At 36.1% G+C, this 57,671-nt stretch carries 49 protein-coding genes, 2 tRNA genes, 1 other RNA gene and 4 pseudogenes (2 of these 56 running past the window's edge); 30 read left to right on the top strand and 26 right to left on the bottom strand.

Annotation, left to right across the window (positions count from 1 at the left end):
• Positions 1–732, bottom strand: the 5' portion of a protein-coding gene (gene cydB / locus WHA_RS03370; RefSeq protein WP_015589177.1) for a cytochrome d ubiquinol oxidase subunit II. Its footprint begins 291 nt before the window's first position; only the first 732 of its 1,023 coding nucleotides appear in the window; it begins with the start codon at positions 730–732; its stop codon lies off the left edge, out of view.
• Positions 725–2,131: a cytochrome ubiquinol oxidase subunit I gene (locus WHA_RS03365; protein WP_015589176.1), complete on the bottom strand. Its 1,407-nt coding sequence runs from the start codon at positions 2,129–2,131 to the stop codon at positions 725–727. Before WHA_RS03365 ends, cydB begins: the two co-directional genes overlap by 8 nt.
• A 943-nt stretch (positions 2,132–3,074) precedes the next feature.
• Here WHA_RS03365 and WHA_RS03360 point away from each other — a divergent pair.
• Positions 3,075–3,695 carry a superoxide dismutase gene (locus WHA_RS03360; RefSeq protein ID WP_015589175.1) on the top strand — a complete coding sequence of 207 codons (621 nt, stop codon included), beginning with the start codon at positions 3,075–3,077 and terminating at the stop codon, positions 3,693–3,695.
• Positions 3,692–4,963, top strand: coding sequence for a M16 family metallopeptidase (locus WHA_RS03355; protein WP_010962800.1), 1,272 nt, complete (start codon positions 3,692–3,694; stop codon positions 4,961–4,963). The genes WHA_RS03360 and WHA_RS03355 overlap by 4 nt, the downstream gene beginning before the upstream one ends.
• A gap of 23 nt (positions 4,964–4,986) precedes the next feature.
• Here the strand turns inward: WHA_RS03355 and WHA_RS03350 are convergent, their stop codons facing one another.
• From WHA_RS03350 to nuoE, 3 genes are all read right to left on the bottom strand, one after another.
• Positions 4,987–6,567: a hypothetical protein gene (locus WHA_RS03350; protein ID WP_015589174.1), complete on the bottom strand. Its 1,581-nt coding sequence runs from the start codon at positions 6,565–6,567 to the stop codon at positions 4,987–4,989.
• Positions 6,568–7,299: 732 nt separating this feature from the next.
• On the bottom strand, positions 7,300–8,517 hold the full coding sequence (tgt, locus tag WHA_RS03345; RefSeq protein ID WP_015589173.1) for a tRNA guanosine(34) transglycosylase Tgt: 1,218 nt from the start codon (positions 8,515–8,517) through the stop codon (positions 7,300–7,302).
• Positions 8,518–9,018 (bottom strand): NADH-quinone oxidoreductase subunit NuoE, encoded by a 501-nt coding sequence (nuoE, locus tag WHA_RS03340; protein ID WP_010962799.1) that lies wholly within the window; start codon positions 9,016–9,018, stop codon positions 8,518–8,520. It lies immediately after the preceding gene.
• Between the two features lie 224 nt (positions 9,019–9,242).
• Here nuoE and WHA_RS03335 point away from each other — a divergent pair, with 224 nt between their 5' ends.
• Together WHA_RS03335 and rnpB are read left to right on the top strand one after the other, a co-directional pair.
• Positions 9,243–11,258: a hypothetical protein gene (locus tag WHA_RS03335; protein ID WP_015589172.1), complete on the top strand. Its 2,016-nt coding sequence runs from the start codon at positions 9,243–9,245 to the stop codon at positions 11,256–11,258.
• A gap of 157 nt (positions 11,259–11,415) precedes the next feature.
• Positions 11,416–11,765: RNase P RNA component class A (rnpB, locus tag WHA_RS06075), an RNA gene on the top strand.
• 51 nt (positions 11,766–11,816) lie between these two features.
• On the opposite strand, the gene WHA_RS03330 is transcribed toward rnpB, so the two are convergent.
• Positions 11,817–12,587 (bottom strand): response regulator transcription factor, encoded by a 771-nt coding sequence (locus tag WHA_RS03330; protein WP_006280099.1) that lies wholly within the window; start codon positions 12,585–12,587, stop codon positions 11,817–11,819.
• Positions 12,588–12,912: 325 nt separating this feature from the next.
• Here WHA_RS03330 and WHA_RS03325 point away from each other — a divergent pair, with 325 nt between their 5' ends.
• The 4 genes and pseudogenes from WHA_RS03325 to WHA_RS03310 all read left to right on the top strand — a co-directional run bounded on the left by WHA_RS03325 (position 12,913) and on the right by WHA_RS03310 (position 16,339).
• A complete protein-coding gene (locus WHA_RS03325; RefSeq protein WP_006280098.1) occupies positions 12,913–13,896 on the top strand; it encodes an NAD(P)H-dependent glycerol-3-phosphate dehydrogenase in 984 nt (327 codons plus the stop codon).
• 19 nt (positions 13,897–13,915) lie between these two features.
• Positions 13,916–14,374: pseudogene (locus tag WHA_RS03320) on the top strand (phosphatidylglycerophosphatase A family protein); the annotation flags it as partial.
• A gap of 6 nt (positions 14,375–14,380) precedes the next feature.
• Positions 14,381–15,160 (top strand): GNAT family N-acetyltransferase, encoded by a 780-nt coding sequence (locus WHA_RS03315; protein ID WP_041573600.1) that lies wholly within the window; start codon positions 14,381–14,383, stop codon positions 15,158–15,160.
• Positions 15,161–15,202: 42 nt separating this feature from the next.
• A complete protein-coding gene (locus tag WHA_RS03310) occupies positions 15,203–16,339 on the top strand; it encodes a hypothetical protein (protein WP_010962793.1) in 1,137 nt (378 codons plus the stop codon).
• 3 nt (positions 16,340–16,342) lie between these two features.
• Here the strand turns inward: WHA_RS03310 and WHA_RS03305 are convergent, their stop codons facing one another.
• Together WHA_RS03305 and ybeY are read right to left on the bottom strand one after the other, a co-directional pair.
• Positions 16,343–17,131, bottom strand: coding sequence for a succinate dehydrogenase iron-sulfur subunit (locus WHA_RS03305; protein ID WP_010082472.1), 789 nt, complete (start codon positions 17,129–17,131; stop codon positions 16,343–16,345).
• A gap of 86 nt (positions 17,132–17,217) precedes the next feature.
• Positions 17,218–17,670, bottom strand: a complete 453-nt coding sequence (gene ybeY / locus WHA_RS03300) for an rRNA maturation RNase YbeY (RefSeq protein ID WP_010082473.1) — start codon at positions 17,668–17,670, stop codon at positions 17,218–17,220.
• A 24-nt stretch (positions 17,671–17,694) separates the two neighbouring features.
• Here ybeY and WHA_RS07250 point away from each other — a divergent pair, with 24 nt between their 5' ends.
• Positions 17,695–17,826 carry a hypothetical protein gene (locus WHA_RS07250; protein ID WP_255322244.1) on the top strand — a complete coding sequence of 44 codons (132 nt, stop codon included), beginning with the start codon at positions 17,695–17,697 and terminating at the stop codon, positions 17,824–17,826.
• A gap of 228 nt (positions 17,827–18,054) precedes the next feature.
• On the opposite strand, the gene WHA_RS03295 is transcribed toward WHA_RS07250, so the two are convergent.
• The 4 genes from WHA_RS03295 to WHA_RS03280 form a co-directional block, all read right to left on the bottom strand.
• Positions 18,055–18,453 (bottom strand): EVE domain-containing protein, encoded by a 399-nt coding sequence (locus WHA_RS03295; RefSeq protein ID WP_007549395.1) that lies wholly within the window; start codon positions 18,451–18,453, stop codon positions 18,055–18,057.
• Entirely contained in the window at positions 18,453–19,649 is a 1,197-nt protein-coding gene (ftsZ, locus tag WHA_RS03290) for a cell division protein FtsZ (RefSeq protein WP_010962790.1), read from the bottom strand. The genes WHA_RS03295 and ftsZ overlap by 1 nt, the downstream gene beginning before the upstream one ends.
• A 238-nt stretch (positions 19,650–19,887) precedes the next feature.
• Positions 19,888–20,352 carry a hypothetical protein gene (locus tag WHA_RS03285; RefSeq protein WP_015589170.1) on the bottom strand — a complete coding sequence of 155 codons (465 nt, stop codon included), beginning with the start codon at positions 20,350–20,352 and terminating at the stop codon, positions 19,888–19,890.
• 83 nt (positions 20,353–20,435) lie between these two features.
• Positions 20,436–21,944, bottom strand: coding sequence for a YifB family Mg chelatase-like AAA ATPase (locus tag WHA_RS03280; protein ID WP_015589169.1), 1,509 nt, complete (start codon positions 21,942–21,944; stop codon positions 20,436–20,438).
• 122 nt (positions 21,945–22,066) lie between these two features.
• On the opposite strand from WHA_RS03280, the gene WHA_RS03275 reads away from it, so the two are divergent.
• From WHA_RS03275 to terL, 3 genes and pseudogenes are all read left to right on the top strand, one after another.
• Positions 22,067–22,906, top strand: coding sequence for a polysaccharide deacetylase family protein (locus tag WHA_RS03275; protein WP_015589168.1), 840 nt, complete (start codon positions 22,067–22,069; stop codon positions 22,904–22,906).
• Complete coding sequence (locus WHA_RS03270; protein WP_015589167.1) at positions 22,861–24,435, top strand: penicillin-binding transpeptidase domain-containing protein; 1,575 nt, start codon at positions 22,861–22,863, stop codon at positions 24,433–24,435. Before WHA_RS03275 ends, WHA_RS03270 begins: the two co-directional genes overlap by 46 nt.
• Before the next feature lie 753 nt (positions 24,436–25,188).
• Positions 25,189–26,639, top strand: a pseudogene (gene terL, locus WHA_RS03265) (phage terminase large subunit).
• A 222-nt stretch (positions 26,640–26,861) separates the two neighbouring features.
• On the opposite strand, the gene WHA_RS03260 reads toward terL, so the two are convergent.
• Positions 26,862–27,911, bottom strand: coding sequence for a class I SAM-dependent methyltransferase (locus WHA_RS03260; RefSeq protein WP_015589166.1), 1,050 nt, complete (start codon positions 27,909–27,911; stop codon positions 26,862–26,864).
• A gap of 101 nt (positions 27,912–28,012) precedes the next feature.
• On the opposite strand from WHA_RS03260, the gene WHA_RS03255 reads away from it, so the two are divergent.
• Both WHA_RS03255 and WHA_RS03250 read left to right on the top strand, forming a co-directional pair.
• A complete protein-coding gene (locus WHA_RS03255; protein WP_041573529.1) occupies positions 28,013–28,384 on the top strand; it encodes a hypothetical protein in 372 nt (123 codons plus the stop codon).
• Complete coding sequence (locus WHA_RS03250) at positions 28,385–28,669, top strand: DUF2610 domain-containing protein (protein ID WP_010962783.1); 285 nt, start codon at positions 28,385–28,387, stop codon at positions 28,667–28,669.
• A gap of 6 nt (positions 28,670–28,675) precedes the next feature.
• On the opposite strand, the gene dapD is transcribed toward WHA_RS03250, so the two are convergent.
• Positions 28,676–29,506, bottom strand: a complete 831-nt coding sequence (dapD, locus tag WHA_RS03245) for a 2,3,4,5-tetrahydropyridine-2,6-dicarboxylate N-succinyltransferase (RefSeq protein ID WP_015589164.1) — start codon at positions 29,504–29,506, stop codon at positions 28,676–28,678.
• A gap of 73 nt (positions 29,507–29,579) precedes the next feature.
• On the opposite strand from dapD, the gene WHA_RS03240 reads away from it, so the two are divergent.
• Both WHA_RS03240 and rpe read left to right on the top strand, forming a co-directional pair.
• Positions 29,580–30,008, top strand: coding sequence for a zinc-ribbon domain-containing protein (locus WHA_RS03240; RefSeq protein ID WP_010962781.1), 429 nt, complete (start codon positions 29,580–29,582; stop codon positions 30,006–30,008).
• Between the two features lie 102 nt (positions 30,009–30,110).
• The gene (gene rpe / locus WHA_RS03235) at positions 30,111–30,791 is read left to right on the top strand and encodes a ribulose-phosphate 3-epimerase (protein ID WP_015589163.1); all 681 of its coding nucleotides are present in this window, start codon (positions 30,111–30,113) and stop codon (positions 30,789–30,791) included.
• 143 nt (positions 30,792–30,934) lie between these two features.
• Here rpe and tnpC read toward each other — a convergent pair.
• From tnpC to WHA_RS03220, 3 genes and pseudogenes are all read right to left on the bottom strand, one after another.
• Positions 30,935–32,273: pseudogene (tnpC, locus tag WHA_RS03230) on the bottom strand (IS66 family transposase).
• Positions 32,274–32,385: 112 nt separating this feature from the next.
• Positions 32,386–33,468, bottom strand: a complete 1,083-nt coding sequence (gene ribD, locus WHA_RS03225; RefSeq protein ID WP_015589162.1) for a bifunctional diaminohydroxyphosphoribosylaminopyrimidine deaminase/5-amino-6-(5-phosphoribosylamino)uracil reductase RibD — start codon at positions 33,466–33,468, stop codon at positions 32,386–32,388.
• Entirely contained in the window at positions 33,468–34,667 is a 1,200-nt protein-coding gene (locus tag WHA_RS03220) for a deoxyguanosinetriphosphate triphosphohydrolase (RefSeq protein ID WP_015589161.1), read from the bottom strand. Before WHA_RS03220 ends, ribD begins: the two co-directional genes overlap by 1 nt.
• A 47-nt stretch (positions 34,668–34,714) precedes the next feature.
• Between WHA_RS03220 and WHA_RS03215 the strand changes: the two genes are divergently transcribed.
• Positions 34,715–35,143 carry a HesB/IscA family protein gene (locus tag WHA_RS03215; protein ID WP_015589160.1) on the top strand — a complete coding sequence of 143 codons (429 nt, stop codon included), beginning with the start codon at positions 34,715–34,717 and terminating at the stop codon, positions 35,141–35,143.
• 39 nt (positions 35,144–35,182) lie between these two features.
• Entirely contained in the window at positions 35,183–35,857 is a 675-nt protein-coding gene (locus WHA_RS03210) for an ABC transporter ATP-binding protein (protein ID WP_015589159.1), read from the top strand.
• Between the two features lie 238 nt (positions 35,858–36,095).
• On the opposite strand, the gene WHA_RS03205 is transcribed toward WHA_RS03210, so the two are convergent.
• The gene (locus WHA_RS03205; protein WP_015589157.1) at positions 36,096–36,794 is read right to left on the bottom strand and encodes an alpha/beta hydrolase; all 699 of its coding nucleotides are present in this window, start codon (positions 36,792–36,794) and stop codon (positions 36,096–36,098) included.
• Positions 36,795–36,949: 155 nt separating this feature from the next.
• On the opposite strand from WHA_RS03205, the gene WHA_RS03200 reads away from it, so the two are divergent.
• Together WHA_RS03200 and WHA_RS03195 are read left to right on the top strand one after the other, a co-directional pair.
• Positions 36,950–38,086, top strand: a complete 1,137-nt coding sequence (locus WHA_RS03200; protein ID WP_015589156.1) for a cysteine desulfurase family protein — start codon at positions 36,950–36,952, stop codon at positions 38,084–38,086.
• A 913-nt stretch (positions 38,087–38,999) separates the two neighbouring features.
• Positions 39,000–39,737, top strand: coding sequence for a WD_0702 family putative metalloprotease (locus WHA_RS03195; RefSeq protein ID WP_010081987.1), 738 nt, complete (start codon positions 39,000–39,002; stop codon positions 39,735–39,737).
• Positions 39,738–39,776: 39 nt separating this feature from the next.
• On the opposite strand, the pseudogene WHA_RS07540 reads toward WHA_RS03195, so the two are convergent.
• Positions 39,777–39,878: pseudogene (locus WHA_RS07540) on the bottom strand (WPE palindromic element domain-containing protein); the annotation flags it as partial.
• Between the two features lie 298 nt (positions 39,879–40,176).
• Here WHA_RS07540 and tsaD point away from each other — a divergent pair.
• Positions 40,177–41,184: a tRNA (adenosine(37)-N6)-threonylcarbamoyltransferase complex transferase subunit TsaD gene (gene tsaD, locus WHA_RS03190; RefSeq protein ID WP_015589155.1), complete on the top strand. Its 1,008-nt coding sequence runs from the start codon at positions 40,177–40,179 to the stop codon at positions 41,182–41,184.
• Positions 41,185–41,536: 352 nt separating this feature from the next.
• Here the strand turns inward: tsaD and WHA_RS06045 are convergent, their stop codons facing one another.
• The 4 genes from WHA_RS06045 to WHA_RS03175 all read right to left on the bottom strand — a co-directional run bounded on the left by WHA_RS06045 (position 41,537) and on the right by WHA_RS03175 (position 44,896).
• Positions 41,537–42,052, bottom strand: coding sequence for an IS110 family transposase (locus WHA_RS06045; protein ID WP_051062213.1), 516 nt, complete (start codon positions 42,050–42,052; stop codon positions 41,537–41,539).
• On the bottom strand, positions 42,042–42,305 hold the full coding sequence (locus tag WHA_RS06040; RefSeq protein ID WP_144054592.1) for an IS110 family transposase: 264 nt from the start codon (positions 42,303–42,305) through the stop codon (positions 42,042–42,044). The genes WHA_RS06045 and WHA_RS06040 overlap by 11 nt, the downstream gene beginning before the upstream one ends.
• 509 nt (positions 42,306–42,814) lie before the next feature.
• Entirely contained in the window at positions 42,815–43,243 is a 429-nt protein-coding gene (locus WHA_RS03180) for a hypothetical protein (RefSeq protein WP_015589154.1), read from the bottom strand.
• A 75-nt stretch (positions 43,244–43,318) separates the two neighbouring features.
• The gene (locus tag WHA_RS03175; protein WP_041573599.1) at positions 43,319–44,896 is read right to left on the bottom strand and encodes a hypothetical protein; all 1,578 of its coding nucleotides are present in this window, start codon (positions 44,894–44,896) and stop codon (positions 43,319–43,321) included.
• A 127-nt stretch (positions 44,897–45,023) separates the two neighbouring features.
• Between WHA_RS03175 and WHA_RS03170 the strand changes: the two genes are divergently transcribed.
• Positions 45,024–46,379 carry a phosphomannomutase/phosphoglucomutase gene (locus WHA_RS03170; RefSeq protein ID WP_227738550.1) on the top strand — a complete coding sequence of 452 codons (1,356 nt, stop codon included), beginning with the start codon at positions 45,024–45,026 and terminating at the stop codon, positions 46,377–46,379.
• A 106-nt stretch (positions 46,380–46,485) separates the two neighbouring features.
• Here the strand turns inward: WHA_RS03170 and WHA_RS03165 are convergent, their stop codons facing one another.
• Positions 46,486–47,337 (bottom strand): Rpn family recombination-promoting nuclease/putative transposase, encoded by an 852-nt coding sequence (locus tag WHA_RS03165; RefSeq protein WP_015589151.1) that lies wholly within the window; start codon positions 47,335–47,337, stop codon positions 46,486–46,488.
• A gap of 210 nt (positions 47,338–47,547) precedes the next feature.
• On the opposite strand from WHA_RS03165, the gene ppdK reads away from it, so the two are divergent.
• The gene (gene ppdK, locus WHA_RS03160; protein WP_015589150.1) at positions 47,548–50,283 is read left to right on the top strand and encodes a pyruvate, phosphate dikinase; all 2,736 of its coding nucleotides are present in this window, start codon (positions 47,548–47,550) and stop codon (positions 50,281–50,283) included.
• A 52-nt stretch (positions 50,284–50,335) separates the two neighbouring features.
• On the opposite strand, the gene WHA_RS03155 is transcribed toward ppdK, so the two are convergent.
• Positions 50,336–51,673, bottom strand: coding sequence for a hypothetical protein (locus tag WHA_RS03155; protein ID WP_015589149.1), 1,338 nt, complete (start codon positions 51,671–51,673; stop codon positions 50,336–50,338).
• Positions 51,674–51,799: 126 nt separating this feature from the next.
• Between WHA_RS03155 and glpX the strand changes: the two genes are divergently transcribed.
• From glpX to WHA_RS07055, 3 genes are all read left to right on the top strand, one after another.
• Complete coding sequence (glpX, locus tag WHA_RS03150) at positions 51,800–52,717, top strand: class II fructose-bisphosphatase (protein ID WP_041573528.1); 918 nt, start codon at positions 51,800–51,802, stop codon at positions 52,715–52,717.
• Between the two features lie 81 nt (positions 52,718–52,798).
• Positions 52,799–53,764, top strand: a complete 966-nt coding sequence (locus WHA_RS03145) for a hypothetical protein (protein ID WP_227738549.1) — start codon at positions 52,799–52,801, stop codon at positions 53,762–53,764.
• Positions 53,765–53,962: 198 nt separating this feature from the next.
• Positions 53,963–54,166 (top strand): hypothetical protein, encoded by a 204-nt coding sequence (locus WHA_RS07055; protein ID WP_223823107.1) that lies wholly within the window; start codon positions 53,963–53,965, stop codon positions 54,164–54,166.
• A 420-nt stretch (positions 54,167–54,586) separates the two neighbouring features.
• Here WHA_RS07055 and WHA_RS03140 read toward each other — a convergent pair whose 3' ends face one another.
• Positions 54,587–55,081 (bottom strand): hypothetical protein, encoded by a 495-nt coding sequence (locus WHA_RS03140; RefSeq protein ID WP_015589147.1) that lies wholly within the window; start codon positions 55,079–55,081, stop codon positions 54,587–54,589.
• A gap of 205 nt (positions 55,082–55,286) precedes the next feature.
• Between WHA_RS03140 and carA the strand changes: the two genes are divergently transcribed.
• From carA to tuf, 4 genes are all read left to right on the top strand, one after another.
• On the top strand, positions 55,287–56,378 hold the full coding sequence (gene carA / locus WHA_RS03135; RefSeq protein ID WP_015589146.1) for a glutamine-hydrolyzing carbamoyl-phosphate synthase small subunit: 1,092 nt from the start codon (positions 55,287–55,289) through the stop codon (positions 56,376–56,378).
• A 114-nt stretch (positions 56,379–56,492) separates the two neighbouring features.
• Positions 56,493–56,575 (top strand) — tRNA-Tyr (locus WHA_RS03130).
• 4 nt (positions 56,576–56,579) lie between these two features.
• Positions 56,580–56,650 (top strand) — tRNA-Gly (locus WHA_RS03125).
• 78 nt (positions 56,651–56,728) lie between these two features.
• A protein-coding gene (tuf, locus tag WHA_RS03120; RefSeq protein ID WP_010962759.1) for an elongation factor Tu crosses the window boundary here: on the top strand, positions 56,729–57,671 show its 5' portion. It continues 230 nt past the right edge of the window; the window shows 943 of its 1,173 coding nt (coding positions 1–943); the start codon lies at positions 56,729–56,731; its stop codon lies off the right edge, out of view.

Here is a 57,671-nt window from a genome sequence, read left to right as displayed (position 1 = left end):
GAGTAATGGAATAGAAAATAAATAATAAAAATTTGGCATGCTAAACCAAAAGTTTTTAATACGTTCATTTAAAAATGGTGTCACTACACTCACTAGTCCCATGAAAATACCTACAAAACCAAGCGTATAAGAAGCAACCTTGCGTGCCCATTCTTGTGTTATATTTTCTGTCTTCATTATGAGCCATGTAGAACCTAAAAGTGCATATCCAAATATCACAGCAATGCCTGTCATTACACTAAAAGCACTTGCCCAATCAAATTGGCCACCAGAAAAGTTGCGTCCGTTTACTTCTACACCATGTATAAATGCACCTAAAATCATGCCTTGGCAAAATGCAGCACCAAGTGACCCAAAATGAAAGGCATAATCCCATAATCGCCTGTATTTTCCTTCTGCCTTAAAACGAAACTCAAAGGATACTCCGCGCACTATAAGGCCAAGCAGCATAATAATGATTGGAATATAAAAAGCAGGCATTAATATTGAATATGCAAGAGGAAAAGCAGCAAACAACCCTCCACCAACCAATACCAACCATGTTTCGTTTCCATCCCAAAATGGTGCAATTGAGCTTATCATGTGATCACGGCATTTATCTGACGGTGCAAAAGGAAGTAAAATACCAATACCTAAATCAAACCCATCCATTAAAATATACAGTAAAACAGCTATGGCAATTAGTAATCCCCAGATTAGGGGTAAATTAATTAAGGAAGAAAAATCAAACATGATTGTTGTCCTTTCCAGATGTACCAGCATCAATCACTGAAGCTACAATACCGTGTTTATAAAATTGCTCTTCTTCTTTAATGACAGGAATTCCTTTGTATATAAGTTTCAGAATATAGTAACTACCTGCTCCAAATATAAGGGTATACATAACGATAAATGCAATCAAAGACCATGCAACCTGAGGACCGGTAATCGCAGATGAAAATGATTCAATTGTGCGCATAATTCCATATACAGTGTAAGGTTGACGGCCAATTTCAGTAGTAAACCAACCTGCAAGTAACGCTATGAACCCAGACGGCATCATTGATATCCACCATCCATGTAAGAAACAACTTTGGAATAATTTGCCACGAAGATACTGTATAACACTTACTGACCCAATTATGATCATTAAAATTCCAACTCCAACCATTATACGGAAGGACCAGAATACCCATACTACAGGTGGTCTATCTTCTTTTTTCCATTCCTTTAATCCTTTTACTTCTCCTAAAAAATCATGTGTTAAGATCAAGCTGGCAAGATTAGGAATTTTTATCTCGTAGTGATTAATTTCATTTTGCTGATCCGGATAAGCAAATAAAAGTAAGCCAGCCCCTTTTTCGGTTTCCCATATACCTTCCATTGCAGCAATCTTAGCAGGTTGATGCTTTAGTGTATTTAATCCATGCCTATCTCCCATGAACAGCTGAAATGGTGCAGCTAAAGCTACCATAATGGTTGCCATACCAAGCATAATTCTTGCTTGAGGAGCATGTCGTTTTCTCCAAAGATAAAATGCTCCTACACCACCAACCACAAAAGCTGTTGTAAGATAGGCTGCTGTTACCATATGAATAAAGCGATAAGGGAAAGAAGGATTAAAAATAATCTCTAACCAATTGGTTGGATATAGGAGACCATTCTCACCAATCGTGAATCCAGCGGGTGTTTGCATCCAACTGTTGGCCGCAATAATCCAAAAAGCTGAAATAAGCGTTCCCACTGCAACAATGCAAGTAGAAGCAAAGTGCATACGAGAACTTACTCTATTCCATCCAAATAGCATAATACTCAAAAAAGATGCCTCCAGAAAAAAGGCTGTTAAAACCTCAAAGGAAAATAGAGGGCCGAGAACATTGGCTATGCGGTCAGAAAAAATCGACCAATTGGTACCAAGTTGATATGACATTACAACTCCAGATACCACTCCCATGCCAAAAGCAACGGCAAAAATCTTGATCCAGAATTTATAAACATCACGGAAACGTGTATCACCAGTCTTAAGCCAACACCATTCCAAAAAGGCTAGAAAACTTGCAAGCCCGATCGTGAAAGCAGGAAATATAATGTGAAAGCCTATTGTGAAGGCAAACTGAATTCGAGCTAATAATAAAGGATCAAATTTAAACATTTTACCTAATACCCATGTATTACAAATAATAGCCAAATCTGCCTATAATTCAATCCATTTTTTCACAAAATTGACCTTACCCAGAAAAAGTAGAGAGAAAGTTAAGACGTTTTTGTCATGAGAATAAATTGTGCAGGAATACAACTGTTCTCCCTTGTCATACCGTCACGGTATCTCTAGATCCCGCTAACACGTAGCGGAATGACGATTGTCAGGCCAGCGCCCCTATGATGTCATCCCAGTGCTCCTTTTTTTGTCATCCCAGTGTCAGCTACTCGGATGACATCATCCTTTTTTTGGGATTCCAGCGTCACGCGCTGGAATGACACCTTCCGTATAAACATTAAGAAATTTACCAAGCGGAGAAAAAGGCAAAAGAAGCCCCGTGGTTGGCTAATTACTTACATTATACTTTCAAGTATGGCGTTTTTTTATTCTAAACGTTTAATAACCGCGATTCAGCTACTTTTAAACCGCAACTAATCTAAATTATAAACGTTAAGAAATTTACTAAACAGAAAAAAAGGCAAAAGAAACCCTAGGGTAGCTAGTTATTCACTATCCATTTTTTAAGTTGGCGTTTTTTTATGTTTTAAACGCTTTATAAGCGCGTTTCAGCTTATGTAGGTAGAAATTTTATAAGACATAAGGTGCACATAGTGCAAAAAATTAAGCATGAGACGCCAGATACGTGAGTTTTTTTGTCATTTAATCTGTACAGAGAAGATAAATAAATAGCTTCAGTTTCATGATAAGGGGGTTGGCGAAGGGTGTCAAGTAACTTTTGCATTTAATCCATTTCTATGGCTTATATAATAATCGTTATTGTAGTATAATTTAGAATAATGCAATAGATACCTAAATGTTTTAGCTATTAATTATATGTTGCACAAAAGCATATATTGCCCTACCATCCAAGTAGGTTAGAAATAAAGAGGTTTTTATGAGTTTTACTTTACCTGGATTACCATATGATAAAACAGCTTTAGAGCCTTACATATCTGCAAAAACTTTAGACTTTCATTATGATAAGCATCATAAAGGGTATTTAAATAAACTCAACGAGCTGGTTGAAAATACGGATTATCAGCATGTGAAAATTGAGGGATTAATAACAGAAGTTCATGGTAATAGCAGCAACTTGCCTATATTTAATAACGCAGCACAAGTTTGGAACCACACTTTTTATTGGAACTCAATGAAAAAAAATGGTGGTGGTAAGCCTAAAGATAGTAGTCTTTTAGCAAAAAAAATTCAGGACGATATCGGTGGCTTTGATAAATTTTATGAAGAATTTTCGAGTCATGGAGTAAGCCAGTTTGGCAGTGGATGGGTATGGTTAGTGCTCGAAAAAGGTAGGTTAGGAAAGCTCAAAATCACCAAGACTCCAAATGCAGATTTGCCAATAATTTATGGCCAAGTGCCACTACTCACTATGGATGTGTGGGAGCACGCCTATTATTTAGATTGTCAAAACCGTAGAATTGACTACATAAAAGTTTTCCTTGATCATTTGATTAATTGGGATTTTGCAGAAGAGAACTTAGAAGAATATATGAGATGAATATACCCCGGGTAACAAAATTAGATAATGGTCTGCGCATAATAACTGAGCAGGTGCGTGATATTGATTCCGTAGCTTTAAGCATACGAGTTGGTGTTGGCAGTAGAGCAGAAAGTGCAAAGCAAAATGGAATATCCCATTTTTTAGAACACATGGCTTTCAAAGGGACGAAGACAAGAACTGCCTTTGAAATTGCAAAAGCTTTTGATGACATAGGTGGGGTTTTCAACGCCAGCACTGGTAGGGAAAGCACCACCTATTATGCAAAAGTCCTCAAGAAAGACATAAAAACTGGTATTGATATATTAATAGATATATTGATGAATTCCACGTTTCCAGAAGATGAATTGGAACGTGAGAAGGGTGTTGTAATACAAGAGATTTTTCAAACTAATGATTCACCAAGTGACATTATTTTCGACAAATATTTTGAGGCAGCTTATAAAGACCAACCATTTGGTAGGTCAATCTTAGGCACGCAAAATACTGTAAAATCTTTTACTCGAGGAGATCTAGATAATTACATAAATGAGCATTACTTTGGTGAGAATATGCTATTTGCCGTTGCAGGAAATGTTGAACATGAAGAAGTTGTTGCATTAACCAAAGATTTTCTCTCAAAGATTCATTCTAAAAAGCTGAAAAAAAGCCAAAATGCGAGCTGTACTGGTGGCGAGTATTTAGAACATCGTAAATTAGATCAGGTACACTTGCTAATTGGTCTACCTAGTGTTTCTCGCCATGACGATAAATATCACACGTTTCAAGTGCTTGATTCTATATTAGGGAGCGGAATGTCATCACGTTTATTCCAGGAAGTAAGGGAAAAGCAGGGATTAGCTTACTCTGTTTATTCATTTAATTCCAGCTATACTAATACAGGAATGTTTTCCATTTTTGCTGGTACAGACAGTAGTAACTTAGATAAGCTTTTAAAATCTATAACGACAGAGTTGAAGAAGTTGTCTACAGATGATCTGAAGGAAGAAGAAGTAAATAGAGTGAAAGAGCGAGTAAAATCCCAAATTTTAATGTCACGCGAAAGTGTTAGCTCACGTGCTGAAACATTGGGACACTACTACGGTAACTATAATAGGTACATCAGTAAAAATGAATTAATAGAAAAAATTAGTGCAGTTACCACTGCTAACGTAAAAAAAGCAGCAGAAGAATTGTTATCTCAGCATGAAAAAACCACTCTAGCTGCAATTGGAGAAATTGAATCATTACCAAGTTACGATAAAGTGGTTTCTATGCTTAAAGCTTAGCGCATTCTATTACATTAATTTGGCTACTTTACAATTGAAGCGGTGTGCTGTGAACTACACGCTTCTTTTATATTGCTTCTAGGAGGAGATGATGATACTTGACCTTGAGGTGTAGTGCTGCTTGCAGGATTCAAGTTTATATTTTTCTTTTGCTGAGGATAATTCCATGCTTCTTCACGAGTCTGAAATATAGGCTCCCCATCATTATAGTTTGAGTTTATATTTTCCTTTTGCGAACCAGCGTTCAATAATTTCGATATCTCTCGCCCTAGCTGATCACCTTTATAATTATTGTTAAGATCTTTGATTTTCTCCTCACCCAATTCCATTATTCGAATTAGAGAGGTATCAATAAAATCCGTTTTTATTTTGTCAATATCTATCGATTTATTACCATAAATCGTAATTTCACTTTTACCTTTTTCACTATTCACATCATAGCCTTGCTCTTTAACTCCTGTTATTACTTCCTTCTTTAATAATCTATGAATAGTATTTATTATTTTTTGACCACAATCTTGAAAAAAATCTCTGATTGTCTCAAATGCCTCTAATAAGGAGATGGTTTCAGTATGTGCGTATTTTTTACCTAGTGGTGGCTCTTCAGCATTCTGGTGTATAGATTCTATTTGCTGAGGGTCAAGCATCATTGCATGACGTTTTGAGCGTGTTGGTTGTGCTTTGGATGATGACATGTCTTTAATATCTTGTTTTTTACTCTCATCATCAACAACCACACCATCACTTGATTTCCTTTTTTTAGTAGGTAATGATGGTGGCTCCTCATTATTCTGGGATACTGCATTTAAATTCTTAAGTTTAGGAGGTAATTGTGGTGGCTTTTCTTCAGGTGATTGTCTCTGAGTGTCTTGAAGATTTTGGTATATAGGTTCTTCTTTCCTTAAATTTTCATAAATTGGTTCTTGTACCAAGTTAGCATTGACAAACTCCTGTACTCTTTCTAGATAACCAACATTTTTGTCCTCTTTAGGTACTTGAACGCCTTCAAATTTAATATTGTTTATATCTTCAACACTCAGCCCATTTTCTTTAAGCCATCCCCCTCTTTTGCTCATTGATGCAACAAACTCATTAATCTTTTGAATATTTTTTACATCATCATCAACTAGCATGACAGTTTTTGGCAACTCACCGTGTTTATTCTTATACTTCACAATTGCCTCACAGATGTGCAAATTCTTTCCGACTTGACTTTGTTGTTCTCTAACATCTAACTCTTGCAACTGATTATCATAATCTCCTGGAAACCCACCAAATACAGAAATGCTACCTGTTTGTTCTTCAAATAAACCCAAGTGATCCTTTACAACCTCTTTTACAGCATCCGGATATTTTGTATATGATGCAATATTAACTTCTATTCCACTTGAAAGTGCAGATTGCAGTACAGATTTTAACCCCTCTTTATTTTTTATTCCGTCTGTATTTTCTAGAAAATTTTTTATGTCGTTATCAGTTGCTGCATTATTTTGAGTAGAATTAAAGTCACTTTTGCTTAACCTAGAAAGAGCATTGTGCATGTGCCCATTAGTAATAGTATTATCAAAGTCAAATATTAATGGAACATTATTTTTTATATTCATATCTTTATCTCTAACATTTACAAATTCAAGACAAAGGCTAACATTAATAGATTAATTATTTATTATAGCACTTCTGAAGGAAAAATAATAAAAGGAAGAGTTAACAGAATAGACTTCTTGCATAACCCAAACTAAGTAGAAAAAAGGTATAGCTATACCGCCGCGGTATCTCTAGATCCCGCTGGGATGACGATTGTCGTTTAGCCATAAATATTAAGGAATTTACCAAATGAAAAAAAAGGCAAAAGAAGCCCCGTGGTGGTTAGCTATTCACTATGTACTAAAATATCGGCGTTTTTTTTATTCTAAAACGCTTGATTAAGAGCGATTTAGCTGCTTTTAACTTGCAACTAACCTACACCGCAAGTGTTTAAGAAATTTACCAAGCAGGAAAAAAGGCAAAGAAACCCTAGGGTAGCTAGTATTCAAATTCTCCCTTGTCAATTTGACGTTTTTTGCTGTCTTAAACGCTTTGTAAGCGCGTTTCGGCTTATATAGGTAAAAACCCAGAAATTTTTAAGGACATGCGATGCACGTAGTGCGAAAAATTAAACATGAGACGCCAAATACCCTAAGTTTTTTGTCATTAACCTGCACAGATTGCGAAGATAAATAAATAGCTTCAGTACCATGATAAGGGGGCTGGAGGAGTTTGTCAAGTAAGTTTTTTCGTTTCTATTTCCAATAAAAGTTCGTTATATGGTTATGCAAGAAGTCTAATGAAGAAAAGACTTAAAGAGAGGCCAAATCAAAGTGCAATGGTATTTCACTAATCCAATTATTTTTCTCCTGATCTAGCCTATCATCTAATATTGCCTGCCTTATTGATGCCATTAACTTATTCATAAAGAAAATATTATGAATGGTAACGAGCGTGTAAGCCAGGAGCTCTTTAGCTTTCAGTAAATGGTGTATATAAGCTCTTGAATGTTTTCTGCAGGTAAAACATAAACAGTCACTTTCAATTGGGTTATCGTCCAGCTCGAATTGTTGATTTCGCAAATTGATATGCTCTTTGCACTTTGAAGAAATAGAATCTCTATTTTTTACTTTAATCAGCGCACCACCATGCCTTGCTAAACGGGTTGGATGCACGCAATCAAACGTATCAATTCCAAGACTAACTCCGCGAAAGATGTCCACAATTCCACCAATACCAAGCAAATGAGTAGGCCTGTCTTTTTTCAAGTGGTCCATAGTGAAAGAAACTACATCGTACATCTGCTCTTTACTTTGACCAAGTGATCCACCTATTGCTTGACCGAAAAATGGTAAATTGTTGATAAAATCACAACTTTCTCTACGCAGATCGTGATATATTCCGCCTTGACTAATTCCATACAGTGCCTGCTTGCCATTATTGTTTTTTTCAAATTCATTTAAAGAACGTTCAGCCCATCTGTGGCTCATGAGCATTGATTTTGCTGTGTATTCTTTGCTTACGTGAAATGGAGTGCATTCATCTAAAACTAGGATTAAATCTGCACCTAATTTCTGTTGAATTTGTACAGATTTTTCAGGAGTTAAGCAATAAATTTTACCATTAATGTAAGAACGGAAAATTGCCCCATCCTCATTAATTTTGATCAAAGTTTTTTGTTTTTTTCTTATTCCTTTTATCTCTTCCGAAACTGATCCGTGGCCTAAGCTAAATATCTGATATCCACCTGAGTCAGTTAGCATTGGCCCATTCCATCCTATCATCTTGCGCAAACCACCAAGTTTTGCAACAGTATTCTCTCCTGGTTGAAGCATTAGGTGATAGGTGTTGGAAAGTATGATTTGGGTACCAGCTTCACTTATTCTTTCAATATCTGCAGCTTTAATTGCAGCTTTTGTTGCGCAGAATATAAAAGCGGGGGTTTCTACGCTTCCATTTGGAGTTTTAATTGTTCCAACTCTTGCAGAACCTGATTGCTTGATTCTCTTGAATGAAAATTCTTCTTTCATCTATTTGCCTGAAAGTTCTGTTATGATGTTTTCTACTTTCTCAGGAGTAAGATTTTCATAGAAGTCATTATTGATCTGCACAACGGGAGCATTAACGCATGCACCTAGGCATTCAACTTCTTTTAAAGTGAACAAATTATCTTTAGTAGTCTCACCGATATTGATTCCAAGTTTTTTTTTAAAGGTATTTAAAACTTCTTCACTATTGCACAACCAGCAAGGAGTTGTTCTACAAATTTGTATTAGATATTTGCCTACTGGTTTTAAATTATACATGGTGTAAAAATTTGCCACTTCATATACACGAATATGTGGAATATGCAGCATATCAGCAACATAACGCATAGCAGATTCAGAAACCCATCCGCATTGCTCTTGAACCAGATATAGTAAAGGCATAACAGCACTACCTTCTCTACCTTTGGGATACATCTCTATAAACTTTCCCGCTTTCTTGAGGTTTTCTGATGTAAAACTAAACTGCTCTTCTTTTTCTATCATTCATGAGACTCGTGTAAACTTTAACAGATTATACCTGTAGAACCAATGATTGCAATTGTTGGTTTTTTGAGAAATAGCATAAAGCTTCTTAGCCCTCTTCAAGCTTATATTTACCTTTTAGTATAAAATATTATATTAATTTTTTAATTTTAGTTAAAATTTTCATTGACATTAACACACAGGAGTAATCATAATAGCATTTTATTAATATTTTAAATAAAATTATGTCTATATTAAGAAGATTGCTCGGGATCAACTCAAATACACCGGAAATTAAAGAAGCGATAGGTTTTAATCCAACAAACGTAGAATTAATTGAGGGGAATGGAGTTGCTTACGGACTCAGCTATCAAGATAATGGTAATGGGAGCAGTAAAGTAAAATTACTTATTAGTCCATTATATCAATCAAAAACATACGAATGTGGTACAAATATCAGCGTAGCAAATGAATTCAAAGATCAATTATCTCTCACATTAATAGAAGATTCAGCTGAAATAGATAAAGTTGGAGTTATCTTTCCTGAAGAAGGAATTAGCGAAGAAGGAGAAAAATGCGTTAAAGGCTTATCTTTTAACACTTACGGAATTAAACAATCAGTTAATACTCCTTCAGTTGAACATTTAGATAAAAGAAAATTACAAAAGAATATTGATAATAATAGTCTTGCAAATGTGGGCAATAGTTACTTTCAACCAAGAGCAGTGAAAGTTGGTAATGGTGACGTAATTGTAATCGCCCATAACTTAAAGGATCAAACTTTAGTTTCTTGGTACTTAAAGTCAAGCGAGAGCGGAAAATTTAAGGTATTGACTGGAGAAAAAGGTGTTACAGAAAGAAAATTGTTCAATTTTGATAATCAGGGGCAATTGGCATTAAATGGAAACACGATGCTTTATTCGCAAGTGAGCAAAAGGATTACTAAGGAAAATCAAGAGGTGAGAAAAACACGTATTTTTAAATTTGATATGGCTAAAGTGATTCAGGGTCTGAAGGATGGAGTTAATGGCTTTTTACTTGGTAATCGAAAAGGTCAAATAGATAATAAAGCACTATCTCTTTCTAGAGAACATGAAATAAGCTTTTTGCAGTATGTTGAACAAACGGAAGGAAATGATCTAGTTGCTTTTCTTGAAAATGACCAATCAGCTAATGAGCAGAGGTTACATATAGCAACTCTACTTAAAAATGGATCAGTGTCAGATTTTCCTATCTATCAATTTACAGATCCTATAGAGCAATTATATATTAAGGGCAACGGTCAGGGTGGTTTTATCGTAACTGCGGTAAGTGGAGAAAATATTGTAACTTTTAATCAAAACGGCTCTGGAAAATCTTCTGAAGCAACAATAATACCGGCAAATAGCATCAAAACTCTCAGTGATTTTGTTAATATCATTAACGGTCGATTAACGCCAGATATTATTTCTAGTAGTACCGTGGCTCCTATAACTGTTGCAGAAACGGTTGTGACTTCTAAGAAAACGCCGACTGCTGCAATTACTAGCACAGCAGAAACCGACGCTGTGAAGACTACTAAATTGACAACGGAAGCCGTTGCACCTACTTCTACAATAAGTAAACCTTCAACGGAGTCAACGACAGTAGCAAAAACAACTACTACTTCACAAGCGACCACGGTTGCTACAACGTCAACTAGTGTGCCGATAGTAACTTCAGGGACTGAGACAAGTACTGTAAAACCTACAGCAGCGACTGGTGCGTCGACTTCTACGATGAGTAAACCTTCAACAGAGTCAACGACTCAAACAAGCACAGTAACAGTGGAACCAACTGCGCCAACAACAAGCTCAGAGAAAACTACACAAACAGTATTTAGTATACCAAGTACTAGAACAAAAGAGTCAACAACTCCTATATTCACCACGACTTTACTTCCTCAGTCTACTTCTTCACCACAACCTACTCAACTTGCTATAGGGTCTAATAAGGCAGGAATGATAGGGGGATCTTTGGTTGGAGCAATAGGTATTGTTGGAATTATAGGATTCATAGCATATAGATATGTTAAGGGTCGTAATGCTGCTTCTGTATTAGAACTAACTGATTTGGGTTATAGAAGGCGATCATCTTCAAGTAGCGATGAAGAAATTTTTACCACTGGTAACAGAATGCGAACTATATATCAATCTGAAACAGTGCTAAATAGTATATCAGTAGAAAGTAGTAGTCGATCAAGAAGTAGCTCATCGTCTTCAAGCGGTGGACCAGGCTCTTGACTAACTGAAGCGAAGTCTAAAAGTGAAAAAAGCTTATCTTGGGATAGTGATGATGTGCCGGAATATCACCTTTAGCTATTTGTCTAAATGTTTTTAATATGTAGACTGTTAGGAAATTGTCTTTTGCTTTTGTGATTTTCATGTTAAAGTATAATTCCTAGGTGAAATAAGTAGCTGCTGTTGTGTGATAAACATAGCAGAGGAAAGTCCGGGCTCCAAGGAAAAATAGTGACGGGTAATGCCCGCCGGAGGTAACTCCAGTTATAGGGCTACAGAAAATTACCGCCTAAAATATTTTTAGGTAAGGGTGAAAAGGTGTGGTAAGAGCACACCATGGCAATGGCAACATTGGTAGTCGAGTAACCAACACTAGGAGCAAGATTAAATAGAAGTAGATTTTATGTTTTCCTCATATCTACTCGGGTAAATCGCATGCGGTAAATGGTAACATTTACTCCAGATAAATAGCTACATAAACAGAACTCGGCTTATATTTCACCTAGGCGTTCACATGATACGTGCGATATAAGCCATGCTATATTTAAATGTGTAGGCATTTCATGCGTTGTCCTTCACTTGTTCTGCTTGATAGCCATCACTACTTTCGCCTACATTAACATTAGAATATTCATCATCATCAATATACTCTTTCAGAACATACCCTCTGCCCCAAACGGTTTCTATGTGGCTTTTTCCATCATTTGCACTTTCAAGTTTCTTACGTAATTTGCACATAAAAACATCAACTATCTTGTTATCTGAAGGTTCATCTAAGCCATTGTAAAGATGATTTAAGAACATTTCTTTTGTTAATACTGTTCCTTTACGCAGTGCTAGCAATTCTATCATAGAATACTCTTTATTAGTAAGGTGAACCGTTTTACCTTTCACCTCAACAATCCTGTGATCAAAATTGATATTTATATTACCAATCTTTATCACCGATTCAGGATGGCCTTTAGTACGACGCACTATGGCCTTAATTCGAGCTAATAACTCACTTTTATGAAATGGTTTGGTTAAGTAATCATCGGCACCATACCCGAGTCCTTTAGCTTTGTGATTGACAGCGGATATACATGAAAGTATTAAGACAGGAACTTTGATTTTTGCACTTCTTAGTCTTAGCAATATATCATATCCGTCAATATCACCAGGCAAGTGTATATCTAAAATAACTAGGTCATAGTAATCTCCGTTTGAGGAAACCATATTATTGTTATAATCTTGTGCAGAAGTAACAACGTCACAGAAATGTCCATCAGAAGTTAAGGCGTTAACCACAGTCTTTGCACTTACTTGATCATCTTCAATTAATAATATACGCATATTTTACACCCCATAAATAATTTATAATTTTAGTAATATATATAACTAAGGAAAGTAATAAATCAAATTTTTATTAACAAATGATCAAAATTACACTTATTAATTAATAGTAAATATATTGTTCCAAAGTTATATAAATAGATCTAAAATATAATAGACATACCATGATAGTAATAATATTTTTAGTAAATATTGAATTAAAGTTACTATTATTAAAAGAATACTTCGGTTAATAAATATTTAACTATTCTATATGTCTGTGTTATATTTTTAATTTACTTATCCTACTATTTTAAAGTATAAGTAATATTTTCAGGAATATTGTGTGGCAATATCAATTTTAGGTGCTGGTGCATGGGGTACAGCAATCGCAATTTCATTAGGTAGTAAGAAAGATGTGATTTTGTGGACTCGCAATGAAACTACATTTGAATCAATCAACGGGAAAAGAGAAAGTGACAAGCTACCCGGTTGTCGAATTTCTGATAATGTGTCAGTAAAATTGGCTATTGAAGACACAATTAATGCTTCAGTAACAATCCTCGCTGTTCCCACTCAGTCTCTGAGGAAGGTATGTCAGCAATTGCATAATTGTAATCTGAAAAAAGATGTAGCAATAATTTTAGCTTGTAAGGGAATAGAAAAGTCTACATTAAAATTACCTAGTGAAATAGTAAATGAAATTTTACCTAACAATCCTATTGCTATTTTTTCAGGTCCTAGCTTTGCTGTAGAAGTTGCAAGAAAATTACCCTATTCAATGGTTCTTGCATGCCAAAATAACACATTAGGTTCAAAGCTAGTATCAGAGCTGCAACAAGAAAATGTTAAATTGGAGTTTAGTAACGACATTATAGGAGTACAGATTTGTGCAGCGTTAAAGAACGTTTTTGCTATAGCGTGTGGGATTGTTCTAGGTAGTAAACTTGGGTTTAATGCTCATGCAGCATTGATTACGAAAAGTATGAGCGAAATTAAGGCTTTATACTCAGCAAAAATTGGTGACGGTAGTGTGGATATAAATACACTACTTGGGCCAGCATGTCTGGGTGACCTAATTATGACATGCACATCCTTGAATTCAAGAAACTTATCTTTTGGGTTTAAAATAGGTAATAGTGATAATGGCTTTAATGTTCAGCAGATTTTGTCAGAAGGCAAGTCAGTGATTGAAGGTTTTAGCACTGCTGAGTCCATATTTAATTTAGCAGGAAAGCTAAAGATAAAAATGCCTATATGTGAAGCGGTCTATAGATTATTGTATGAAAGCGCCTCTATAGAGGATACTATTTCTGTTCTTATAAGTTAATTTTGTATTTGGATATATTGTGAAATTTTTATATAAATTAATATCAACGTGGTGGCTGTCTGGAACAGTAAAAAAAATGCCAGGTACTGTGGGTAGTTTGGCTTCTTTTCCGCTTGTTCCTGTAATCCTGAGCAACAAAATTTTAGGTGCAGCAATTATTTCTTTTTTATTCTTAATTGGATTATGGTCTACAGGTAATTATATAAAACATTACAAGACTTCATGTGATCCAAAAGAGGTAGTAATTGACGAAGTGGTTGGTCAATTGCTGACGATACTTTTAGTTTCGATATTGTTAAGCCAAGAGATGAATTATTCTTCATTGTTGTTGTGCTTTTTTTCTTTTAGGTTTTTTGATATAATAAAAACGTGGCCTATAAATTTAATCGATAAAAATACCAAAGGTCCTTTAGGTATTATGCTAGATGACGTTATAGCTGCAATTTTAGCCTGTGTTCTTATAGGAGCCTTTTATTGTTGGTGTATGCAGGATAAAAAAATTTATTATTCAAGCTTAATTGTTCAAAATCTAAAGGATTATATACTGTACACAGCGAATTTATCTGAGTGGGAAGTACACGATGAATTTGATAACATCATATTTACAATAAATGGTACCAGGGAGTCATTATTTAATTTTGTGTTCTGTGGAGATCAATGTACCGAGCTTTCTATACAAAAAACTCTAGATTATCTCAGAACAAGAGATATAGAAGCAACATGGGTAATAAATTCACATATGAAAATAAGAGATATTTTAGAAAAGTGTGAAATAAAACACGTTAGCACACCAAAAAAAGCTTTACTTAATATGAAAAATTACTTTTTACCTGCTGATGTTATTCCAAACTTGAGGTTAAATGCTGTGAATGGTAGCAACCTCTTAGAACAGTTAGATCTACACACTTCTAAAATTTTTTATCATGGCGTTGGAATTGTCAGCACATTTTTTCGCGGATTATCAAATTATGATGATAAGAACTCAAGATTAAGATTTTTTCTTGTAACACTAAATAATGAAATTATTGGGACATGCAGTCTTTATGTTCAAGATAGCGTAGCTGGTTTTTATAGTGATGGAGTTTTACCAATTTACAGGAATCGTGGAATAGGTACCCAAATGGTTTTAGAAAGAATAAAGATAGCTAAACAGCTTGAATGCAAATATATAGTAGCACATTGTATGAAATCTTCTGTGAACCTTTATAAGAGATTGGGCTTTCAAATGTTAGGCAATCTTTACTTATATACCTCTTCAGCATAATTCTGAGCGGTTACAAATTTTTACATTTGTTTTAAAAGTGCTATGTTTTTTTTGTATGAAGTGGTTTTAATATTGATTCTAATATTATTCTTTCTCTCTTATTCTAAATTAAAAATTAGTAATAAGATTAAGAACTTACAGCATCAAAATGTTATCATAAATAATTTGATTGATACTGTGAATGATGGGTTTTATATTTGGGATGCAAAAAAACGTATAGAAAAGTTCTCTCCCAATTTACTAATTTTGCTTAATACTGTTTTTTACTCATTTAATGAGTTTGTGAATTTTTTTGAGCAATCAGAAAGCTTAATCAAAAATTTTGTTGAGGCAAAGGAAATAAATAAATCTTTTACTCTAGATTTAAAGTCAAAAGACAGTGAGGTTTATTGCATATGTTACGGTAGAAGCATAATAGATGATTCTAACAATGTGATAGGTGTGCTGTTATGGATAAGGAATGTCTCAGACTGTAAGATAAAGGCTAACGGACTTGAGTTAGAAAATAGTAAGCTTACACAGGAAGTGGAGAGCTATAAAAACGTTTTCAACTCTTTACCATTTCCAATACTAAGATATAACAAGAGTAGAAAGGTGGAATTTTATAACTTGTTTTATGATAAATATGTAGATGGTTCTAAGAAATTTGCTATTACCGGTAGCGCTCATAGCACAAAACCAGGAAGACATGTCATAACTTATAAGAACGAACCTAAGGTTTTCGATTTTGTTAAAATTCCAATACAAGGTTCTGGTAGCATAGTAATGTATGGGAAAGATGTTAGTGATGCAGAGAAATTATATACTGAATTAAACAGTTATTTAGCTACACAGAAAAATTTGCTTGAGAGGTTACCGGTTGCTATAGTAATATATAGTAAGAATCAAAAGCTAAAATTTTATAATAATGCTTTTATAAAAACCTTTCAATTTGACCCAAAATTTTTGGCATCTTACCCAACTTATCACGAAGTTATGCTTTACCTCTTCGAATCTAAAAAGCTTTTAGAAAAAGAGGATTTTCAAACTATTAGTAACCAAAGACATGAGTTGTTCAAAAAATTATTTGAATCGTACGATGATACGATGCACTTCACAAACGGAAAAGCGTTCAGGGTATTAACAATACCCTACGCTTCGGAAGGTTTGCTGTTCTCTTACGAAGAATGCAAAAGATAATACTTAAACTCCTTCTCTCTCTACCATGAGCTGTTTTACTTTCGCTATTGCTCTTGCTGGATTAAGTCCTTTAGGACAAGTTTTTGTGCAATTCATTATTGTATGACAACGATACAACTTGAATGGGTCGTTTAAAACATCAAGTCTTTCACCTGTCTTATTATCACGGCTGTCAGCAATCCATCTGTAAGCTTGTAATAGTATTGCTGGTCCTAAAAATTTATCACTATTCCACCAGTAGCTTGGGCAACCAGTCGAACAGCAAGCACATAATATACAGTCGGACAAGCCATCTAATTTTTTTCTATCTTCAGAAGATTGAGAGTATTCTTTATTTGGTAGGGCAGGCTTATCTGCTTGTAACCAAGGTTTAATTGATTTGTATTGCTCATAAAATTGGCTCAAATCCGAGACTAGGTCCTTTATTACATACATGTGAGGTAATGGATATATTTTTACGTCACCTTTTATATCATGTATAGATCTAGTACATGCAAGAGTATTGGTTCCGTCAATATTCATGGCACAAGATCCACATATGCCTTCTCTACAAGAACGTCTGAAAGTTAAAGTCGAATCTATTTCATCCTTTATTTTTATTAATGCATCAAGTACCATAGGGCCACAACTATCCATATCAATAAAAAATGTGTCTATTCTAGGGTTTTTCTCGTCATCAGCAGACCAACGGTAAATTTGAAATCTTCTGATGTTTTTTGCTCTAGCAGGAATAGGATAAATTTTGCCCTTTTGATTAATTTTAGAATTCTTTGGCAAAGAAAACTGAACCATATCACTTACCTTTTATTGTTTATAGCTAAAACCCTTTGTAGATAACATATTTTATTATCATCTACTATATTTTTATTAAATTCCTTTTAAATCGCACACATATTGTAGCCAAGCGAAGCTAAAATCTCTCTTTCTAGATTTTTCATTATAATTTCTTCATCTTTTTTTTGGTGATCATAACCAAGTAAATGCAGTAATCCATGCACTAACATGTGTGCAATGTGAGCAAGAATGGGTATATAATACTCATGCGATTCTCTTTTTATTGTGTCTATTGAAATTGCTATGTCTCCTAAATCGCACTCATTAGACAATTGTTCATACGGAAATGATAGTACGTTAGTTGGCTTATCCATTTCTCTAAATTTTAAATTAAGTTGATGTAGCAAGTCATCATCAGCCAGAGCTATTGATATATTTGGTTTATAGTGGTCTATTTTTAATTCTTTTAGAGAAGCATTGATGACACCTAATACAAAATTTTTAGGATTTTCTATAATGCTGCACCATTTCTTGTCAAGAATATTTACTTCTAACATGAGTGACACATCAGTAAGGGTGTCATGCAAATAGCTGACACTGGAATCCAAAAAAGAAGAGTTATAGACCCTTGTGTCATGTACACAACTGTACGAATATTGTACACTAGAAGGATGTCATCCCAGTGTCTAGGCACTGGGATCCAGGAATTTTGATTAGACATCAAGTTAGTGAATATAAAAGTAGCTAATCTTATATTAAAACACAACGGCTTTAATGTGGTTGCATTAAGGCTGGATTCCAGTGTCAAGAACTGGAATGACACCTTTGTGTTTGATGCAAAATCGGCTATAACGTTTAATGCACTGCCTTCGAGACAAATATTCATACAGCTGTGCGTTGTGTGCTGAGATGACATCATTTAGGAACTGAAATGACAGGTATTACACATCACTCATCCTTATTATTTCATTCCATTCAATTTCCGAAACTGGGGCAATTGATAAACGTGGTTGTTTTAATATAGTCATATTTTTCAAAAGTGGGTTTTGTTTTATATTATTTAACGTTACTTGGTTATTTAAAGGTTTCAAAAACTTTACATTCACTAATCCGAACTTGGGATCATTAACATGATAATACTCTTTAAATACTTCAACGATTCCAAGTATTGCTTTCTCTTTACCTGTATGATAAAAAAACGCAAGATCGCTTGCTTTCATAATTTTCATGTAATTTTGAGCTTGATAATTGCGCACACCATCCCACTCAACTACCTGCTCCTTTTCCATTTTTTGCCATGAGTATTCACTTGGCTCTGACTTAAGTAGCCAAAATTGCATTATTTTTTTCTTCTTAAGTAAGCTGGTATATCATAGATATTGCTGCCCCACTTAGCTCCTTCGCTTACCTGTTCAGCTGGTTTTGTTTCCAGTGTTTTGTCTTGTGTACTTTCACTTTGACTATATGGCCACTTAAATTTCTCTTTCTCTGAGTCTTCGCTCTGACTTATAGGTGAAGTTTCTGATTTATTATTGCGACCATCAATGCCAGTTGCAAGAACAGAAACTCTAACTCTTCCCTCCATCGCTTGATCAAAAGTAGCACCAAATATTATATTTGCATTTTCATCTACTTCTTCACGCACTCTATTGGCTGCAGCATCAACTTCAAACAGAGTCATATCTCCGCCACCAGTAATGTTAATTAATATTCCTTGCGCACCTTTCATTGATACATTATCAAGCAATGGATTAGATATTGCAGCCTCTGCAGCACTAATTGCTCTATCTTCTCCTTCTGCCTCTCCGGTGCCGATCATCGCTTTGCCCATCTCGCTCATTACTGTTTCTATATCAGCGAAGTCAAGATTGATAAGCCCTGGCATGACCATCAAGTCAGTTACTCCTCTGATGCCAATGTGCAGAACATTATCAGCAAGTTTAAATGCATCAGAAAATGTAGTTTTTTCATTTGCAATTCTAAATAAATTCTGATTTGGAATGACAATAAGTGTATCCACGTATTTTTGCAGTTCTTCAAGTCCAAGCTCTGCAATGCGCATACGGCGCACACCTTCAAAACCGAACGGTTTAGTTACAACTCCAACAGTCAATATCTTTTTTTCTTTTGGCGCTCTATCCTTAACTGCGGCTCTTGCTTCTCTGGCTGCTTTTGCAATTACCGGTGCTGCACCGGTTCCAGTACCACCGCCCATTCCTGCTGTGATGAAAAGCATATGACTATCTTTTATATGCTCCATAATCTCATCAATTGACTCTTCTGCTGCACCTTTGCCAACATCAGGCAAAGCACCAGCACCAAGCCCCTTAGTTAAATTAATGCCAAGCTGAATTTTTTTATCACATAACGACTTTTCTAGTGCTTGAGCATCGGTATTTGCGACAACAAAATTCACTCCTTGCAAATTAGATTGGATCATGTTATTCACAGCATTTCCACCAGCACCACCCACTCCCACAACGGTAATCCTTGGGTGCAATATAGGTAACTCCGGCAGACTAAGATCAATAGACATTTAAATTACTCAAATTTAGCGAATTCACTTGATAATAAGTTACCGCTTTTTTAATAATATGCAAATACTTTTCACTTCTATAGGCGTAAACAGTAAACGGGATTTACTTATTCTTAACATTTATACTAATAAGTGCCGTTAATTATAATAACTAGATTCTTAGATGACATCACTTAACCGATGCAAAAAATAGAAAACGTTTATAAAAAGGGACAGAAATCTATCCCTTTTTATTTTGTTAAAGATTATTAGCTTCCTTATCTTTCTCTTCCCCTTTCAATGCTTCAACCGCAACATCTTTTAATTTTGAGGCAATTTGATATGTTCCATAAAGAACAGCAGCTGCAGCAATTGCCATTATGGCACCCGCAACTATCTGACCAGCAACACCTGTTCCGATAAATCCAGGTAATGAAGCAGCTATTGCTTGATTTGTTCCAACAAAGTAACTGGCAGTCTTAGCAAGAAACCCAGAAGCTTCTGCTGCACTAACAAAGCCTGCTTTCATATGCATTGCTGTAAAGACAACACTTGCAACTGCAAGCGGAAATAATGCTGTTCTCCCTTTATTATGCATAGCGTACTGACCAGCTCCACCAGCAGCACCAGGAATTCCCCAGTATTTTTCAGCTCGTATATATCCTTCTGAAATAGCATGAAAAATGCCATCCCCTTTTCTATACTCATAATTTGTTAATGCCATAACTCTACTCCTTAAATAGAATGTTAAAATTTCATTAAGGAAGCATATAGTAAAAAAAATTGCCTGTCAAGTAAACTAATTTTTTAATATACCTTTATTCTGTAATTGAGCGCTTCAGCAATGTGTGCTCTTTTTACTTCTTCACTTTTTGCAAGATCTGCAATAGTTCTTGCAACTTTTAATACGCGTGTGTAGCCTCGATTGGAAATGTAATTTTCTTTCAGTACGTATTTTAGCAATTCTAACCCTGCCTGATCTGGTTCAGTAAATTTATTAAATGCTTCACCGCTTACTTCTGAATTGCAACGAATATTTAATTCACTATAGCGCTCAGTTTGAACTTTTCTTGCTGCTATCACTCTTTCTCTTATGATTTTAGTACTTTCTCCCTCCACAGAGATTTCAGGAGAGAGTATGCTAACGTTTGGCATTTCAATGCATATGTCTATTCTATCAAGCAATGGGCCTGATATTTTGTTTTTGTAATCTGTGCCACACTTTGGAGCTTTGTTGCACGATCTGCTTGCATCACCTAAATAACCGCAACTGCAAGGGTTCATTGCAGCAATCAGTTGAAAATTTGCAGGGTAGGTTATGTGAGCATTTGCCCTTGCAACGGTAACTTTTCTATCTTCAAGTGGTTGGCGCAGAGAATCAAGCACAAGTCTTGGAAATTCTGGCAACTCATCAAGGAATAACACGCCATTGTGAGCCATGGTAATTTCTCCAGGTTTTGCATTCTTTCCTCCCCCTATCATCGCTGGCATAGAGCATGAATGATGAGGTTCACGAAAGGGACGAGTTACTTTGAATATTTCATTACCAGTTTTTGTTATGCTGGAAATAATATTAACATCAATTATCTCCTGTTCGGTTAAATCAGGCAGCAATCCTATAAAGCGCTTAGCAAGCATTGATTTTCCAGTACCAGGAGGGCCAACAAGAAGCATATTATGCCCACCTGCTGCTGCAATTTCAGCTGCTCTTTTTGCAACAACTTGGCCTTTGATATCCTTCATATCGGGAACCAATCTTTTTTCTTTGGGTGCATCACTATAATTAAAAATTACTGGCTGAATTAATTGCTCACCCTTAAAGTGTCTGATAATATCAGTTAATTTCTCTATAGCCAGAATTGAAACATTCTTCACCCATACAGCTTCTACACCATTTCCTCTCGGGCAAATTACTCCTTTATTGTCCTTTTTTGCATTAATTGCTGTTGGCAGCACACCTGAAACTGGAATAACTCTGCTATCAAGAGCCAGTTCACCCATGATTATATAAGACTGAACTTTTTCAACTGGTATCACATTCATTACAACAAGTAGTCCAATAGCAATAGCCAAGTCATAATGACTGCCTTCTTTCAGCAAATCCGCAGGGGAGAGATTAACTGTAATTCTTTTTGGAGGTAGTAGTAGATTGATTGAATTTAACGCTGCTCTGATGCGCTCTCTGGATTCTGCAACAGTTTTATCCGGCAAGCCAACAATATTAAAAGCTGGAATACCATTTGCCATATGAATTTGTGCATTGACATTTACTGTGCTAATTCCCTGAAGCGCAACGGTATTTATATTTGCAATCATAATATATTATATAAAATTGTTAATATAATATATTAAAGAAGCGATGAAGTAAAGGCTACAGCAATTAAAGATGGCTTAACTTAGCAAAAAAGTGTAGTATTCTATCACTTTGCTGATTACAAATGTTTATAAGGATAATCACTTTTTTCTTACTATATTCAAGTACGGCTTTTTGTAGTGATTGTAATTTTAATTTACCATACTGTGGGCTCAGTTGTAATCTAGATCTATCATATAGAAATTTAAGTAATATAAAAAAATTATTGAATAACGACGATAAGTTTGTTGCGCTTACGTTTGATGATGGACCTTCCAACAATAGAATAAACGATATTATTAATGTTCTGGAAAGCTATGAAGCAAAAGCAACATTTTTTGTGCTTGGTGAACGTATAAATGAAAAAACGTCTGAAATAGTAAAGAAAATTCATGAATCAGGTCATGAGTTAGGCAATCACTCTTGGTCGCATAGGAAGTTGACATCACTTTCAAGTGAGGAACAATTGCAAGAATTGGAAAAGACAAATACAGCAATTAAAAATGCAATAAAACAAGATGTAAAATGGTTTCGTCCGCCATATGGATGTTATGACGATAATCTGATTGAAAATACTGATCAATTAAATATGTATTCAATATTATGGACAGTTGATTCGCTAGATTGGCAAGGTGATAAGCCAGAAACTTTAGTTGAAAGAGTTTTAAGTAATGTACATAATGGAGCAGTTATACTGTTTCATGATCACAATAACAGGTCAAACACAATTGAAGCTTTACCTCATATTATTAAAATACTAAAAAAATCAGATTATAAGTTTGTGACCTTAAGTGAGTGGGAAAAAAGGGTTTGTAATACGGTAAAAGCCAGAAGTGTAACAATAAAAGAGGGGAAAAAAGTGTGTTTTGAAGGAATGTTATGTGGACAAAAAACAAAGTCTTTAACCGCAGAGCATTCATATTAGGTGGTATTCAGCTTACCATTTCTGCGGTTTTTAGTTGCAGGTTATATAATTTACAAATACGAAACAGACAAAAGTACGAAGCACTATCTAATAGTAATAGAATAAGAGTTGCTACTATTATGCCTAAGCGGGGCAAAATTTTAGATAGGAATAGCATTGAACTTGCGGTAAACAAAATTTCGTATGTTGTTTTGTTTGATGGTTCTGGTAAGGAAGTTGATTTGCAGACATTATCAGAAGTCGAGTCTAAAATAGCAAAATCGTCAGAAAAAATAACTGCTCTTTATAAACGTTATTACCCGTTTGGTTCAATGTGTTCTCATGTAATCGGATATACAAAAAGACAGCAAGGCATAAGCGAAGTAGGAATCAGCGGTATTGAATATACATATGATCATATATTGAAAGGCAAGTCAGGAAAATCTGAGCAGGAAATAAATTCTAAAAAACGCGTCATAAAAGAATTATCAAGCATACCACAACAAGACGGACAAGATGTACAACTGACAATTGAGATTAATCTGCAAGAGAAAACCGCAGAGGTATTTAAAGATCACCAAGGCTCCGCAGTGGTAATTGATGTAAATAATGGAGAAATTTTAGCATTATATAATTCACCTTCTTACGATAATAATCTTTTTGCTAGCAGGCTATCAAATGAGACTTGGGAAAACTTGAATGCTCCTTCATTACCGCTTGTGAATCGTGCGTTATCATATCAAATTCCACCTGGTTCAATATTTAAAGTAATAGTTGCGCTTGCGGGTTTAAAAGACGGGATAATAACACCAGAAGAGAAATTCTCGTGCAAGGGCTATATGAAAATAGGTGAGCGGAAATTTCGTTGTCTGAAAAGCAAAGTCCATGGGTATGTATCTTTAAATGAGGCAATGGCATTATCATGCAACACTTACTTTTATAATATAGGGAAAAAAATAAGTGTAGACTCTCTAGTAGAAATGGCCAGAAAATTTGGTATTGGAAGTGGGCCACTGATTGGAACGTTTAAAGAAGAAGCTCCAGGGTTGTTGCCAGATAGAGATTGGCGTACACGAAAGCTATATTCGCAGTGGTATTTAGGTGACACTATCAACTTAGTTATAGGACAAGGGTATATGCTTACAACACCACTACAGCTTGCAGTTCTTGCAGCGAGGATTGCAACAGGAAAAGAGGTAATTCCCCACATTGAGATGAGTAAAACGATACAAGATTTTCCCGATATTGATGTGGATTGTGAGCATCTTAGCATAGTTCGAAAAGCTATGTTTGATGTGGTGAATTCTAAAACTGGAACCTATAAGAAAGGGCTAAGCGGTATACAAATTGCTGGCAAAACCGGTACACCAGAAATAAACTCTAAGGGCGAAAGTCATAAGTTATTTATCGCCTATGGCCCTTACCATAACCCGCGCTATGCAATCTCTGTGTTTATAGAACACGGCAAAGCCCCACGCCAAGATGTTGCAATTGCTAATGAGATATTTCAGTATATGCTTGAAACTATGAGTATTAAACTTCTTGCATAACCATATAACAAACTTTTATTGGGAATAGAAACGAAAAAACTTACTTGACACCCTTCGCCAGCGCTCTTATCATGATAGTGAAGCTATTGTATTTGCTTTCGCCAATCTGCAGATTAAAAGGTAAGGATTACTTAATGTATCGGCGTCTTATGTTCAATTTTTTGCAGTATATAGATACTGTATGTCTTTACAAAACTTCATCTACATCTAGATTTTTATCTAAATAAGCTGAACGCGCTTATAAAGCGTTACAAGACATCAAAAAATGCCAATACTTGACAGAGATAGTAAAAGACTAGCTAACTCGGGGATTCTTTGTCTTTTTTTCTGCTTAGTAAATTTCTTAAACATTTGCAGCGTAAGTTAGTTGCAATTAAAAGCAGCTTAATCTTGCTTGTCAAGCGTTTAAAACATAAAAAACGCCAATATTTTAAAGCGGATAATAACCCCAGGGCTTCTTTTGCCTTTTTTTTCGTTTGGTAAATTTCTTAATGTTTATGGCTAAACGACAACCGTCATCCCGCTACGTGTTAGCGGCTAAGAGATACCGCGGCGGCATGACCTCGTCATTCCCCTACGTGTTAGCGGGATCTAGAGATACCGCGGCGGTATGACGGTGTAGATGATGGTTAAGTAATTCGTCATCCCGCTGCTTGTTAGCGGGATCTAGAGATACCGCGACGTCTCACCTATAGCCTTCAGTGCTCCTTTTTCTGTCATCCCAGCGTCACGCGTTGGTTTCAACATTATATCATGAACTTTCTAAAATTCATTGAGTTATGCTTTCAAACGGTAGTGCCGGGGTGTGAGTATAACGATTATCAGTATATAAAAGTCATAGCAGACAGGCTGGAAGCAGCGAGCGCTGGTGAAGTGAAACGAATAATATTCAATATGCCTCCGCGCTCGATGAAGTCCATGTGCATAAGCGTTGCGTGGCCCGCATGGATACTGGGAAACCAACCAACTGCGAGAATAATAGTTGCAAGTTATTCTCAGCGGCTCAGCGAAAAGCACTCGCTCGACACCAGGTGCGTGATGCAGTCTAGTTGGTATAGAGCGCTATTTCCAGAGATAGAACTATCCAAAGACCAGAATACAAAATATAAATTTCAAACAGTGCAGAGAGGATACAGAATCGCAACATCAGTTGGTGGAACACTAACTGGTGAAGGTGGTGATTTTATCATTGTGGACGATCCGCTCAGTTCTGCTCAAGCTTTGAGTGAAACGCTTAGAAAGCGTGCCATAAACTGGTTTGATCAGACTTTAGTAACCAGGCTGAACGATAGAAAAAAAGGAGTCATCGTTCTTGTAATGCACAGGCTACACCAGGAGGACTTAACTGGACACCTTCTCTCCAAGCCAAAAACATATGGCATCATATTTGTTTGCCAATGATTTCTGAAAATAAGCAGGTTATTTATTCAATCAAAAAGCCAATGCCTCCCGTTCCTGTCATCCGAGTAGCTCAGCACTGTGCGACCAGGCGATTATATAATAAACCAGCGTCACCTGTAAGGATATTATATTCAAGAGAAGAAAGTCAGTTGCTATATCCCCTAGATGGAGGAAAAGAAGAAATTGAGATGATAAAGGTTGAACTTGGGAGTTACGCTTTTGCTGCTCAATATCAACAAAACCCTCTGCCGCTTTCAAGTGGTATAATTAAACCAGAGTGGTTGAAACGCTATAAAAAATTTCCTGATAATCTCTCGCATATAACACAAAGTTGGGATACTGCGGTTTCAACAAGCGACATGAGCAACTTTAGTGTCTGCACCACCTGGGCAAAAATAGATAATAAATTCTATTTACTTGATGTATATCGCGCAAAGCTTGAGTATCCAAAGCTTAAAGAACAAGTTTTATCACTAGCTGCAAGATGGTCACCACACGCGATTTTGATCGAAGCCAAAACAAGTGGTCAGCAATTAGCACAAGAGCTGAAGGCAAACAGTCATTTGCCCATTATCGAAATAGTGCCACATGATGGTAAGCTCGCTCGATTCCACCGGATTGCTCCGATGATAGAGTCTGGCAGGATTATTTTGCCGCATCAAGCAGTATGGCTAAATGATTTTGAGTATGAAATTTTAATGTTTCCAGAAACGCGCCACGATGATCAAGTAGATAGTACCGTGCAATATCTCCAGTGGGTGAGAAACAGTACCTCCAGGGTTGCAGCTATACGAGCATTGTGATTTGAGTCTACCAGTACTGGGATGACAGCTAGGAGACAACCGTCATCCCGCTGCTTGTTGGCGGGATCTAGAGATACCGCGAATGAATCGCGGTATTACGGTTCGTGGTGGTATGACAGTTCGTGGCGGCATGACAATAAGCTCGTCATTCCGCTACTCGTTAGCGGAATCTATGCTGAGATATCGCGGCGGTATGACGTAGGGAAACCTTTCTTGGGTTAGCTATATCAATAGCATTGCTTTAAAAAGAGTGCCCATATTTTCAGTCAACCTTAGGAATTCACTAAAGATCCTATTCTTTTGTTCATCACTTGCGCTTTTCATTAAAGCCTGGGTTCTTTCTTTTATGCCAAAAAGATATAAAAATTCCCTTTGAGTTAAAATCTCACAATCTACATGCTTTAATGAATCTCTTAACGCTTGAAAGTTCACAAGTGCGGTAATATCACTATTACCAACATTCTCAAGAAAATTAGCATACTTATGTTGTTTTATCGATTGCAAAGTGCTCTTATATGCGGGGTATACATAACCGTAATCTACAATCAAAGCAGCTCCTTTATTATTATATATCTTCTTCTCAAGTTTTTTTAATATTTCAACCCCAACTGAACATATTTCCACCACTGCACCATTAAAGAATTTTCCATTTGTCATCTGAGTAGCTGACACTGGAATCCATGATTCTTTTTTTCTGGATTCCAGTGTCACGCACTGGCATGACACCAAGAGACTGCCATCATCTTGTTTTGTCACCATATTTTCATACCACTGCCCATCGCGGTAAACAAACTGATCTACCGGAAGAGCGTCAAAGAACTCATTTGCTAAAAAAATGGTTGGTTGTTCTGGTAGGTTGTCAATATTTTTGTGCCAATTAACATCTAAGCTTTTTAATTTTTCCTTTTGTATCTTCCGTAAAGTAGGGCTTATTTCAACTAAGTGGATCAACATTGAATTAAAAAAGCTGCTGTATTTTTTAGTGACTCTTATTATATCGTGAATGAGTGTTCCTTTGCCTGGCCCAAGTTCAACTAGAGAAAATTTTGATGGCTTTCCTAATTTTTCCCATGTATGCATTATCCAAACTGCAATTACTTCACCAAATAATTGGCTGATCTCAGGTGCGGTAGTAAAATCACCATCCTTACCAAGCGGTAATTTACTTGTATAATAGCCGTATTTTTCATGGTACAAAACGGCATTCATGAAATCACTGATGGATATTGATCCTTGACTTTTGTCAATTAATTCGTGTATATAAGTGAGCATGTTATTAATAAATGTTTAACTATAGCGTGCCATAATATAAAATAGTAGAGTATTTATATATATAGTATACACTTAAGTTTGTGAGTAATAGTGCTTCAGTTATGGACGACAAAAACACCGATTATGTTGTCCTTATAGCTCAAGATGATAGTATTGAATACAAATTTGAAGAAGCTGTCAATTTTATAGAAAACAAGGTTATAAATGCTGATGGGCTAACTTTAGCGGAAGTGTTTCAAGTGCTAGTTCAAATGCTAGATGGTGATCTAGCATTGGTAAAAAAAGTACTAGCATATGCTAATATTATGGCAAAGCATGGAATGAAGGTAGCAAAAGAGTCGCAATTAAGCAGAGCTGATGTTCGCCGAGCTTTGGAAGGTAGAGAAAGTGTTGTCAATAGACAAGATTTTATAAAGAAACCACCTCTTCCACCTGCTATAAAATCGACCAAAAAGAAAAGTAGAGGTCTTTAGATGGCTGAATCTATAAAAAAATTTACTGTACAATGTGACTTCAAAGGACAAAGTTCACCTTTTGCAATATACATAGGAAATCCAAAAAGTGATGCTCATCCAATTCATCATCAAGATTCCTGGCTTGTAAAAGAACGTGGAGGGAATATTCCTAATAAAGTAAAAGAAAGTCTACAAAAATTATATAAACTATCTCAAGAAAATGGAGTCTCTTTCTCAGAGTTATGCGCGTATGCCATTACTGTGGTTAGTAATAATGATAAAAAAAGTGACGACAAGGAGTAAGATAGTTTAATCCCTCAATATTTCATTTATAGAGATTTTCGATCTCGTCTTTTCATCCACTTTTTTTACTATGACTGCACAATAGGTTGAAATATTATTTTTAGATGGAATAGACCCTGGTACCACTACAGAATAAGGTGGCACTTCGCCGTAAAATACCTTGCTAGTTTCTCTATCAATAATCTTTGTTGATGCCCCAATAAACACACCTATGCCAAGGACTGATCCTTCTCTCACTACCACACCCTCGGCCACTTCGCTACGTGCTCCAATAAAGCAATTATCTTCTATAATGACAGGTGAAGCTTGAATAGGCTCAAGAACTCCACCTATTCCCACTCCACCGGAAATATGACAGTTTTTTCCTATTTGCGCACAGCTACCAATCGTTGACCAGGTATCTATCATTGTTCCTGAATCAACATATGCACCAACGTTGATAAAACTTGGCATTAGAACAACATTTGTACCTATATAAGCAGATCGGCGAACAAAACACCCAGGAACTGCTCTAATTTTTAACTGGCGAAATTTCTCCTCATTCCATTCACTAAATTTGTTACCGATCTTGTCAAACCAGCAATTAGTATTATCTATTATTTTATTTTCTTCGGTGAGAAAATGTAATAATATTGCCTGCTTTATCCACTTATGTACTACCCATTCTCCACTTGATAGCTTTTCTGCTACTCTAATTTTGCCACTATCAAGGAGCTCAATTACCTCTTTAATTGCTATTCTTGCTGTTTTCTTTAGATTACAGTCATTAAATTTTTCTCTATTTTTCCAAATATCTTCTATCTCACTCTGTGTTTTTTTTAGTTGCAAACCTTCCATTTGTTATATATATATTGATATTAAATTTGTAGCTCGTATCATTTGGGCTTGTTACTACTTATATGTAAGTGCTATGAAAATACAATGTAATAGTTGTACTAAAACTTACTTAGTATCTCCTAAGCAAATAGGTGCATCTGGAAGAAAGGTAAAATGTACGAACTGCAATCACATATGGCATGAATATCTAGAAGAAGTGTCAAACAAATCGCACTCTGCTAATATACAGGAAAAAAAAGTTAGTGGAAGGAATTTTTTACAAAATCTAGCATTTACCACTCTAGCTTTTGCAACAGCTACAGGGTTATGCGTCGTAATTGCTAATGGCATCTTTCCTAGAGAGATGAACAAAGCATACAAAACGATCAGTTTATACAAGGATTCAATAAGCTATAAATTAGGGTACAAAAAAGAACAAACAGAAAGTCCAAATGTAAAAAAACTTGCTGTAAATAAGTTTTATCAAGACTACCTTTTTTTATCTAATTTAAGATCTAGTTAAATAGGCATACCGATATCGGTATCCAGCTTCTCTAGCTACTTAGATGGTGTTTAGGGTGACAGAGTTTAAAAATAAGTTATTTTTTAGTAAAAAAGGCAGCTCATGAGTATTAAAATTGCACCTTCTATACTTTCAGCAGACTTTGCAAAATTAGGAGAAGAAGTAAGAAAAATTAGCGATTTAGGTGTAGATTACATACACATAGACGTTATGGATGGGAATTTCGTTCCAAATATTACAATTGGTCCTAGCGTTGTCTCTGCAATACGTAAATATAGCAATCTTCCTTTTGATGTGCATTTAATGGTCAAATCTCCTGGTAACCACATTGAAAGCTTTATAAATGCTGGTGCTGATATTATCACTGTACATGCAGAAGCAGAGATACACCTTGAGAGGTTGATAAGAAAGATAAAGTCATACAAAAATGTAAACGATGCAAAAAAACCGATTCAAGCTGGAGTCTCAATTGTTCCTTCAACTTCCCCAAGTGTGCTTGAATATATAATACATGAGCTAGATATTGTGCTGATTATGACAGTCAACCCTGGCTTTGGAGGGCAGGAATTTATTCATTCACAGTTGAACAAGATATCTACTATAAAAAAAATGATACAGGAGCGTAATCTTAAAACACAAATTTCAGTAGATGGTGGAATTAACTTTTCTAACGCAGCTGATATAATAAAAGCAGGTGCAGATATTTTAGTTGCGGGATCGGCGATATTCAAGGCTGAAGACATTAAGAAAGCCGTAAACGATCTTAAAAATCCATCGTTGTGACCCTATATAGCTAAAGTGGCTTAGGTTTACCTACAATTTGAAAAACAACAAATTCGTCATTCCGCTACTCGTTAGCGGAATCTATGCTGAGATACCGCGGCGGTATGACGTAGAAAAACCTTTCTTGGGTTGTATCCGTTCAGCTAAGCGGTGTGAGAGATGATAGATAAGAGGTTTTGGAAAGCCCATTTGTTTCCATGTCAAGTATAATGAAATTATCCGTTCAAGTTCCCCACTTCGATTGGGTAAAATATGAATTTTTGCGATAAACGACATAATGCCGTATTTGCCGTTCAGCATGGTTATTTGTCAGCGGAATGTTTTCTGGGTCATCTAAAAAATTCCACATTATTCTTTCAGATTTCAAAATATTTTTTGCAACTCGAGAAGCTCCAATTGCTTCAGGTAAACGGCTTCAAGTAATACCTTGTACGTTTTCGCAATTTTCTGGCACGTCTGGTAAATCTAAAAACATCTATCTCATTTTTTAGCAAGGCCTTTTTTAGTGCAAATAATTCAGTGGCTACGTTTCTTAAGTAACAGCCCAGAACTTTAACTTCAACTATGTGCTAATCTTTCAAAATCTCTTGATAAATGTGCCCAACAGATTTGCCTGTTCTTATCGGCAAAGTAGTTGTATGCTGCGTACCTGTCGTAAGCTATTGCGATTGCAGAACTTACTATTTTGTAAAACCTTCATTCCTCTTGACTCTGTCAATTTTATAAAACTTGCTGTATTACTGGCAAACATCCAGCACCAACCAAGTTTACCTTTGTTATAATGGCTCGTTTCATCGATATGCAGAACTTCACTTTTACTTACTTCTTGCTCGATTTGCTCATATGCTTCTTGGCATTTTTCTGCAACTCTAGCCTCGCTATTTGACACGCTACCAACACTGATGTCCAGGTTGAAAATATTTTTTATAATATTTGCTACTTCTCTTTTCGAGTTCTTGTAAAATCCGCTCAGCGCCGCAATTGTTGACTTAACTTTTGGACCAAATGTATCCGCAGTAACACCTTCTGGTAGCCTGCTACTTTTTCTTTTTCCACACTTGCAACAGCGGCCATTGGTATTCCACAACATAAGCTGGCAAATCAACTTTTTGATGAATGTATGGCTCTTTCGATATCGCAATTTCTCCTCCGCACTCGCAAGAACTCTATTTTCACCACTTCATCTGCTTCCATTTTAGGGCGATACTTTCCTTCATGCCCAATCTGTGCCCCTATTTTCCTGTCACTTTTTTTCTTTTTCTTCTTTAGCTTGTATAACTCTTTTGAGCTCGGTATCGATGAATTTTGTGAATTCAGACCTAGTCTTTCTTTCAATTCAGCATTTTCGATTCTTAGCGCCTTATTCTCAGATCTAAAATTTTCGTTTTCTATCTCTAACCTCTTTATCTCTGCTTTTAGTTGCTCTATCTCTATTTTAAAGCTTTCACAGAGCTTGAGAAGACTAGCTAGTAGATCAGACATATTTACCACACATACTACTTGTGATATTATGTTTTTAGCACTCCTTGTCTACTTTTTATTTTACCGCTCCGCTGAACGGATACCTTTTTTTTACTGTTTGAGTATGTAAGGATTATGACGACCTATCCCAAACCTCAACTATATCCTCACTAAACTCTATTATCTTTGTTTTTTTAAACTGATAACAGTTGTTAATGAATTGAATCCCTAAATCTCCTACAAAAGGAGTGGCATCATTGCCTAAAATTTTACCACTGCGGCATATTATCAACCTGTCGATTAAATTACACTTTAATAGTTCTGTGATTAACACTCCTCCACCTTCAACTAATAATCTTGTTATACCAATTTCTGAAACAAGTTTTAATGCCATGTCCTTTAGGCAAACCTTACCTGCGTTGCTTGAATTAACTACTAAGTAGTTAATGTTTTTTATTTTTTTCTCTACTTCTTTATTTGTGATGACCCAAGTTATTACTTTGTCTGCAGTCTTTGCAATGTTATGCTCTTCCTTTAATCTCCCTTGGCTATCTATAATTAGCCTTATTGGCGATCTACTTCCAAGTCCTGGTAATCTGCAAGTTAAGAGTGGATCATCATTAATAAGAGTATTGCTGCCAATCATAATTGCATCATATTTTGCTCTAAGCTCATGCACCCAATTTCTCGTATTTTCACTTGTTATCCATTTGCTATCGCCTGTAAATGTTGCGATTTTTCCGTCAAGAGTTGTTGCGACTTTGCAAGCTATAAATGGTCTATGTAATTCTTTAGTGGTGAAAAAACCGACATTCAGTTCTTTTGCCTCTTTTTGCATAATACCTTGCTCAACTTCAATTCCTGCTTCTTTCAGAGCTTTCATGCCTCTGCCTGAAACTCTACTATCTGGGTCAATAGTTGCAATTACTACTCTTTTTATGCTAGCTTTTATGATTTTTGCAGTGCAAGGCCCCGTGACTCCGTGATGACAACATGGCTCAAGAGTGATATATATAGTTGCGCCATGAGTTGAATCTTTAGCGTTTTGCAAAGCGACTACCTCCGCATGCGGACGCCCACCAATCCCTGTGTATCCCTCACTAACAATTGTACCATCCTTTACAATAACACACCCGACAGCAGGATTTGGTGCAACATTTCCAAGATTTTTTTCTGCAAGCCTTAATGCAATTGACATGAAATGATCATCAGTCATTAGAAAGAAGTCATTTCGTATGAGGTATCAAAAATTCTTCTGTGCTCGTGTATAGCAAATCTATCTGTCATACCTGAGATATAGTCACATATTATTACTGAACGCTGAGATTCACAAGCGAGTTTGCTCCACTCTGTGGGAAGTAATCCTGGGTTTTCATAAAAACATTGAAAGAGTTCCTGTATTATGCGTTTTGCTTTGTTCATCGTTCTACTCAGTTTATAGCTTCTGTATATTTTCTCCATGTTGAATCTTTTCATTTCTTTTGTAGCATTCGCAACTTCTGGTGAAAATGTGACTAGCATTTTATTTAGACTTCTTACGTCTTCTACGCTTTTTATTTTGTGATCTTCAATATTTCTTTCAGTCTGAGAAACAACATCACTTATCATAGTTCCTATAGTTCCACTCAGTGATTCATGTATGAGTTTGCTCTGAGGCAATTCTGAATATCTGCTCCTTATGTCTTTAAACATTTTTTCAATTAAAGGAACATTCAGCAAATCTTCGATGGTTACTAAATTCGCCCTGAGTGCATCATCAAGATCGTGAACACTGTAAGCAATATCATCGGCAATTGAAGCAACTTGCGCTTCAATGCTTGAAAATTCTTCAAGTTTTAGATCATATTTTTTGTTGTATTCTAATAACAGCTGATTACTTGTAGAAGACTCCTCGTTTTGACCAAGCAAGGGACCGTTATGTTTTACAACTCCTTCAATCACCTCCCAACTTAGATTCATACCATCAAAATCAGCATGTTTTTGTTCAAGATAAGTTAAAATCCTTATAGCTTGAACATTATGATCAAACTCATACTTCTCATTATCAAGATTCAAATCTTGAACTGATTTCTTTAGAGCATCTTCACCTGCATGACCAAATGGAGGATGACCAAGATCATGTGCGAGCGCTATGCATTCAGTGATATCCTCATTTAAGCCAAGTCTACGCGCAATGGACCTTGCAATTTGTGCAACTTCAAGGCTATGAGTAAGCCGAGTGCGATAGTAGTCGTGCTCATAATTGATAAAAACTTGTGTTTTGTACTCCAACTTTCTAAACGCATTAGAGTGAATGATACGGTCCCTATCACGCTGAAAGCAGCTGCGATTCTCATCTTCTGGCTCTTTGAAGTATCTCCCTTTTGTTTTGCTTGGAAAACATGCATAATTTAATAGAAAATTATTGTTTGACATGTAAAATTTCTACTATAATAAGTTATCAATAATAAACGGTGGTTACTATGTCAACAAATTACAACATCAACTTAACTGATAATGCACTAAAAAAAATCCACTCTCTTGCAGAGCAGGAAGGGGATAAGAGTTCCATTTTACGGGTTGCAGTTTCAGGTGGTGGATGTTCTGGCTTCAAATACAATTTTCTTATGGATCAAATGAATAAAAATCTATCTTTGGATGACGAAGACGAAGATGATGACTATGAAGAAAGTGAGGACTATAGAAGCCACTCCAGTTTTAGCAAAAAAGGTAAAGATATAGTAATTAATGATGAAAATGGAAACCCTGTATTAATGGTTGATAATTGTTCAGCAAAATTTTTAAATAACTCAGTTATAGATTATACTGAGGATCTCAGTGGTTCTGGTTTTCAAATAAAGAATGCCTTTGCTAAGTCTCAATGTGGTTGTGGTAACAGTTTTTCGGTTTAATTATTACTAAAACTTAGATGCCTTCTGGATCTTTTAAACATGGGTGGTAATGTAGCACTAGAACTAACTTCTGTAGATAAAAGCTTCAAGGACAATTCTGCTGTTGTAAAGGATATCAATTTAAGTGTTACAAGAGGGCAAGTAGTAGCGCTGATTGGCAATTCAGGTGCAGGGAAAACAACTATATTGCAAATCGCAGGCTTGTTGGACAAGCCAACTTCAGGTATAGTTACGATAGATGGAATAAATTGCACACAAGCCAGTAATAAGCATAAAACTCATGTAAGAAGAAATTTTCTTAGTTTTGTTTATCAATTTCACTATTTGTTACAAGAGTTATCGGTGTTGGAAAATATTATGCTTCCTCAACTCATTGCAGGAAAAAGCAAAGCTGAAGCAAAAAAAAATTCGCAAGCAATGTTGGAAAAATTTGGTCTGGAAAACAAAGCAAGTAGCATGGTATCTGAAGTTTCGGGTGGGGAAAGGCAGAGAGTTGCAATTGCAAGAAGCATTGTAAATTCTCCAAAGCTTTTACTTGCAGATGAGCCAACAGGAAATTTAGATCCAACAAATTCTTTTAAGGTGTTTTTACTGCTACATTCATACGTAAAGGAAAATAACAGCTCTATGCTTATAGTAACACACAATCATCTCCTTGCAGAAAAGGCAGACTGCATTTTCCAATTGAGAGATCGATCATTAGTGAAGTTGTGAATAGGAAAAATAGCACAATTTCTATGCCTTATACTTATCTAACCAATGATCATTAACAGAGTACAACTCGCATGAAATGCTTTCATTGCTTTTTATACACGGACTTTTTAACTTGCGCTGTTTACTTAGGGAACACCCCGATAACATAAACACAGCTAAAACAAAAAATAATAGCTTTTTAAACATAACAAAACCTTTTCATTTATATTACTACACTCATTTCTCTTGTTTGTAAAGATTAGGCATATTCTTTTACCCTTACCTCTTTTTTGACCTTTTGAAAAGAAATAGTTGCACTATTCAAGCGCAGTTTTATATAATTGTCCACGATTTGAGTCACTTCCTCTTCTTTATCCTTTAGAAAGTGATTAGTATCATCTATTATATGGTATTTCATGTGATCACTTCTTACTGAATTTATCAACCTTTTTGCTAATTCTGTTACATCGCTTTCTTCTGAGATTGTATCATTACTGCTTTGTATTATAAGCCCAGAAACTGGACAGGGAGAAAGAAAAGAAAAATCGTACTTAGTTACCGGAAGAGAAAGAGCAATAAAACCCACTATCTCAGGGCGGCGCATTGTTAGCTGCATAGCCACCCATGCTCCAAAAGAAAAACCAGCGATCCAAATTGGAACATTGCTAGGATTATGTTCCTGAAGCCAATCAATGGCTACCGCAGCGTCAGTTAATTCTCTTATACCCTTATCAAAAGTTCCGGTAGATTTTCCCACACCACGAAAGTTAATCTTCAATGCAGAAAAATTGTTATCGATAAAAGACGTATATGTACTATGTACAATTTTACTATCCATATTACCACCATATTGAGGATGATGATGTAAAACCAGCACAACCGGCGCGTTGGCATCTTTGCTTTGGTGGTATTCACCTTCTATCTTTCTTGTTGCATTATTCAAAAAAACTTCAACCATGGTAACCCCTAATAAGAACCCGCTTGACAGGTATTAATGACGTGAGTTATTAATTATGTATTAATTTCGCTGTTTTTGCAATAAATTTTTTATCGTGTTAAAGCTAACGTACATAGTTATGGCTATAGTTGATGGTAAACTTATTTAAGTGACAGATGAGTCCATTCTCTTTAGAAAATAGTGGTTGCGTATATGCTGATTACAATGCAACTGCTCCAATTAGTGAAAATGTAAAAAAAAGTATATTTGAGGTCTTGTTAAAACAAACGCTCAATCCATCATCACTACATAAAAGAGGACAAGAAGCGAGGAAGATTCTTCAGGATGCAAGAGATAACGTACGTGGTGCTATTGGCGTCTCAAGTGATAAAGAAATAGTTTTCACGTCTGGTGCAACCGAAGCGAATAACCTTGTTATGAGAGGAATAGCAGGCTACCTGCATGTAATTTCAGCTACAGAGCATCCTTCAATTCTTAATTCTGCATGTAATCCATACATAATACCCGTTAATCAGGAGGGCATTGTTGACTTTTTAGAGCTAGAAAAAATTCTAAGCGAACTTAAAGGAAACAAAGCAATAGTTTCAGTTATGATGGCAAATAACGAAACCGGAGTTATTCAACCTATTGAGGAAATAGCTGAAATAGCCCACAAATTTGGAGCAATTTGCCACACTGACACTGCTCAAAGTGTTGGGAAAATTAAAGTTAATATGGAAGATTTAGGAGTGGATTTACTCACTTTATCCGCCCATAAATTTGGCGGTGTAGCAGGCAGTGGAGTTTTAATATTCAATAAAGAACTTGCGATAGAACCTATTATAATAGGTGGTGGACAAGAGAAGGGATTTCGTGGTGGTACGGAAAATATTGTTGCGATTGCAGGCCTTTCTGCTGCACTGCAAAATATTCCAGATCTTCTATCAAAAATGGATGAAGTAAAGGAGCTACGCGATCAATTAGAGTGTGAATTATTAAATCTTGTCAGTGACATAAGAATCTTCGGTAAAAACTCTAAGAGGCTGCCAAACACAAGTTTTATTTATATGCCAGGAGTAAAGAGTGATGTGCAGCTCATGCATTTTGACTTGAATTATATTGCAGTTAGTAATGGCTCCGCATGTTCTTCTGGAAAAGTTGAGCCTTCCCATGTTTTGCTTGCAATGGGGGCAACAAAAGAGCAAACAGAGTGTTCAATTAGAATCAGTATAGGTCCAGAAACTAAACCACAAGACATAAAAAAAATAGTGGATTGTTGGTATAATATCTACAAGCAGAACTCCTTGGTATAGATAATACGTGATATCATGCAGGGAGCTATAAATTAGATGTAAAAAATTCCTTTACAAGTTTCGCCAGCCCCCTTATCATAACAGTGAAGCTATTTATTTATCTTCGCAATCTGTGCAGGTTAATGACAAAAAACTTAGGGTATTTGGCGTCTCATGTTTAATTTTTCGCACTACGTGCATCGCATGTCTTTAAAAATTTTTAGGTTTTTACCTATATAAGCCGAAACGCGCTTACAAAGCGTTTAAGACAGCAAAAAACGTCAAATTGACAAGGGAGAATTTGAATGCTAGCTACTACGGGGTTTCTTTGCCTTTTTTCCTGCTTAGTAAATTTCTTAAACACTTGCGGTGTAGGTTAGTTGCAAGTTAAAAGCAGCTAAATCGCTCTTAATCAAGCGTTTTAGAATAAAAAAAACGCCGATATTTTAGTACATAGTAAATAGCCAACCACCACGGGGCTTCTTTTGCCTTTTTTTTATTTAGTAAATTTCTTAAATATTTATGGCTAAAGCAATTTAAGAGACCGAAAATGGTGTCATTTCAGTGCCCCTGTAATGTCATCCCAGTGCCCTGACTACTTGGATCTAGCAAGCTTTGCTTGCAAATAAGTCTAATACGTGTCGCGTTTTATGCCAAAACACAATTGGAGTTACATGCAAAATAGATCCCAGACTGGGATGACAAAAAAAGAGCACTGGAATGACACCATTTGCTGTGCAATTTACCTTCAAAAATGAATGTTCGTACAGCTATGGATTCATTCACGGTATCTCACCATAGATCCCGCTGACAAGCAGCGGTATGACGGTTATCAGTAAACATGAATTACTTTAGCTATGCAATCAGGCTTCCTAAAAACACTTTGTAGCCAATCAATTCTTGAGTATAAAAAGAATTCCTTTAATAATAAGGTATGCTAATCAGGAATTTAATAAAACAAGCAACTCAAGTAGGAAGCAGTGAAAATGCAATACGGTATGTCGAATATCTCTATCAATTTGAGAAGTTTAGAAACACATTAAACCTCACTTTATCACTAATAAAGCAAAACAGGCTCTCATTTGAAATATACCAAGAGGGATTAGTGGATATGGAAGAGGGAGTGTGTAAGACAATCAGGTCTTCCAGTGTAAATAGATATGTTATTGTACTGAGGAAGTCAAACCCATACATTATAGTGCATGAACTTTCACACATGGTTGAAAATGAACTGAACTTAAGTTTGGAACAGGAATTTCTCCATAAAGTTTACCAGGATATTGAGCAGAACCTAAAGCAAGCAAATATTCTTGTGCAGAAAATTATCGGCCAAGTTATATTTAAGGAGATACAGGCTTATCAAACTGCAAAATCACGTGCATCTGAATTATTTGCACGCTATTTTGAGCTATTTGCTTGGGCGCAGGAGGTTTACCCTAAAGATAAAGAATACTTAATCCGCACTCAAGACTTAAACAAAGTGTTCCTTGCTACTGGCCAATGGAAAAAGAGCTACCTTGATTCACAAATGATGGAGAGAATAGATAAGGAAATCAAGGAATACAGCAATAAAACTGCCACTAAAGACGTAACCAAAGTGCAAAGCAGTTGGACTAATAAATTTTCTCCTGGGGGCAAAAAAATTAGCTCTATATTTGGAGATGATGATTAGCTTATAGTGCAGGTTTTCCTACGTCATGCCGCCGCGAACCGTCATACCGCGATTCATTCTTTTGGTGTACGAACATTGCAATTTGCAGGTAATTTGAGTAGTAGATGGTGTCATTCCAGTGCTTGACACTGGAATCCAGGAATTTGGATTGGGCACTAAGTTGGTGAGCATAAAAGTGGCTGATCTTATGTTAAAACACAACGTTCTTGATGAGATTACGGCAAGGCTGGATTCCAGTGTCAAGCACTGGAATGACACCATTTGCTGTGCAGTTTACCTTTAAGAATGAATGTTCGTACAGTTGTGCGCGGTATCTCATCAGCTAACACGTAGCGGAATGACGGTTGTCGGTAAATCTTTTAGCTATAGAAGTTAACTTTGCAGTTAACTTCTATAGCGTTTCAAAGTATAGTTTTGGTAATACAGTAACTAAATATACATGAAAACCATTTTAGCTGTTGAAACAAGCTGCGACGAAACTGCAGTAGCGATTGTAAATAGTGACAAGCAAGTCCTTGCTCACAAGATTCTTTCTCAAGTAGAACACAAAAAACGCGGTGGGGTGATCCCTGAAATAGCTTCACGTGCTCATATGAAGCATTTAAGTGGTCTAATAAAAAGCGCCGTGGAAAAATCTAACCTTAACTTTTGTGACCTCAATGCAATTGCAGCAACATCAGGACCAGGACTCATAGGTGGATTAATAGTTGGTACAATGATGGCTAAAGCAATTGCGCATGTAGCACAAAAACCGTTCATTGCAGTGAATCACTTAGAAGCGCATGCATTGGTTATTAGGTTACTGCATGAGGTAAAATTTCCATTTTTAGTCCTACTAATATCAGGTGGTCACTGTCAATTTTTAATTGCACAGGATGTAGGTAAATACATTAAACTTGGAGAAACGCTCGATGATTCACTAGGAGAAGCATTTGATAAAGTTGCTAAGATGCTGGGTTTAAGCTACCCAGGAGGCCCATTAATTGAAAAGTTGGCTAAAAAAGGCAATGGCACAAGATTCAAACTGCCAAGGGCAATGATAAAACGTTCTGGATGTAACTTTTCGTTTTCTGGGATTAAAACAGCAGTAAAAAACTTAGTACAAGAACTTAAAATGAGCGAGCAAGATGTGTGTGATGTATGTGCTTCGTTTCAAGAGTGTATTAGTGACATACTGCTGGACAGGGTTAGTAATGCGATTATTATGGCCGAATCTTTAAATATCAAAATCAATGACTTTGTGATTACCGGCGGAGTTGCAGCAAATAATTTCTTGAGAGAAAAATTAAAACAACACATAAACTTAAACATATTTTTTCCCCCTAACGACCTATGTACAGACAATGCAATTATGGTTGGATGGACAGGAATTGAAAGGTTACAGAAAAATTATATAGATCCACTTAATTTTGCACCAAGACCAAAGTGGGAATTGGAAAGTTATTAAAAGCTCTCAATTCTGAATTATAGCTAAAGTGACTTAGGTTCTCTAATTGCACATAAGTCAACAATAATTTTCACACAAATCAAAACAGCATATCTTCTCCATAATCCTTGGTAATTTTACATAAGTTAAAAGTAGCATATGGTTCTCTCCGCGGTCTGAGATGACAATAAATTTGTCAAGCCGCATTATACTTGTTAGGCGGAAGTGGACGGCAACATATTTACCACGAAGTCTAACTAAGTTCTTGCTTGTCCCTTCCATCGGCATTGCTATCTTTATTTTCAATAAAATTATTGTCCTATGCTCTTTTGATGTTTATTGATAATAAAATTCTGTTTTATCAACCAACATCCTATGCATAATTACAGCTAATTTTCTTGCTACTGCTACAATTGCTTTTTTCATTCCTTTTTTCTTCGCAACCCCAGTTTTTTAATTTAAATGTCCTCTTGGTAACTGTAAGCATTGTTTGTGCAGCTTCATATAACATACTTCTACATTCCGGTGGTCCCATCTTTGATATGCTGCCATGCCGATCAACTTCTCCAGAAGAATATTGCCTTGGTGTCAACCCTATATATGCTCCAACTGTATCAGATTTCTCAAACCTATGTGGGTTATCAATTGCAGCTTTATACGTCATTGCTACTATAATCCCCACTCCTGGAACAGTAGTTAACAATTTACAATCATCGTCTTTTTCACCTTGTTCTGAAAGCATTTTGTCAAGCTTTCTTAATGACTTTTCTATTGCTTCCAAACTACAAACTAACGCTTCAATTGAACTCCTACTGATTTCATCCAAATTATTTATTGCCTCTTGTATTCTTAAAGCGAAAGTTTCAAATTTTGATCCTTTACCGACCATGTATCTTCAACAACCCTCTTATTGTTCCAATAACCTGCTGTTTGCTACACATTAGCTGTCTTCTGCTTCCAAGCGCTATTTTAATTTGACAACTGATTTTACTAACACTTCTCATCATCTGCGCTATACCCCTCGCATCGTTTTTATCATTCTTATTGATTCTTGCAGACAACGCTGCTGCCATATGCCTTGCATCTACACAAATTGCTGGTAATCCAAAACTCCTTAACTCTTTGCACATTGATATTGACAACTATCCACTTTCTATTCCTATGGGTTCGTATTTTTTGCCTTGGCTAATCTGCTATTGCCTTACTTTCGCTTGCAACAACTTCTTCCTTAACAACTTTTCCTTTCTCATCAACGATACTTATAAAAGTTTCTTTTAATGAGATCGCTATAATATTTCATGACCTACTGTAAAAGTTTAAATTATTTTTGAAGAACCAATTCATTGAATTTGTTACTTCGTGCTAAAATAATGGAGTATGTCTCTCCATCATTCAATAGCAATTACAGTATGTTTAGCTATAATTTGAAAAACAAAAATTCGTCATTCCGCTACTAGTTAGCGGGATCTAGAGGTACCGCGGCGGCATGACGTAGGATTGCTGTCATCCCGCTGCTTGTTAGTGGCTAAGAGATACTGTGAATAAATCACGGTATGACGGTTAAGTATCCCGCTACGTGTTAGCGGCTGAGATAACGCGAATAAATCGCGGGATGACGTGTTGCTTGGGTCAGCTATAGAAGCAAAACTCATCATTTTGAAAGAGGAGGAGATTTTTCCGGACCCTCAGCAGGGATTGATTTTGGATCTGATAATTCTGTATTTACCTTGATTGGCTCTAATGGAGTTTTCTGCTCTTCCGGTTTATCATCTGGAATTGGAACAGGCCAATCCATAATGTTTTGCGGTATAACTTCTGCTTCTTTAGCTTCTTTTTGACCTGTTGAAGATGATGCATCAACTCCTGCATTTTTAGTAACTTCTTGTTTGAGTTGTTTATTTTCTTCTTGCAGTTGCTTTAAATTTTTCTTTAACTCGTCAATCTCTCTTATTTTTTGTTTTAATTGTTCAGATATAGTTAGTTTGTCTCTAGTCAATTTTTTGTTTTCTTGTCTTAACCCACTAGCTGTTCTGCTTGAGTTGTTGTTTACAGCTTGTATACCTTGGTCTTGCTGCTGCATGCTTGTTCCTCTACTTTCATATTCAACTTCAGTTTGAGTTGCCTGACCTTTTTCCTGCTGTAATATGTTCTGCAGTTACTCTAGACTCTCTTTGACAGATGCCAGCTCTTCCTGTGTACACGTTAACATCCCTTCCTTTTCCTTAAGTTGATATTGAAGCTTTTCTATTTCCCCCTTCGTATTTTCTTCGCTTAGCTCATCTGCAAGTGATCTTCCAGGTTCAAGTTGTCGAATTTCCCTCTCTAAGTCTTCCTTTTCTCTCTGTAATTCATTTAATTCTTCAGACAATTGGCTCGCCGTTTCAGCCAATGTATTGTTTTCCTTTTTTGTTTCCATTAACTGTTCTGCCAACTGCTTTTTATGATCATCCTTTAAACCTTCCACTATTTTCTTCAGGTCATTCTCCAAATTTGCATTCTTTTCCTTTAGTACAGTTAAATTAGCTTCACTTTGCTTCAATTTTCTCTGTAATTCTTTATTTGCCTCATTTGTTTCACCTTCCTTATCTTTCAACTGATTATTTAAGTTCTTTATTACATCATTTTTATCCTGTAGTTCTTCCTCTTGTTCCTTTATTCTTTGACCTCTTTCAAATATCGCTCGCTGTTGTTCATTGACTTTATCTCTCAAGGAGTCACGTTCTAATCTTAGATCCTCAAGCTGCTTTGCCTGCGCTGCAAAATGTTGAGCAAATGTTTCTTTTCCTTCCTTTAATTCCTCAATTTCGTTTATAATTTCATCTACTTTATCTTTTAATCCTTCTTGCTCATACTCTTCTTCATCACCAGACATATCATCCTCAAATATTTCATCTTCATCACTAAATTCACTGCTGGTGGATATAGAACTTCTACGTGAAGAAGGTGTGCTAGGAGAGGAATACCCACTGCTGCTTGGTGTAGGCAATTGCGATGATAGATCTTGTGTGGGCTCGAGACTGTCCATATCTTGACCTATATCAGTAAAAGCTTGATACAGAGTTTTTCTGTTGATAAAAACTTCTTTATTTTGTCCAACTAACTTTAATACTTCTTCTGAACTCGTTATTCCTCCAAATTTTGGCTCACCAATAACACTCTGTATACCACCAGAATCCAATTTTACGGTCATGCTACAGTCTATGCTGTTACCTTCAGAATCCTTAGCCTGCCAATTAATGGTCATTTCACATGAGCTTGAACCAGTAAAATCATAGTGCCTTTCGCTGCCTTTTTTGGTTGCAGTTATTTGACTATCTTTCCCTAAAGATATGTTATAAACCTTACCTTCACTGCTAGCTCTTAAAATATTGCTAATTTCTATTGGTTTTTCTTCATTTTCAAATCTAATTTTGAAGTCATCATCTTTTGTTGAATACGCTAAGAAATTTTGATTTGGTAAAGATGCTTCAAATTCTCTATGTGTTTCATTTATTGATTGCTCAAATTTTTGGAACTCCTTTTCCCACTTTAAATTTATCTGTCCTGTAATGTCCTCATCTTTGCGTAAAGGGCCAATAAAATACCAGATTAAATTTTTTTCCTCCAATTGTTTTATAGTCTCTTGAAAGCTGCTACAAGATTCAATCACATCTAAAATATCCTTTTTCTGCTGTTCATCTACATCTAAACTTTGACTTTCAGCTATAAATACATTTTCGTTTTCCTGTGGCATAATTTTACATTTTAAAAAATATACTATAATATTAACAGATTTCTTTAAAGAGTCAACTAATTGTTGGATAAATAAACTTGAGCATTTGGCCAAAATGTTATATAGTAGTCACTTCAAGAAGTACAGTATGGACAATACCATTATAAGAAAATACGATATTAGAGGTATAGTAGGCAAAGATTTGCAGATTAATGATGGGTACGAGATAGGTAGAAAGTTTGGCCAAACCGTAGCTAGTGTTTGTGTCGGCTACGACAGCAGAATAGATTCACCAGGTATAGAAAGAGAATTAATTAGGGGCTTAACTTTATCCGGTGCAAATGTTATACGCGTTGGACTATGCTCTTCACCTATGCTTTACGCTGCAACACAAATCACACAGGCGGATCTTGGTATCATAATAACTGCCTCTCATAACCCCAGCGAATATAATGGCTTTAAATTTTTTAGTAATAAAAAAGTCTTCTCAGATCAAGAAATGAAGGAAATTATAAGCAGTCCAATTAAAAACAGCACAAGAATTGGAAGCTTAATTAACATAAATATATATAGTGAGTACATTAGCATATTGAAAAGTGCAGTGAAGAATAATACTACACAGAAATTAAAAATAGCCTGGGATTGTGGAAATAGTCCAGCAAGTGGAATTATAAGGTATATTGAAAAGATCTTGCCTGGTCATACGCACATCGTAACCAATAACTCTATAGATGGGGCATTTCCACTGCATGATCCAGATCCCATAGAGGAAAAAAATCTTGCTCAATTAATTGACATTGTGAAGGAATATGGATGTGATCTTGGCATTGCGCTAGATGGCGATAGCGATAGGGTGCGCTTAATTGATAATAAAGGCAACGTTGTTTCCAATGACCATTTATTTATAATTTTTGCACGTGAAGTGTTGGAGGAATATCCAGAAAGCAAAGTTATTGCTAACGTAAAAATGAGTATGAAAGTGCATGATTTTGTTAGCAAGTTAGGAGGGCAAGTTATCACCTGTGCTACTGGACATTCACTAGTTAAGAAGAAGATGGTAGAGGAAGAGGCAAAGTTTGCTGGTGAATTAAGCGGGCACTTCTTCTTTTCTGAGCTAAGTTTTGATGATGGGCTATATTCTGCTGTTAAAGCAGTTGACATTTTGCTTAAGAAAAACCAAAGCCTATCTCAGGTGATTGAGGATTTACCGAAGTTATATATCACTCATGAAGTGAAGATTGTAGTGAAAGATGAGAAAAAGTTTCAAATAATTGAGTCAATAAAGAAAACACTGGAGCAGCAAAATATTGTATTTTCAGATCTTGATGGTGTTAAGGTAACCGATAATAAAGGTTGGTGGCTTCTTAGGGTATCAAATACGCAAAACTGCATTACAGCAAGATGCGAAGGAGAGACTTTAGAGGGTTTTGAACTTACTAAAAAGGTTTTGTTCCATTACATTGATGAAGCAAGGTCTTTAAATTGTAGCTACTCACAGAAATAAATTTGATTTATAAAATTGACATGAAAGTATAAAGATAAATAGGCTAAATGTACTTATCATCTGTTCAGGCTGCAGCATTATTTCGTGTAACCGTTTGCGGGTCCACTTAATTCTGCAATTCTTTGATCTCACTCATGGAGAGGCCAGTAAACTTAACAATAGTGGTGACATCAACATTATTAGCTAGCATTGTTTTTGCAACTTCAATTTTTCCTTCCTTTTTAGCATCATCAAGTTTTTGTTCAAGAACAGCCCGTTCATCACGAATACGTTTTATTTCCTGTTCGTAGGCAATAAATTCTTTCTCTGACCAGTTGAATCTATTTAGTTCTTCATATGCCTTTTTAATTATTACATCACTACCTATTATCTTTTCCAATTCTTCTTCGCTAGTTTCATCTGCATATTTAAAATAATAGATCCATTTTTCAACTATACTCTCCAATTGGTCTTCTTTAGTTTTAGGAAATTTTGGTAACTCAATAAATGTAAAATAAAAATCTTTTAAATCATGTTCATAGCTATCTTTGTCTAACATTACATGATCTGACTTATACTCAGATTTATTAGGAAAGAGAATACAATCAGCAATAGCTATAAAAATGATTTCTTTAAGACCCTGATATTGATCACCTTTATCAGCTTGCCTTGAATAAGCTTTAGCAGCGTAATATTGAGCGCGTTTTTCAAAGCCTTTAGTTTTGGCAACTTGCATTTCGACTATTACTTGCACCCCATTTTCATCCCTGCAAAGAACATCAACGATACTTTGTTTTTTAGAGGCAATTTCAGCATCTTGAATAGTGCTGAGGAATTCTATTTCTTTTATTTCATCTTTGCCAGTGAACCCCAAAATATCATTGAGAAAGTGAATGAGGATGTCTTTATTTTTTTCAGTACCAAAAATACGCCGAAACGCAACATCATTCTTGGGGTCGAGAAACTTAGAAAGAGCCATAAAAAAATTTTTAAATGTATCTTTATATTATATATTCTTATTGATAATAATTCAATAATTTGTCATCTTTTTTGTTAACTTTACTGATGTTGCCAGAGGGAACGTTGTTGCAAAATTTTGTAAAATTTATTATCCTAAGGTTTCAAGTTCTCACAGGTTTATTGGAACTATATGTACAATGTGTTTATCAGTGAAAATCCGGAGAAAATGATGGGGGAAAAGTTAATACATTACTTTAGCCAGGGTAAATGCGAAGGCAATGCAGAAATGAAAAATCTGCTGGGAGGAAAGGGGGCAAATTTAGCAGAAATGTGCAATGTTGGCATTCCTGTTCCACCTGGTTTCACAATTTCCACCTCTGCTTGCAAAGTCTATTATCAAGACAATAGATCTTCTGTCATCCAAGTATCTGATTACTCGGATCCAGAAAAAAATGTGGTCACGCACTGGAATGACATATGTAGTGGAATTAAAAACTACATGACGATGCTCGAAAATGACATCGGTTGTAAATTTGGGGATTCAAATAATCCCTTATTAATTTCCATACGCTCTGGTAGTGTTAGTTCAATGCCGGGCATGCTTGATACTATTTTAAATGTTGGTCTAAATGATGAAACCGTTGTTGGGCTTGCAAAAAAAAGTGGCGAACGTTTTGCTTACGATAGCTACTGCCGTTTCATCATGATGTACTCCAATGTTGTACTACAGCTTGATCATCACCTATTTCAAGATGTTATTGATAATGAGCAGCAAAAGAGTGGAGCAAAAAGCTTAGCTGATCTTGATGTTGATGTTTTAAAGAGAATTGTTAACGATTTTAAAAAGATAGTATATGAAAAAACTGAGAAACATTTCCCGCAGAACGTTGAAGAGCAATTGTTAAACTCAGTTAATGCAGTATTTGCTTCTTGGAAAAATGATAGGGCTGTTTCCTATAGAAAAATACATAATATTCCTGAAAACCTTGGAACAGCGGTCAACGTGCAAGCAATGGTTTTTGGTAATTTAAATGATAATTCTGCAACTGGTGTGATATTTACACGAAATCCTTCAACTGGGGAAAAAAAGCTTTTTGGTGAGTTTTTGGTTAATGCTCAGGGTGAGGATGTGGTTTCTGGTGTTTATACTCCTATGCCAATTGACGGAGAGCAAAAAAACACCATGGAGAAGTTGCTGCCAAGTGTCTACCTGGAATTATGCGCGGTATGTGAAAAACTTGAAAGGCATTATAAAGACATGCAGGATATCGAATTTACTGTACAGGACGGTAAATTATGGATTTTGCAGACTAGGTCTGGCAAGCGCACGGCTGAAGCTGCTATTCGCATAATAGTTGATATGGTAAACGAAGGAACGATTACAAAAGAAGAAGGAATATTGAGAATTGATCCAAAAACTTTTGACAATTTATTGCATCCAGTTCTTGACGTTAAGAGTGACCAAAAAGTAATAGGGAAGGGACTGCCGGCTTCTCCAGGGGTTGCTTCTGGATATGTAGTGTTTAGTGCAAGTGATGCTGAAAAAGCTGCAGAGCAGGGTAAAAAAGTGATTTTAGTAAGGTCAGAAACGAGTCCTGAAGATATTAATGGAATGAATGCTGCAAGTGGCATAGTAACAGCACGGGGAGGGATGACCTCGCACGCTGCTGTTGTAACCCGTGGAATGGGTAAGCCATGCATTTGCAGTGTAAGTGGACTTTATATCGATAAAGATGGAACTTTCTTTTCTGTGGGGGATACAAAAGTAAATAAAGGTGAACCAATTACCATCAACGGAGGAACAGGGGAGGTTATGCTTGGCATTCTTCCTACAATTTCACCTGAATTATCGCAAGAATTCAAAACGATAATCAACTGGATAGATGAAATCAAAACGGTCAAAGTGAGAGCGAACGCTGATACTCCAAAAGACGCAAAAATTGCAAAAGAATTCGGTGCAGAAGGTATAGGCTTATGTCGCACAGAACATATGTTTTTCGCTAGTGATAGAATCGAATTCATTCAAAAGTTGATAATGGCTGACGATGAAAATGAAAGGGCAAATGCGCTCATTAAACTGGAAGAAATGCAAAAGTCTGATTTCAAAGAAATATTTTCTATTATGGAGGGCAGGGAGGTCACTATACGGTTGCTTGATCCACCTTTGCATGAATTTTTACCCAATAATCAGTCTACTATAGAAAAAATCGCCAAATCACTTAGTAAGTCAGTTGAATCAGTAAAAAATAAAATAGCACAGTTATCAGAAAAGAACCCAATGCTTGGCCATCGAGGTTGTAGACTTGCCATTTCTCATCCTGAAATATATAGCATGCAGATTAGGGCAATACTTAGTGCTGCAAGTGAATTAAAGAAAGAAAAGAAGATAGAAGTGGAGCCTGAAATCATGGTCCCCTTTATCATGAATGAGAAAGAGTTTGTTTTGATATGCGAGTTAGTGAAGAAAGAATCCTCTGTCATCTCAGCTAGGATCAAGAAGCAGATTCCAGCGTCACGCGCTGGAATGACATCAGACAAGGCGTACTCAATTGGAACAATGATAGAGCTACCACGAGCAGCACTGATTGCTGATAAGTTAGCAAAACATGCAGAGTTCTTTAGTTTTGGCACTAATGATTTAACGCAAACAACCATGGGACTTTCAAGAGATGATTCAGTTAATTTCCTCGATTCTTATAAGGAAAGCAACATATTCGAAAACGACCCATTTGAAGTGCTGGACATCGAAGGGGTAGGGGAGTTAATCAAGATGGCCATTGAAAGAGGCAAAAAAACCCGAAAAGAAATAAAACTGGGTATATGTGGAGAACATGGAGCAGATCCAAAATCTATAGAGTTTCTCATCGAATCAGGGGTGGATTATGTTTCATGCTCACCCTATAGAGTACCGGTTGCAAAGTTAGTGGCAGCACAGTTTAGCATAAAATCTAAGTGTGTTGGGTAAATTAGATGCCAGTGTCACGCACTGGCATAACATCCTCCCTAGCGAAATTGAATCACAACGTTTTTGCAGTTTTTTGGACGTGTTCAACTTTATTTTCTTCCATTTCTCTATAGCTTGGTAATGTAGAATTTTTTACATGCAACCCGGTAGCTATTGCAACCAAAGCAGCTATAACACCACAAATCACTGCACCAGTTACAAATGGAACCATCACAGCAGCAGTAATGAATAATCCTGTAATAACAACTCCAACAACATCTTTTGTTAATGAGGTGTAAAAATTTTCCTTGCTTTTTTTATATTTAGCTTCTTTTTCATTTGGCACAGAAAATTGAGCATCTACAAAGCCGTTAGCTTTATTATCATTATTTGGTGTGGCAGTTTGCTTAGCCTCTGGTATTACAGGCGTTTTATTTTTGTTATTATGATTTGATTGGCCATTAACATTATCACTATTTGGCGTGGTAGTTTGGTTAGTCTCTGTTACTACAGGTATTTCATTGTCGTGATTGCGATTATCACCATTAGTACTAACTGGAGGCACTGTTGCTACAGGTCTACTACCAATGTTTCCATTACTGCTGCTGGGTTCTGCTCTATTTTCTTCATTAAGCTTACCTCTATTCAAGAACGCATTAACAATTTCAGTTTTACCTACCTGTATGGCCACTTGTAAAGCCTCTTTCCTGTTTGCAGGACTCACGTAACCTAAAATTAGCTCAGCTTCTTGGGCATTATCCTGAGTAATAGCAAGACACAGAGCGTTAAATTTTTCTTCTTCATAAAATTTGCCACTATCCAAAAGTACCTTAACAACGTCAGCTTGTTTTGTTATTGTAGCTATGCCCAATATAGTTCTGGAAGCAGTATCTGTAAGATGGATTACAGCATCTAAATCTGTAAACAATTTTACAACATCTAGAAATATGCCACGATCGCCGGTAATATTGGACTCTCTTACAGCATTTGCAAACGAGTCAAAAATTGCCAGATTTGTTTCTTTCCCTTGTATTAGTTGCTCGTAAAGTACTTCAGCAGTCATACCAGGGTTTATGAAGTTACTAGAATCTACTTCATTACTGTCTGCTCTATTCTCTTCCACATTAGGTGCCTCTTCTTCCTTGTTTATTGCTGCGGTTATTTGCTCTTGTTGAAGGGGTTCACACCCATTTTGGAGGAGAAAATCCTTAACGCGTGGGTTGTTATTTTCGGTTGCATGTTTTAGAAGTAGGTTCCCTAATGAATTGCCTCCTTCACATTCATCTTGAAAATTAACTTCTTTCCTTAACCTCTTTTTTAGTTCTTCCAAACTAGTAACTGTGTTATCACGTCCTGTAATTCTATCTATATCTAGATAGAAATTTCTAACATCATCATCACTATATGCCATAACTATAATCCCACTACTATAATGCTTATATTATATCAACTCCCTAATAATCAGTCAAGACATATTGCAGTTTCAAGCAGCATGATATATCATGATACATATTGAATATAGTTCTTAAAGCAAATGATGGAAGATTTAGCCTATAAATTAGTTAAAGTGACCGAAGCTGCGGCGCTTGCTGCATATAAACTAGCAGGCTTCGGCGATGAAAAAAAGGCTGATCAGGTTGCAGTTGATGCAATGCGTACAGTATTAAATTCAATGGAAATAAATGGTACTATCGTAATTGGTGAAGGTGAGAGAGATGAAGCACCGATGCTATATATTGGCGAGAAGGTTGGCACTGGAAATGGTCCTGAAATCGACATTGCCGTTGACCCACTTGAGGGCACTACGATTTGTGCTCATTACAAACCAGGGGCAATGTCTGTTCTTGCTGCAACGAAAAAAGGTAATTTTTTACATGCACCTGATGTTTATATGGAAAAAATAGCGGTAGGAAAAAATCTTCCAGAGGGTGTAGTCTCACTAAAAAATAGCATTGAAAAGAATCTAGACAATTTAGCCAAGGCAAAAAAATGCAAAGTAAATGATCTCGTGGTAACTATACTTAATCGTGAAAGGCACAATGAATTAATAGTAAAAATCAGGAAGTTAGGAGCAAAAATTAAACTAATAGATGATGGTGATATTGTGGCCGTAGTTTCACTAGTAAATGGCAATCATGATATGTATATCGGAATAGGAGGGGCACCAGAAGGGGTGCTTGCGGCTGCAGCGCTGAGTTCAATCGGTGGGCAGATGGAGGGAAGATTGATATTTGACACAGATCAGTTAAAAGAAAGAGCAAAAAATTTAAATATTGATGACCCAGAAAAAGTCTACGCCGTAAAAGATATGGCAAGAGGTGAATCAGTGTTCATTGCAACTGGAGTAACAAGCGGAGAACTTGTGGATGGAGTTGATAACATATGTTCAACTAGTTCTTTAATAATTCTACCTAACAACCTGATAAAGCTGCAAACAATGCAGAACTTATGTTAGCTTTTTTAGTTTCTAATTTTAGCTTTACAACATTTAGCATTAAGATATAATTAAGTTTACTTATAACAATAGAGGTGTGAAATGTTTTCTAGTATTGTAAATCCATTGAATGGTTTTTTCAAAAATTCGAGTACCAAGGAAAGTGAAGAAAAGTTGACTCTTCTATCTCCTCAAGCAAATCTTCAATTCGATGAGACTCAGGTACAAAGTGTGCTCTCAGATTTTGAGGAATTGGAGTTTAAGGATAATAAGTGTTTTGACAAAATAGCAGACGATTATGAAAAGAAGGGGGAGAGTGCCCTTTTTAACTATGTAATATTGAATAAGCGGAAAGAAATAATCGATATATTAGATAGGAATCTTCCTCTCCTCGAAGAACAGGAGGAGTTTAGAAAGAAATATGGTCAATATGTTCTTCAAATTGACAAAGGAATGAGTTATGGAAAAGAACTTCAAGATGGACTTCGGTCTTTTGAAGATAGGGCAGAAAAAGTATTATCAGATTTTGAAAGATTGAATTTTGATTTTAAGGATAATAAGTGTGAAGATTCTTCTGATTCTGTAAATTATAATAACGGTTGGCCGGCAGATCCATTTGACAAGATAGCAAATTATTATCGAGAGGATGATATTTTCCTTTTCAATTATGTGGTATTGAGTAAGCGAAAAGAAATAATGGGTATATTGGATAAGAAGCTTACTTCTAAAGATCAGGAGGAGTTAAAAGAAAATTTTAAAAAGAGGTTGGGTAGATATCTTATTCGAATTGGTGAAGGAATGAGCGATGGACAAGAATTTCTAAAAACTGGTAGTGCAATTGCTTTCTTTGATGGGTGTTATGTGCCATGTCCATATGCAAACCGTCTTCTTAATCATTATGACCATCTTAATATCAACATTACTAAACCTGAACAAAGTTTAGAAACCAGTCGTCTTTTCACTGAAAAAACTAAAAGAATGGAAGAAGAGAAAAGCGAGGTAAAAAGAGCAAAAATATACAGCAATGGTGAAAGAATAGTAACAATTGAGAAGAATGAGAAACAATAGAGGAACTACTCCTTTACAAAATTTGCAATATGTGACATCGAAATTAGTTGGGGTGCAAAAGATGAATCTGGAAAAGACCTTAACTGTACTGTTGTTCTAAATATAAATTTAGGTCAAGTTAGTATTAAAAAATCAACTATTGACGGTAAAGATGTTGAACCAAAGAAAATTTTAGAGTTAGCTAAGCAAAACGAGGCTGTGCTTATAAAAGGTAAAGCTTTACATGAAGTTTTAGCAGCACATTTCATTAAGCAAACACCATGTGAGGAAAAGAAGGATATGCAATCGCACGAGAATATCGTTGTACCTGGTTCCGGTGCACCTCGCTCTATTAATGAGGAAATAACTGTAGAGCATCCGTTCGGGAAAGCGGCAAATAAAGATAATCATAGAGAAATGTGAGTTTACAACAAATGGTGCCATGAAAGTAGCTGATACATAACTGTACGAACGTTTGTTTGCGAAGAAATGTTATAGCAGGTTTTGCCTCAAACACAAAGGTGTCATTCCAGTGCTTGACACTGGAATCCAGCCCTTTTACGCAGTCCCATTAAAAACGTTGTATTTTAACGTAGGATTAGCTACTTTTATACTCACCAATTTAATCTCTAATCAAAATTCCTGGATCCCAGTGTCTGGGCACTGGGATGACATCCTCCCTAGTGGATTCAAATCACAATATTCGTATAGTAAGCACTGACCACTTTTGCTTCAATATTTGCGATGCCCCTGAACAGATACAATTATTCTATTATCAGGAGGATGCCATTAATCGCTTTATATAATGCTACTTGTAACACTTATGCCCTGAACGGAGACAGTTTAGGCTGTTATGCCTGGCGGCTTTGTTGGAATAAGTTTTTCAACACTGCTAACAATAAAATTGATTGTATCGTCAGCTACCTTATCGAATTTATCATTTATCTCTTTTCCTATTTCTTGATTTTTAACATATTCGTGTAGAGCTAAAGCAGTTATAGCTGCACATGCTGCAATTAAGCCAGTTTGTGCTATAATGAATAGTAATAATCCTCCTACGAATATAGATGTTAATCCAATAGCCAGGTTTATAATTTTACTTTGTGTTGTTTGTTGCGTCGCTTGGCTTTGATCTGCCTGTTTATCCTCTAAAGCATTCGATATTGTTTTTAAGGCAACTTTTATCGCTATTGCTGCAACTGAAACCATAATTAGCCCTATAGCTATTTTTGCTAAAAGAAGAATCGACGGTAGCATCATTACAAATAATAGCGCGCCAATTCCTCCAGCTAACCACTTCTCATTTATTTTTTTTGATTGATTTGTACCAGTGTTCATTATTACCCTCCACTTTACTTATGATTTACCTATATCTAATACGAAATATGAAGGTAGTCAACTATATATTTTATATGAAAGATTGTATTAAAAGTTTTTCATGTTATTTTTTGCTGCTTCGTGGTTAAATTTGGAATTTTAGAAAGAGTTACGTATTATTTGAAATTCTTGTATACTGTTTTGAATCAGTTAAATAGATAATGAAGTGCAGGACGCAGTTTTAATTTTACAAGATGGCAAGTGCTTTTGGGGAAAATCAGTAGGTAAAAAAGGCAAATGCATAGGTGAGGTCTGTTTTACCACTGGTATGACCGGTTATCAGCATACTATAACTGATCCTTCTTTTGCCGATCAAATTATAACGTTCACTTTTCCTCATATTGGTAACGTTGGAATAAACCATAAGGATAATGAAGGAAAGAAAATTTTTGCAAGTGGTGTGGTTATGCGTGAACTTTCTTCTATGTCCCACCCTTCTTCATATATCAGTTTAAATGATTGGTTAGAGAAAAATAACGTGATTGGGATATCAGGAGTTGATACTAGAGCTTTAACGAGACATTTGAGAGAACATGGATCTCAAAATGGAATGATATGCTCATCGAGTAAGGCGCATGCGTTGGACAAATTGAAGGAATACAAATCTGTAAATGGGATAGAAATAACCAATAAAGTCAGCTTGCATAGTAATTTTAAAAGTGACCTTAATGCAAAATATAGGGTTGTAATCGTTGATTTTGGCGTAAAAATCAGTATAGTTTCACGCTTAATAGAACTTGGTTGTACAGTTGAATTAATCAGACCAAGCACAGGTTTTGCTCAAAAAGTGTTGAGTATGAATCCAGATGGGATAGTGCTTTCAAATGGTCCTGGTGATCCGCAAGAAATAGGAGAAAGTGTAGTTTCAGAAATAGACATTATTATAAAATCTAAAATACCAATTTTTGGCATATGCATGGGCCATCAATTACTTGCGATTACTTTGGGGGCAAAGACCATCAAGATGGATATAGGTCACCGAGGGAGTAACCATCCAGTTTATGATGTAATTAGTGGAAAAGTTGAGATCACTAGCCAAAATCATGGTTTCGTTGTTGATTCAGCTTCTCTTCTAAGTAATGTTGAAATTACTCACATTTCTCTATTTGATAATAGTGTAGAGGGAATAATGATGAAGGATTACCCAGTCTTTTCTGTGCAATACCATCCAGAAGAAGCGCCAGGTACGCATGATTCGCATTATTTGTTTAAACGTTTTATTGACAATATTGTGTTGTATAAAATGAAATCTGCGTGATTTTAATCAGGGTAGGTTTTATTGCTTGATTTTTTAATTTTAGGCGTTTAGTATTAAATACAATAAGAGCTTAAGTTAAGATGCTAAAATAGTATTCTCTTAACAAATTTTTGCGGAGGAGTGACCGAGTGGTTAAAGGTAACAGACTGTAAATCTGTCCGCGTGAGCGTACGTAGGTTCGAATCCTACCTCCTCCATTGTGCGGGTATAGCTCAATGGTAGAGCTCTAGCCTTCCAAGCTAGTGACGTGGGTTCGATTCCCACTATCCGCTCTTTTTTTTGTTGTATTTTTATAAAATCAACATATTATTTATTGATGTATTTGTATTTTAGGTAGAAAAGTTTAAATTATGACAGCAATAGTGGAAGCATTTGGAAAGCCGCATGTAAATGTGGGAACAATAGGACATGTGGATCATGGGAAGACGACGTTAACAGCGGCGATAACGAAGCATTATGGAAATTTTGTAGCGTACGATCAGATAGATAAAGCGCCAGAAGAAAGGAAGAGGGGGATAACGATAGCAACAGCGCATGTTGAGTATCAGACGGAAAAAAGGCATTATGCACACGTTGATTGTCCTGGACACGCTGACTATGTAAAGAACATGATAGTAGGTGCAGCACAGATGGATGCGGCGATATTGGTAGTGTCGGGGGTTGATGGGCCAATGCCACAAACGAGAGAGCATATATTGCTGGCGAAGCAGGTAGGTGTTGGATATATCGTGGTGTATATAAATAAAGCTGATGTTGCTGATGCTGATATGATAGATTTAGTAGAAATGGAAGTGAGGGAATTACTGAGTAAATACGGATTTCCAGGGGATGAAGTGCCTGTGGTGGTTGGTTCAGCGCTCAAGGCGCTGGAGGATGACAGCAGCGAATATGGAAAGAAATCAATAGACAAATTGATGGAAAAGTTAGATGAATATGTAGCGGTTCCACCAAGGCCTGTGGATTTACCATTTTTATTGCCAATCGAAGATGTATTTTCGATATCGGGGCGAGGAACAGTGGTAACAGGAAGAATAGAGAAGGGAGAGATAAAGACGGGAGAAGAGATAGAGATAATAGGTCTGAAAGCGACGCAAAAGACGATATGCACAGGTGTTGAGATGTTTAAGAAGTTGCTGGATAAGGGAAGTGCAGGACTCAATGTAGGAATATTGTTAAGAGGAACAAAAAGAGAAGAAGTGGAGAGAGGGCAAGTATTAGCGAAACCGGGGACGATAACACCGCATAGAAAGTTTAAGGCGGAGGTTTATATATTAAAGAAAGAGGAAGGAGGAA

It is taken from the genome of Wolbachia endosymbiont of Drosophila simulans wHa, from assembly GCF_000376605.1.
Classification (GTDB): Bacteria; Pseudomonadota; Alphaproteobacteria; order Rickettsiales; family Anaplasmataceae; genus Wolbachia; species Wolbachia pipientis.
Note: the sequence above shows the minus strand (reverse complement) of the source record. Positions and strands in the feature narration are given on the sequence as shown.

Excerpts from the sequence above, each read along its gene's own strand:
- WHA_RS03355 (WP_010962800.1), top strand. The coding sequence starts at position 3,692 with ATGAATATACCCCGGGTAACAAAATTAGATAATGGTCTGCGCATAATA.
- WHA_RS03310 (WP_010962793.1), top strand. The coding sequence starts at position 15,203 with ATGTTTTTTTTGTATGAAGTGGTTTTAATATTGATTCTAATATTATTC.
- WHA_RS03360 (WP_015589175.1), top strand. The coding sequence starts at position 3,075 with ATGAGTTTTACTTTACCTGGATTACCATATGATAAAACAGCTTTAGAG.
- WHA_RS03205 (WP_015589157.1), bottom strand. The coding sequence starts at position 36,794 with ATGGTTGAAGTTTTTTTGAATAATGCAACAAGAAAGATAGAAGGTGAA.
- ppdK (WP_015589150.1), top strand. The coding sequence starts at position 47,548 with ATGGGGGAAAAGTTAATACATTACTTTAGCCAGGGTAAATGCGAAGGC.
- WHA_RS03295 (WP_007549395.1), bottom strand. The coding sequence starts at position 18,453 with ATGCAATTTTGGCTACTTAAGTCAGAGCCAAGTGAATACTCATGGCAA.
- WHA_RS03145 (WP_227738549.1), top strand. The coding sequence starts at position 52,799 with ATGTTTTCTAGTATTGTAAATCCATTGAATGGTTTTTTCAAAAATTCG.
- WHA_RS03175 (WP_041573599.1), bottom strand. The coding sequence starts at position 44,896 with ATGCCACAGGAAAACGAAAATGTATTTATAGCTGAAAGTCAAAGTTTA.
- WHA_RS03270 (WP_015589167.1), top strand. The coding sequence starts at position 22,861 with ATGTGGACAAAAAACAAAGTCTTTAACCGCAGAGCATTCATATTAGGT.
- WHA_RS03315 (WP_041573600.1), top strand. The coding sequence starts at position 14,381 with ATGCAGGATAAAAAAATTTATTATTCAAGCTTAATTGTTCAAAATCTA.
- WHA_RS03285 (WP_015589170.1), bottom strand. The coding sequence starts at position 20,352 with ATGGCATTAACAAATTATGAGTATAGAAAAGGGGATGGCATTTTTCAT.
- rpe (WP_015589163.1), top strand. The coding sequence starts at position 30,111 with ATGAGTATTAAAATTGCACCTTCTATACTTTCAGCAGACTTTGCAAAA.
- WHA_RS03240 (WP_010962781.1), top strand. The coding sequence starts at position 29,580 with ATGAAAATACAATGTAATAGTTGTACTAAAACTTACTTAGTATCTCCT.
- WHA_RS03250 (WP_010962783.1), top strand. The coding sequence starts at position 28,385 with ATGGCTGAATCTATAAAAAAATTTACTGTACAATGTGACTTCAAAGGA.
- ftsZ (WP_010962790.1), bottom strand. The coding sequence starts at position 19,649 with ATGTCTATTGATCTTAGTCTGCCGGAGTTACCTATATTGCACCCAAGG.
- WHA_RS03255 (WP_041573529.1), top strand. The coding sequence starts at position 28,013 with ATGGACGACAAAAACACCGATTATGTTGTCCTTATAGCTCAAGATGAT.
- WHA_RS03195 (WP_010081987.1), top strand. The coding sequence starts at position 39,000 with ATGCTAATCAGGAATTTAATAAAACAAGCAACTCAAGTAGGAAGCAGT.
- WHA_RS03155 (WP_015589149.1), bottom strand. The coding sequence starts at position 51,673 with ATGGCATATAGTGATGATGATGTTAGAAATTTCTATCTAGATATAGAT.
- tsaD (WP_015589155.1), top strand. The coding sequence starts at position 40,177 with ATGAAAACCATTTTAGCTGTTGAAACAAGCTGCGACGAAACTGCAGTA.
- WHA_RS03365 (WP_015589176.1), bottom strand. The coding sequence starts at position 2,131 with ATGTTTAAATTTGATCCTTTATTATTAGCTCGAATTCAGTTTGCCTTC.
- WHA_RS03275 (WP_015589168.1), top strand. The coding sequence starts at position 22,067 with ATGTTTATAAGGATAATCACTTTTTTCTTACTATATTCAAGTACGGCT.
- WHA_RS03220 (WP_015589161.1), bottom strand. The coding sequence starts at position 34,667 with ATGTCAAACAATAATTTTCTATTAAATTATGCATGTTTTCCAAGCAAA.
- WHA_RS03260 (WP_015589166.1), bottom strand. The coding sequence starts at position 27,911 with ATGCTCACTTATATACACGAATTAATTGACAAAAGTCAAGGATCAATA.
- WHA_RS07250 (WP_255322244.1), top strand. The coding sequence starts at position 17,695 with ATGCAAATAGCTGACACTGGAATCCAAAAAAGAAGAGTTATAGACCCT.
- WHA_RS03200 (WP_015589156.1), top strand. The coding sequence starts at position 36,950 with ATGAGTCCATTCTCTTTAGAAAATAGTGGTTGCGTATATGCTGATTAC.
- WHA_RS03165 (WP_015589151.1), bottom strand. The coding sequence starts at position 47,337 with ATGGCTCTTTCTAAGTTTCTCGACCCCAAGAATGATGTTGCGTTTCGG.
- WHA_RS06045 (WP_051062213.1), bottom strand. The coding sequence starts at position 42,052 with ATGGTCGGTAAAGGATCAAAATTTGAAACTTTCGCTTTAAGAATACAA.
- WHA_RS03170 (WP_227738550.1), top strand. The coding sequence starts at position 45,024 with ATGGACAATACCATTATAAGAAAATACGATATTAGAGGTATAGTAGGC.
- WHA_RS03280 (WP_015589169.1), bottom strand. The coding sequence starts at position 21,944 with ATGATTGCAAATATAAATACCGTTGCGCTTCAGGGAATTAGCACAGTA.
- ybeY (WP_010082473.1), bottom strand. The coding sequence starts at position 17,670 with ATGTTAGAAGTAAATATTCTTGACAAGAAATGGTGCAGCATTATAGAA.
- WHA_RS03180 (WP_015589154.1), bottom strand. The coding sequence starts at position 43,243 with ATGCAGCAGCAAGACCAAGGTATACAAGCTGTAAACAACAACTCAAGC.
- WHA_RS03215 (WP_015589160.1), top strand. The coding sequence starts at position 34,715 with ATGTCAACAAATTACAACATCAACTTAACTGATAATGCACTAAAAAAA.
- nuoE (WP_010962799.1), bottom strand. The coding sequence starts at position 9,018 with ATGATAGAAAAAGAAGAGCAGTTTAGTTTTACATCAGAAAACCTCAAG.
- tgt (WP_015589173.1), bottom strand. The coding sequence starts at position 8,517 with ATGAAAGAAGAATTTTCATTCAAGAGAATCAAGCAATCAGGTTCTGCA.
- dapD (WP_015589164.1), bottom strand. The coding sequence starts at position 29,506 with ATGGAAGGTTTGCAACTAAAAAAAACACAGAGTGAGATAGAAGATATT.
- WHA_RS03350 (WP_015589174.1), bottom strand. The coding sequence starts at position 6,567 with ATGAATATAAAAAATAATGTTCCATTAATATTTGACTTTGATAATACT.
- glpX (WP_041573528.1), top strand. The coding sequence starts at position 51,800 with ATGGAAGATTTAGCCTATAAATTAGTTAAAGTGACCGAAGCTGCGGCG.
- WHA_RS03140 (WP_015589147.1), bottom strand. The coding sequence starts at position 55,081 with ATGAACACTGGTACAAATCAATCAAAAAAAATAAATGAGAAGTGGTTA.
- WHA_RS03330 (WP_006280099.1), bottom strand. The coding sequence starts at position 12,587 with ATGCGTATATTATTAATTGAAGATGATCAAGTAAGTGCAAAGACTGTG.
- WHA_RS03210 (WP_015589159.1), top strand. The coding sequence starts at position 35,183 with ATGGGTGGTAATGTAGCACTAGAACTAACTTCTGTAGATAAAAGCTTC.
- ribD (WP_015589162.1), bottom strand. The coding sequence starts at position 33,468 with ATGACTGATGATCATTTCATGTCAATTGCATTAAGGCTTGCAGAAAAA.
- WHA_RS03305 (WP_010082472.1), bottom strand. The coding sequence starts at position 17,131 with ATGGTTCAGTTTTCTTTGCCAAAGAATTCTAAAATTAATCAAAAGGGC.
- WHA_RS03335 (WP_015589172.1), top strand. The coding sequence starts at position 9,243 with ATGTCTATATTAAGAAGATTGCTCGGGATCAACTCAAATACACCGGAA.